Annotated in this window: 44 protein-coding genes (1 of these 44 running past the window's edge); 28 read left to right on the forward strand and 16 right to left on the reverse strand. The window is 72.3% G+C overall.

The window, feature by feature from the left end:
• Positions 1-2,660, reverse strand: a 2,660-nt coding sequence (locus tag AB0B50_RS12475; protein WP_362329213.1) for an amino acid adenylation domain-containing protein, incomplete at its 3' end; no start/stop codon positions are given.
• The gene (locus tag AB0B50_RS12480) at positions 2,657-10,978 is read right to left on the reverse strand and encodes an amino acid adenylation domain-containing protein (RefSeq protein WP_362329215.1); all 8,322 of its coding nucleotides are present in this window, start codon (positions 10,976-10,978) and stop codon (positions 2,657-2,659) included. The genes AB0B50_RS12475 and AB0B50_RS12480, both read right to left, overlap by 4 nt.
• A gap of 260 nt (positions 10,979-11,238) precedes the next feature.
• Between AB0B50_RS12480 and AB0B50_RS12485 the strand changes: the two genes are divergently transcribed.
• From AB0B50_RS12485 to AB0B50_RS12500, 4 genes are read left to right on the forward strand one after another with little or no spacing between them, the layout of a single operon-like run.
• Positions 11,239-12,276, forward strand: coding sequence for an ATP-binding cassette domain-containing protein (locus tag AB0B50_RS12485; RefSeq protein ID WP_362329217.1), 1,038 nt, complete (start codon positions 11,239-11,241; stop codon positions 12,274-12,276).
• A complete protein-coding gene (locus tag AB0B50_RS12490) occupies positions 12,273-13,103 on the forward strand; it encodes an ABC transporter permease (protein ID WP_362329219.1) in 831 nt (276 codons plus the stop codon). The genes AB0B50_RS12485 and AB0B50_RS12490 overlap by 4 nt, the downstream gene beginning before the upstream one ends.
• Positions 13,100-13,858: an alpha/beta fold hydrolase gene (locus AB0B50_RS12495; RefSeq protein WP_362329220.1), complete on the forward strand. Its 759-nt coding sequence runs from the start codon at positions 13,100-13,102 to the stop codon at positions 13,856-13,858. Before AB0B50_RS12490 ends, AB0B50_RS12495 begins: the two co-directional genes overlap by 4 nt.
• Entirely contained in the window at positions 13,852-14,616 is a 765-nt protein-coding gene (locus AB0B50_RS12500; protein WP_362329222.1) for a GNAT family N-acetyltransferase, read from the forward strand. The genes AB0B50_RS12495 and AB0B50_RS12500 overlap by 7 nt, the downstream gene beginning before the upstream one ends.
• A gap of 114 nt (positions 14,617-14,730) precedes the next feature.
• Here the strand turns inward: AB0B50_RS12500 and AB0B50_RS12505 are convergent, their stop codons facing one another.
• Positions 14,731-16,944, reverse strand: coding sequence for a BTAD domain-containing putative transcriptional regulator (locus AB0B50_RS12505; RefSeq protein WP_362329224.1), 2,214 nt, complete (start codon positions 16,942-16,944; stop codon positions 14,731-14,733).
• Positions 16,945-16,992: 48 nt separating this feature from the next.
• On the reverse strand, positions 16,993-18,912 hold the full coding sequence (locus AB0B50_RS12510; protein WP_362329226.1) for an NAD(P)-dependent oxidoreductase: 1,920 nt from the start codon (positions 18,910-18,912) through the stop codon (positions 16,993-16,995).
• 308 nt (positions 18,913-19,220) lie between these two features.
• Between AB0B50_RS12510 and AB0B50_RS12515 the strand changes: the two genes are divergently transcribed.
• From AB0B50_RS12515 to AB0B50_RS12540, 6 genes are all read left to right on the forward strand, one after another.
• The gene (locus tag AB0B50_RS12515; protein ID WP_362329228.1) at positions 19,221-19,868 is read left to right on the forward strand and encodes a ScbR family autoregulator-binding transcription factor; all 648 of its coding nucleotides are present in this window, start codon (positions 19,221-19,223) and stop codon (positions 19,866-19,868) included.
• Positions 19,869-20,061: 193 nt separating this feature from the next.
• Positions 20,062-21,618 carry an amino acid permease gene (locus AB0B50_RS12520; protein ID WP_362330383.1) on the forward strand — a complete coding sequence of 519 codons (1,557 nt, stop codon included), beginning with the start codon at positions 20,062-20,064 and terminating at the stop codon, positions 21,616-21,618.
• 177 nt (positions 21,619-21,795) lie between these two features.
• Positions 21,796-22,392 (forward strand): hypothetical protein, encoded by a 597-nt coding sequence (locus AB0B50_RS12525; protein WP_362329230.1) that lies wholly within the window; start codon positions 21,796-21,798, stop codon positions 22,390-22,392.
• Between the two features lie 152 nt (positions 22,393-22,544).
• Positions 22,545-23,999 carry a DUF2252 domain-containing protein gene (locus tag AB0B50_RS12530; protein WP_362329232.1) on the forward strand — a complete coding sequence of 485 codons (1,455 nt, stop codon included), beginning with the start codon at positions 22,545-22,547 and terminating at the stop codon, positions 23,997-23,999.
• A gap of 47 nt (positions 24,000-24,046) precedes the next feature.
• Complete coding sequence (locus AB0B50_RS12535; protein ID WP_362329234.1) at positions 24,047-24,871, forward strand: hypothetical protein; 825 nt, start codon at positions 24,047-24,049, stop codon at positions 24,869-24,871.
• Positions 24,872-25,032: 161 nt separating this feature from the next.
• Positions 25,033-25,380 carry a rhodanese-like domain-containing protein gene (locus AB0B50_RS12540; protein ID WP_362329236.1) on the forward strand — a complete coding sequence of 116 codons (348 nt, stop codon included), beginning with the start codon at positions 25,033-25,035 and terminating at the stop codon, positions 25,378-25,380.
• Positions 25,381-25,403: 23 nt separating this feature from the next.
• On the opposite strand, the gene AB0B50_RS12545 is transcribed toward AB0B50_RS12540, so the two are convergent.
• From AB0B50_RS12545 to paaA, 6 genes are all read right to left on the reverse strand, one after another.
• Positions 25,404-26,537, reverse strand: a complete 1,134-nt coding sequence (locus AB0B50_RS12545; protein ID WP_362329238.1) for an acyl-CoA dehydrogenase family protein — start codon at positions 26,535-26,537, stop codon at positions 25,404-25,406.
• A 165-nt stretch (positions 26,538-26,702) separates the two neighbouring features.
• Positions 26,703-27,779, reverse strand: a complete 1,077-nt coding sequence (locus AB0B50_RS12550) for a 2Fe-2S iron-sulfur cluster-binding protein (RefSeq protein ID WP_362329240.1) — start codon at positions 27,777-27,779, stop codon at positions 26,703-26,705.
• The gene (gene paaD, locus AB0B50_RS12555) at positions 27,779-28,279 is read right to left on the reverse strand and encodes a 1,2-phenylacetyl-CoA epoxidase subunit PaaD (RefSeq protein ID WP_362329242.1); all 501 of its coding nucleotides are present in this window, start codon (positions 28,277-28,279) and stop codon (positions 27,779-27,781) included. The genes AB0B50_RS12550 and paaD overlap by 1 nt, the downstream gene beginning before the upstream one ends.
• On the reverse strand, positions 28,273-29,019 hold the full coding sequence (paaC, locus tag AB0B50_RS12560) for a 1,2-phenylacetyl-CoA epoxidase subunit PaaC (protein ID WP_362329244.1): 747 nt from the start codon (positions 29,017-29,019) through the stop codon (positions 28,273-28,275). Before paaC ends, paaD begins: the two co-directional genes overlap by 7 nt.
• A complete protein-coding gene (gene paaB, locus AB0B50_RS12565) occupies positions 29,016-29,306 on the reverse strand; it encodes a 1,2-phenylacetyl-CoA epoxidase subunit PaaB (protein WP_362329246.1) in 291 nt (96 codons plus the stop codon). Before paaB ends, paaC begins: the two co-directional genes overlap by 4 nt.
• Positions 29,303-30,313, reverse strand: coding sequence for a 1,2-phenylacetyl-CoA epoxidase subunit PaaA (gene paaA / locus AB0B50_RS12570; RefSeq protein WP_362329248.1), 1,011 nt, complete (start codon positions 30,311-30,313; stop codon positions 29,303-29,305). The genes paaB and paaA overlap by 4 nt, the downstream gene beginning before the upstream one ends.
• A gap of 184 nt (positions 30,314-30,497) precedes the next feature.
• On the opposite strand from paaA, the gene AB0B50_RS12575 reads away from it, so the two are divergent.
• Genes AB0B50_RS12575 through AB0B50_RS12585 form a run of 3 tightly spaced genes read left to right on the forward strand, consistent with a single transcriptional unit; the run spans position 30,498 to position 33,297 of the window.
• Positions 30,498-31,256 (forward strand): DUF5819 family protein, encoded by a 759-nt coding sequence (locus tag AB0B50_RS12575; protein ID WP_362329251.1) that lies wholly within the window; start codon positions 30,498-30,500, stop codon positions 31,254-31,256.
• Positions 31,253-32,503: an HTTM domain-containing protein gene (locus AB0B50_RS12580; RefSeq protein ID WP_362329254.1), complete on the forward strand. Its 1,251-nt coding sequence runs from the start codon at positions 31,253-31,255 to the stop codon at positions 32,501-32,503. The genes AB0B50_RS12575 and AB0B50_RS12580 overlap by 4 nt, the downstream gene beginning before the upstream one ends.
• Complete coding sequence (locus tag AB0B50_RS12585) at positions 32,500-33,297, forward strand: TrmH family RNA methyltransferase (protein WP_362329257.1); 798 nt, start codon at positions 32,500-32,502, stop codon at positions 33,295-33,297. The genes AB0B50_RS12580 and AB0B50_RS12585 overlap by 4 nt, the downstream gene beginning before the upstream one ends.
• A 22-nt stretch (positions 33,298-33,319) precedes the next feature.
• Here the strand turns inward: AB0B50_RS12585 and paaN are convergent, their stop codons facing one another.
• Positions 33,320-35,011, reverse strand: coding sequence for a phenylacetic acid degradation protein PaaN (gene paaN, locus AB0B50_RS12590; protein WP_362329259.1), 1,692 nt, complete (start codon positions 35,009-35,011; stop codon positions 33,320-33,322).
• 195 nt (positions 35,012-35,206) lie between these two features.
• Here paaN and AB0B50_RS12595 point away from each other — a divergent pair, with 195 nt between their 5' ends.
• Positions 35,207-36,718, forward strand: coding sequence for a 3-hydroxyacyl-CoA dehydrogenase (locus AB0B50_RS12595; protein WP_362329262.1), 1,512 nt, complete (start codon positions 35,207-35,209; stop codon positions 36,716-36,718).
• Entirely contained in the window at positions 36,715-37,308 is a 594-nt protein-coding gene (locus AB0B50_RS12600; protein WP_362329266.1) for a TetR/AcrR family transcriptional regulator, read from the forward strand. Before AB0B50_RS12595 ends, AB0B50_RS12600 begins: the two co-directional genes overlap by 4 nt.
• Positions 37,309-37,344: 36 nt before the next feature.
• Here the strand turns inward: AB0B50_RS12600 and AB0B50_RS12605 are convergent, their stop codons facing one another.
• Positions 37,345-37,860 (reverse strand): Lrp/AsnC family transcriptional regulator, encoded by a 516-nt coding sequence (locus AB0B50_RS12605; RefSeq protein ID WP_362330386.1) that lies wholly within the window; start codon positions 37,858-37,860, stop codon positions 37,345-37,347.
• A 206-nt stretch (positions 37,861-38,066) separates the two neighbouring features.
• Between AB0B50_RS12605 and pdhA (AB0B50_RS12610) the strand changes: the two genes are divergently transcribed.
• From pdhA (AB0B50_RS12610) to AB0B50_RS12650, 9 genes are all read left to right on the forward strand, one after another.
• The gene (gene pdhA, locus AB0B50_RS12610) at positions 38,067-39,212 is read left to right on the forward strand and encodes a pyruvate dehydrogenase (acetyl-transferring) E1 component subunit alpha (protein ID WP_362329268.1); all 1,146 of its coding nucleotides are present in this window, start codon (positions 38,067-38,069) and stop codon (positions 39,210-39,212) included.
• Positions 39,209-40,225, forward strand: coding sequence for an alpha-ketoacid dehydrogenase subunit beta (locus tag AB0B50_RS12615; protein WP_362329271.1), 1,017 nt, complete (start codon positions 39,209-39,211; stop codon positions 40,223-40,225). Before pdhA (AB0B50_RS12610) ends, AB0B50_RS12615 begins: the two co-directional genes overlap by 4 nt.
• Entirely contained in the window at positions 40,225-41,787 is a 1,563-nt protein-coding gene (locus tag AB0B50_RS12620; RefSeq protein WP_362329274.1) for a dihydrolipoamide acetyltransferase family protein, read from the forward strand. The genes AB0B50_RS12615 and AB0B50_RS12620 overlap by 1 nt, the downstream gene beginning before the upstream one ends.
• 83 nt (positions 41,788-41,870) lie before the next feature.
• A complete protein-coding gene (locus AB0B50_RS12625; RefSeq protein ID WP_362329277.1) occupies positions 41,871-43,064 on the forward strand; it encodes an NTP transferase domain-containing protein in 1,194 nt (397 codons plus the stop codon).
• Positions 43,061-44,671 carry a molybdopterin-binding protein gene (locus AB0B50_RS12630; RefSeq protein WP_362329280.1) on the forward strand — a complete coding sequence of 537 codons (1,611 nt, stop codon included), beginning with the start codon at positions 43,061-43,063 and terminating at the stop codon, positions 44,669-44,671. The genes AB0B50_RS12625 and AB0B50_RS12630 overlap by 4 nt, the downstream gene beginning before the upstream one ends.
• Positions 44,659-45,765: a potassium channel family protein gene (locus AB0B50_RS12635; protein ID WP_362329283.1), complete on the forward strand. Its 1,107-nt coding sequence runs from the start codon at positions 44,659-44,661 to the stop codon at positions 45,763-45,765. Before AB0B50_RS12630 ends, AB0B50_RS12635 begins: the two co-directional genes overlap by 13 nt.
• Before the next feature lie 74 nt (positions 45,766-45,839).
• Entirely contained in the window at positions 45,840-46,817 is a 978-nt protein-coding gene (locus tag AB0B50_RS12640) for an NAD(P)H-quinone oxidoreductase (RefSeq protein WP_362329285.1), read from the forward strand.
• 227 nt (positions 46,818-47,044) lie between these two features.
• Positions 47,045-47,473 (forward strand): hypothetical protein, encoded by a 429-nt coding sequence (locus AB0B50_RS12645; RefSeq protein ID WP_362329288.1) that lies wholly within the window; start codon positions 47,045-47,047, stop codon positions 47,471-47,473.
• 65 nt (positions 47,474-47,538) lie between these two features.
• Positions 47,539-48,081, forward strand: a complete 543-nt coding sequence (locus tag AB0B50_RS12650) for a bacterial proteasome activator family protein (RefSeq protein ID WP_362329291.1) — start codon at positions 47,539-47,541, stop codon at positions 48,079-48,081.
• Positions 48,082-48,165: 84 nt separating this feature from the next.
• On the opposite strand, the gene AB0B50_RS12655 is transcribed toward AB0B50_RS12650, so the two are convergent.
• Positions 48,166-49,806 carry a protein kinase gene (locus AB0B50_RS12655; protein WP_362329294.1) on the reverse strand — a complete coding sequence of 547 codons (1,641 nt, stop codon included), beginning with the start codon at positions 49,804-49,806 and terminating at the stop codon, positions 48,166-48,168.
• Positions 49,807-50,115: 309 nt separating this feature from the next.
• Here AB0B50_RS12655 and AB0B50_RS12660 point away from each other — a divergent pair, with 309 nt between their 5' ends.
• The gene (locus AB0B50_RS12660) at positions 50,116-51,684 is read left to right on the forward strand and encodes a protein kinase (protein WP_362329297.1); all 1,569 of its coding nucleotides are present in this window, start codon (positions 50,116-50,118) and stop codon (positions 51,682-51,684) included.
• A gap of 197 nt (positions 51,685-51,881) precedes the next feature.
• Here AB0B50_RS12660 and AB0B50_RS12665 read toward each other — a convergent pair whose 3' ends face one another.
• The gene (locus tag AB0B50_RS12665) at positions 51,882-52,304 is read right to left on the reverse strand and encodes a pyridoxamine 5'-phosphate oxidase family protein (RefSeq protein WP_362329300.1); all 423 of its coding nucleotides are present in this window, start codon (positions 52,302-52,304) and stop codon (positions 51,882-51,884) included.
• 158 nt (positions 52,305-52,462) lie between these two features.
• On the reverse strand, positions 52,463-53,122 hold the full coding sequence (locus AB0B50_RS12670) for a response regulator transcription factor (protein ID WP_362329303.1): 660 nt from the start codon (positions 53,120-53,122) through the stop codon (positions 52,463-52,465).
• 381 nt (positions 53,123-53,503) lie between these two features.
• Here AB0B50_RS12670 and pdhA (AB0B50_RS12675) point away from each other — a divergent pair, with 381 nt between their 5' ends.
• From pdhA (AB0B50_RS12675) to AB0B50_RS12685, 3 genes are read left to right on the forward strand one after another with little or no spacing between them, the layout of a single operon-like run.
• The gene (gene pdhA / locus AB0B50_RS12675) at positions 53,504-54,682 is read left to right on the forward strand and encodes a pyruvate dehydrogenase (acetyl-transferring) E1 component subunit alpha (RefSeq protein ID WP_362329304.1); all 1,179 of its coding nucleotides are present in this window, start codon (positions 53,504-53,506) and stop codon (positions 54,680-54,682) included.
• A gap of 2 nt (positions 54,683-54,684) precedes the next feature.
• Positions 54,685-55,665 (forward strand): alpha-ketoacid dehydrogenase subunit beta, encoded by a 981-nt coding sequence (locus AB0B50_RS12680; RefSeq protein WP_362329307.1) that lies wholly within the window; start codon positions 54,685-54,687, stop codon positions 55,663-55,665.
• Between the two features lie 11 nt (positions 55,666-55,676).
• Positions 55,677-57,143 carry a dihydrolipoamide acetyltransferase family protein gene (locus AB0B50_RS12685; protein ID WP_362329310.1) on the forward strand — a complete coding sequence of 489 codons (1,467 nt, stop codon included), beginning with the start codon at positions 55,677-55,679 and terminating at the stop codon, positions 57,141-57,143.
• 75 nt (positions 57,144-57,218) lie between these two features.
• Here the strand turns inward: AB0B50_RS12685 and AB0B50_RS12690 are convergent, their stop codons facing one another.
• A protein-coding gene (locus AB0B50_RS12690) for a D-alanyl-D-alanine carboxypeptidase (protein ID WP_362329313.1) crosses the window boundary here: on the reverse strand, positions 57,219-57,671 show its 3' portion. Its footprint extends 444 nt past the window's final position; the window shows 453 of its 897 coding nt (coding positions 445-897); the start codon falls outside the window, past its right edge; the stop codon is at positions 57,219-57,221.

Genomic DNA, 57,671 nt, shown 5'->3' on the forward strand with positions numbered 1-57,671 from the left:
TCGTGCGCGCCCAACACGGTCTCGATCTCGCCGAGTTCGATGCGGAAGCCGCGGACCTTGACCTGGTTGTCGGCGCGGCCCACGAAGTGCAGCTGCCCGTCCCGGTCCCAGCGAGCGAGGTCACCCGTGCGATACATCCGAGTGCCCGCAGGGCCGTAGGGGTTGGCGACGAAGCGGCCGGAGGTGAGGTCGGGGCGGCCGCGGTAGCCGCGGGCCAGGCCCGCTCCTGCGACGTACAGCTCACCGGGGACACCCACCGGCACCGGACGGAGCCGGGCGTCGAGGACGTAGACCTGGGCGTTGGCGATCGGCCGCCCGATGGGCGGGTTGACGGCACCGGAGAGGGGTTCGCTCATGGTGGCGCAGACGGTGGTCTCCGTCGGACCGTAGGCGTTGATCATGCGACGCCCGGTGGACCAGCGCTCGACCTGTGCCGGAGCGGTGGCCTCACCCGCGACGACGAGGGTCATGCCCTCGGGCAGTGCGTCGTCGGGCAGGACCGCCAGTGCCGCCGGGGGCAGCGTGGCGTGCGTGACGCCGTGCCGGGCCAGGGTCTCGGCCAAGGCATCGCCCGGCAGCAGCCGCTCCTGCGGGGCCAGGACCAGCGTGGCACCGGACAGCAGGGCCATGCAGACTTCCCACGTCGCGGCGTCGAAGCTGGGCGAGGCGAACTGCAGCACCCGGCTGTCGGGACCGACCCCGAAGGCCGCGACCTGCTCGGCGACGAGGCTGGAGATGCCCGCGTGGGTGACGACGACGCCCTTGGGGCGGCCGGTCGAACCGGACGTGTAGATGACGTACGCGGCGTTCGCCGGGGTGAGCGGCGCGGTGCGCTCGGCGTCCGTCGGCCGGTGGCGCGGTGACTCCTCGAAGGCGGGGAAGGCGGCGCAGGCGCCGGAGGCGTCCAGGACCAGCGTGTCCACCGAGGCGGGGAGCCGGTCGCGGATGGCCGCGGCCGTGATGACGCACAGCGGGTCGGCGTCCTCCAGCATGTAGGCGATGCGGTCGGCCGGGTACTCGGGGTCGACCGGCAGGTAGGCGCCGCCCGCCTTGACGGTCGCGAGGACCGACACCAGCCACTCCAGGGAGCGCGGCAGGGCGACGGCGACGATGCGCTCCGGGCCCACGCCGAGGCCGATGAGGTGGTGGGCGAGGCGGTTGGCGCGCTCGTCGAGCTCGGCGTACGTCAACTCGGTGCCGTCGTACACGGCCGCGACCGCGTCCGGCGTCTTCGCGACCCGCGCCTGGAACAGCTCGGGCAGCGTGCCCTCGGCGACGTCGCGGGCGGAGTCGTTCCACTCCACCAGGGTCCGCTCGCGGTCCTCGGCGGAAAGGATCTCCAACTCGCCCACCGGGCGCGCCGGTTCGGCGGCGGCCGCCGCGAGCAGGCGGGCCAGGCAGCCCGCCAGGTACGCGGCGGTCGACTCGTCGTACAGGTCGACGGCGTAGGTGAGACCGCCGGTCAGGCCCGCCGGAGCGCCGTCCGCGTCGTGGTGCTCGTGGAGCGTGAAGGACAGGTCGAACTTGGCGGTGCCCGCGTTGAGGTCCTCGACCTCGACGTCCAGGCCGGGGAGGTCGACACGGCCCTCGGAGTTGTTCTGCAGGACCAGCATCACCTGGAACAGCGGGTGGTGCGCCAGCGTCCGGACCGGGTTGACGGCCTCGACCATCCGCTCGAAGGGGATGTCCTGGTGTGCGAAGGCGGCCAGGTCGGTGTCCCGTACGCGGTCGACGAGCTCGGCGAAGGTCGGGTCGCCCGAGACGTCGGTGCGCAGTACGAGGGTGTTGACGAAGAAGCCGATGAGCTCCTCAAGAGCCTCGTCGTTGCGCCCGGCGACGGCGGTGCCGATCGGGATGTCGGTGCCCGCGCCCATCCGGGTCAGCAGGGCGGCGAGACCGGCCTGCGCCACCATGAAAAGGCTGCAGCGGTGGGTGCGCGCCAGCTCCGCGAGCGCGCGGTGCGTCGCCGCGTCCACCGTCAGCGGCACGGTCTCGCCCACATGGCCCGCGACGGCCTGGCGCGGCCGGTCGGCGGGCAGGTCGAGGAGCTCGGGGGCGCCCGCGAGCGCCTCGGCCCAGAAGGCCGACTGCCGGGAGGCGACGCTCTGCGGGTCGTCCTCCTCGCCGAGCACCTCGCGCTGCCACAGGGCGTAGTCGGCGTACTGGATCTCCAGCGGCTCCCAGGCCGGGGCAGCGCCGCCGAGGCGGGCGGCGTACGCGGTGGACAGGTCGCGCAGCAGGTTGCCGACCGACCAGCCGTCGGCGGCGATGTGGTGCATCAGGACAAGCAGCACGGACCGCCGCTCGTCGACGCGGAACAGCGTTGCCTTGACGGGCAGTTCGGTGTCCAGGGCGAACGCGTGGCCCGCCGACTCGCGAAGGGCGCCGTCGAGCGCCTCCTCCGCGACCGGGACCACGGTCACCTCCGGGACGCCCACCGCCACGGGCAGGATGCGCTGGCGCGGTTCGCCGTCGGTCTCGGGGAAGACGGTGCGCAGGCTTTCGTGGCGGGCGACGACGTCACCGAGCGCGGTGCGCAGGGCGTCCTCGTCGACGGCGCCGGTCAGACGGAGGGCGAGCGGCACGTTGTACGTGGCGTTCGGCCCCTCCAGGCGGTTCAGGAACCACAGCCGGTGCTGCGCGTAAGAGAGCGGAATCATGACGTCTCCTCAACAGTCCTCTTCATCGGCCGCAGCTTCGGCCGTGCCTTTGCGGCGGTGTCCAGGTGACCGGCGAGCTTCGCCACGGTCGGGGCTTCGAACAGGTCCCGGATGGCCAGTTCCGCGCCGAAGACGGTGCGGATGCGGCTGATGAGGCGGGTGGCCAGGAGGGAGTGGCCGCCGAGTTCGAAGAAGTTGTCGTCGATACCGACACCCTCGATCCCCAGGACCTCGGCGAAGAGCCCGCAGAGGACTTCTTCGCGCGGGGTGCGCGGGGCGCGTCCCGGGTCCCGGTCCGTGTGGTCGGGGGCGGGCAGGGCCTTGTGGTCGAGCTTGCCGTTGGGGGTCAGCGGCAGCGCGTCGAGCGTCACGAAGGCCGATGGGACCATGTACTCGGGCAGGCGCCCGGCGGCGAACTCCCGCAGGCCGTCCGCGTCACCGACGACGTAGGCGACGAGGCGGCGGTCGCCGGGCCGGTCCTCGCGGACGATGACGGCGGCCTGGGTGACGTTCTCGTGCGCGCCCAACACGGTCTCGATCTCGCCGAGTTCGATGCGGAAGCCGCGGACCTTGACCTGGTTGTCGGCGCGGCCCACGAAGTGCAGCTGCCCGTCCCGGTCCCAGCGGACCAGGTCACCCGTGCGGTACATCCGGGTACCCGGCGGTCCGTACGGGTCGGCCACGAATCGGCCCGAAGTCAGGTCCGGACGGCCCAAGTAGCCGCGGGCCAGGCCCGATCCGGCGAGGTAGAGCTCACCGGGCACGCCCACGGGGACCGGGCGCAGCGCGGCGTCCAGGACGCGGGCCGCGGTGTTGTCCATCGGGGCGCCGATCGGCACCGTGCCCGGGTAGTCGTAGGGACGGCGCAGCGGGTGGAAGGTGGCGAAGGTGGTGGTCTCCGTCGGCCCGTACACGTCGATGACCGTGGTGTCGGGGCACTCCTCGACCACCCGGCGCAGCGCGGCCGTCGAGACGACCTCGCCGCCGGTCCACACCTCGTGGACGCCGCGCAGGCACTCCGGGCGCTCCTCGGCGATCAGCCGGAAGAGGCCGGCCGTGAGGAAGACGCTGGTGATGCCCCGCTCGACGATGGTGCGGGCCAGCTCCGGGAGGTCGAGATCCCCGGGCGGGGCGATGACGACCTGCCCGCCCGAGAGCAGCGGCACCCACAGCTCGTACGTCGACGCGTCGAAGGCGAGCGGGGAGTGCAGCAGCAGCCGCCGGTGCCGCCCCGTGTGGAAGGTGGCGTCGGCGCAGAACGCGACGATGTTGGCGTGGGTGGTCGCGACGCCCTTGGGGGTGCCGGTCGAGCCTGAGGTGAACATCGAGTACGCGAGCTGCCCGGCGTCGACCGCGACACCCGGGTCGTGGTCGGCGGCCGTGCTCACCGCGTCGGTGACGGACACGGCCCTGATCCCGGCGGGGAGTTCGAGCTCTGCGGTCGGCCGGTCGGTGAGCAGGACCGTCGCCTCGGAGGCGCGCAGGACGGCCTGGATGCGGGAGGCGGGGTAGCGGGCGTCCAGCGGTACGTAGACGCCGCCGGCCTTGAGCACGCCGAGCAGGCAGGCCACCGCTTCGAGTGAGCGGTCGTGGAGCAGGGCCACGCGCGCCTCGGGGGTGACGCCCTCGGCGAGCAGCCGGTGGGCGACCCGGTTGGCGCGGGTGTTGAGCTCGGCGTAGCTGACGGTGGTGTCACCGATCACCAGCGCGGGCGCGTCCGGAGTCCGGGCCGCCTGCGCCTCGAACAGCTGGGGCACGGAGCCCTCGGCCACATCGCGGTGCGAGCCGCTCCAGCCGGTCAGCAGCAGGTGGCGCTCCTCGGCGGAGAGGATCTCCAACTCGCCTATGCGGCAGGCCGGTTCGGCCGCCGCCTCGCACAGCAGGCGGGCGAGTCCCGCGGCGATGTTCTCGGCGGTCCGCCGGTCGAACAGGTCGGTGGCGTGGACGAGCGCGCCGCCGATGCCGTCCGGGGTCCCGTCGGGCGCGAAGCGCTCGTGCAGGTTGAAGGAGAGGTCGAACTTCGCGGCGGCGGCCGTGAGTTCGACCGTCTCGGCGGTGAGGCCCGGCAGGTCGAGACGGCCCTCGGCGTTGTTCTGCAGGACCAGCATGACCTGGAACAGCGGGTGGTGGGCGAGCGAACGGGTCGGATTGACGATCTCGACGAGGCGCTCGAAGGGGGTTTCCTGGTGTGCGTAGGCGGCCAGGTCGGTGTCCCGTACGCGGGCCAGGAGCTCCTCGAAGGTCGGGTCGCCGGAGGTGTCGGTGCGCAGGACCAGGGTGTTGACGAAGAAGCCGACGAGGTCGTCGAGGGCGTCGTCCGTACGGCCCGCGATCGCCGTGCCGACGGGGATGTCGGTGCCCGCGCCGAGCCGGGTGAGCAGGGCGCCCAGGGCGGCCTGGACGACCATGAAGGTGGTCGTCCCGGTGCGCCGGGCGAGCTCGGTGACGGCCCGGTGGGCTTCGGCCGGGAGGGCGAAGGCCACCTGCTCGCCCCGGTGCGATGCGACGGCGGGGCGGGCGTGGTCGGCCGGGAGCTCCAGGAGCTCGGGCATGCCCTTGAGCTGCTCGGCCCAGTAGCGGGACTGTTGGGCGGCGACGCTCCGCGGGTCCTTCTCGTCGCCGAGGACCGCACGCTGCCAGAGCGCGTAGTCGGCGTACTGGACCGCCAGCGGCTCCCAGTTCGGGGCCGTACCGTCCAGGCGGGCGGCGTAGGCGGTGGTGAGGCCGTCGAGCAGCGGGGCCGTGGACCAGCCGTCGGCGGCGATGTGGTGCATCAGGACGAGCAGGACGCCGTCTCCCTCGGCCTCCCGGAACAGGGTGACGCGGACGGGGAGTTCGGAGTCGAGCGCGAACGCGTACCGGGTCGCCTCGCGCAGGGCGGCGTCGGTGTCGGCGCCCTGCGGCAGGTCGGTGACCGTCAGCTCCGGCACGGCCGCCTCGGCGGGCAGGATCTGCTGGCGCGGTTCGCCGTCCACCTCGGGGAAGACGGTGCGCAGGCTCTCGTGGCGGGCGACGACGTCACCGAGCGCGGCGCGCAGGGCGTCCTCGTCGACGGTGCCGGTCAGGCGCAGTGCCAGTGGCACGTTGTACGTGGCGTTCGGCCCCTCCAGGCGGTTCAGGAACCACAGCCGGTGCTGGGCGTGGGAGAGCGGCGGCAGCTCCGGGCGCTCCATGGGGACGAGCGCGGCGCGCGCCTCGCCCGCCTCCGCGAGCCGCTCGGCGAGCCGCTCCACGGTCGGGGCCTCGAACAGGGCCCGGATAGGCAGTTCGGCGCCGAAGACGGTGCGCACGCGGCTGATGAGGCGGGTGGCCATCAGGGAGTGGCCGCCGAGCGCGAAGAAGCTCGCGTCCACGCCGACCGTGTCCAGGCCGAGGACCTCGGCGAAGAGACCGCAGAGGATCTCCTCGCGCGGCGTGCGCGCCGTCCGGCCGCCCCCGGCGGCCGCGTCGGAGTAGTCGGGCGCGGGCAGGGCGCGGTGGTCGAGCTTGCCGTTGGGGGTCAGCGGCAGCACGTCGAGCGTCACGAAGGCCGAAGGGACCATGTACTCGGGCAGTTCGGCGGCGGCGAACTCGCGCAGCCCTGCCGTGTCGCCGACGACGTAGGCGACGAGACGGCGGTCGCCGGGGCGGTCCTCGCGGACGATGACGGCGGCCTGGGTGACGTTCTCGTGCGAGCCCAACACCGTCTCGATCTCGCCGAGTTCGATGCGGAAGCCGCGCAGCTTCACCTGGTTGTCGACCCGGCTGACGAACTGCAGCTGGCCGTCACGGGCCCACCGCACCACGTCGCCGCTGCGGTACATGCGCGACCCGGCCGGGCCGTAGGGGTCGGCCACGAAGCGGCCCGCGGTGAGCGCGGGGCGGCCCAGATAGCCGCGGGTGACCAGGTCGCCCGCGATGTACAGCTCGCCGGGCACGCCGGCGGGCACCGGCCGCAGCGCGGCGTCGAGCACGTACATGCGGGTGTTCCAGATCGGGCGGCCGATGGTCACCACGCCGGACGGCACGGTGTCGCCCGGCTCGATGCGGTACTCGGTGCAGCCGACGGTGGTCTCCGTCGGCCCGTACTCGTTGATGACGGTGGCCTCGGGGTGGCGGGCCCGCCACAGGTCGAGGACCTCGCCCATCAGGGACTCGCCGCCCAGGACCAGCTGGCGCGTGGGCGAGAAGCGGTCGTCGAGCTCAAGGAGCAGCGGCAGATGGCTCGGCGTGGCCTTGACGAAGGTCGGGCGCGTCGCGTCGGTGACCTCCTCCGGCGCCGTTCGACCGTCCAGGCGTACGAGGTGGGCGCAGCCGCCCGAGGTGAGCGGGGCGAACAGGCCGGTCACGGTGAGGTCGAAGGAGACCGGCGAGTGGACCAGGGCCCGGCCGTCGACCGAGTCGTACGCCTCCCGCACCCACGCCAGGTAGAGGGCGAGGGAACGGTGCTCGACCATGACGCCCTTGGGGCGTCCTGTGGAACCGGAGGTGAAGATGGTGAAGGCGGCGTTGGACGGGCGCAGCGGGGCCAGGCGCTCGGTGTCGGTGACGGCGTGCGCGGGGGTGGCGGCGAGCCGCGCGGCCGTCGCGTCGTCGTCGAGGACCAGCGGGCGGAGCGGCTCCGGCAGCCCGGCGAGGTCCGTTGCGGCCGTCAGGTCCGCCAGCTGCCCGGCATGGGCGACGACGGTGACGGGCGCGACGTCGGACAGCATGAACGCGGTCCGCTCGGCCGGGTAGGACAGGTCGAGGGGCAGGTACGCACCGCCCGCCTTGACCACGGCGAGCAGGGTGGTGACCAGGTCCACCGAGCGCGGCAGCGCGACGGCGACATAGCGCTCCGGGCCGACGCCCAGGCCGACGAGGTGCCGGGCGAGGCGGTTGGCGCGCTCGTCGAGCTCGGCGTAGGTGAGCGTGGTGCCCGCGTGCTCCACGGCGGTGGCGTGCGGCGTACGGGCGGCCTGTGCCTCGAACAACTCGGTGAGCGTGGTCTCGGCGACCTCGCGGGAGGCGCCGTGCCAGCCGGAGAGCAGCTGGTGCCGCTCCTCGGCGGAGAGGATCTCAAGCGTGCCGATGGGGGCGTCCGGCGCGGCGACGGCGGCGGCGAGCAGCCGCACCAGGCGGTCGGCGACGGCCCGCGCGCCCTCGGCGTCGAAGAGGTCGGCGGCGTACTCCAGGCTGCCGGTGATGCCCTCGGGGGTGCCGTCGCCCGCGTGGTTCTCCTGCAGGACGAAGGACAGGTCGAACTTGGCCACCCGCTTGTCGACGGTGGTCAGTTCGGTGCTCAGACCCGGCAGCGCGAACTCGGGGCGCGCGGTGCCCGCGAAGGTCAGCATGGTCTGGAACAGCGGGTGGTGGGCCAGCGAACGGACCGGGTTGACGATCTCGACCAGGCGCTCGAAGGGCAGGTCCTGGTGGTCGTACGCGGCCAGGTCACCGGCGCGCACCCGGGCGAGGAGCTGCTGGAAGCTGGGGTCGCCGGAGGTGTCGGTGCGCAGGACGAGGGTGTTGACGAAGATGCCCACGAGGTCGTCGAGGGACTCGTCGCCGCGCCCTGCCGTGGCGGTGCCGATGGGGATGTCGGTGCCCGCGCCGAGGCGGGTGAGCAGGGCGGCGAGGGCCGCCTGCACGGTCATGAAGACGGTCGTGCCGCTCTTGCGGGCGAGGCGGGTGAGGCCCTCGTGGAGCTCCGCGTCCACGGCGAGCGGCACGAGGCCGCCCTTGTTGCTCGCGACGGCCGGGCGAGGCCGGTCGGTGGGCAGTTCCAGGACCTCGGGGAGCCCCGCGAGGCGCTCCTTCCAGTACGCGGACTGGCGGGCCACGACACCCTCTTCGGCCGTGTCGGCGAGGATCTCCTCCTGCCAGAGCGCGTAGTCGGCGTACTGCACCGGCAGCTGTGTCCAGCGCGGCGCGCGGCCGCCGAGCCTGGCGGCGTAGGCCGTGGACAGGTCGCGGCTGAGCGGGGCCAGGGAACCGCCGTCGGTGACGATGTGGTGCAGCAGCAGGAGCAGCACGTGCTCGTCGTCGGCGACGGGGAACAGGACGGCGCGCAGCGGGGGTTCGGCGGCCAGGTCGAAGCGGTGCCGGGACGCCTCGGTCACGGCCGCGTCGAGGTCTTGTCCGCCGTCGGTGACGATCAGCTCGGGGCGGTGGGCGCCGACGGGCAGGACGTCCTGGTACGGGACGCCGTCCACGGCCGGGTAGCGGGTGCGCAGCGCCTCGTGCCGGTCGGTGACGTCCGCCAGGGCGGCGGCGAGGGCGGCGCGGTCGAGGGTGCCGCGCAGCCGAAGGCGCAGGGCGACGTTGTAGGCGGCGGACTCGTCATCGAGCTCCGTCTCCATGTGGTGCAGGAACCACAGGCTCCGCTGCGCCGGGGCGAGCGGGACGAGCGCGGGGCGCGCGGCGGGGCGCAGTGCCGGGCGGCCCGCGTCCGCGTCGTCGAGGCGCGCGGCGAGGGCGGCGACGGTGGGCGCGTCGAAGAGGACGTGCACCGAGAGCGTCGCGCCGAAGACCCGGCGGACGCGGTTGACCAGGCGGTTGGCCTTGAGCGAGTGGCCGCCGAGCACGAAGAAGTCGTCGTCGACGCCCACGCCGGGGACGCCGAGGACCTCGGCGAAGAGGCCGCACAGTACCTCCTCGCGCGGAGTGCGCGGGGCGCGTCCGCGCGGGGCTGCGGCGGGGGCCTCGATGGCCGGAAGCGCGGCGCGGTCGACCTTGCCGTTGGGGGTGAGGGGCAGCGTCTGAAGGACCGCGAAGGCGCTCGGCACCATGTACGCGGGCAGCCGCTCGGCGGCGAAGGCGCGGACGTCCTCCGTGTCCACCGTGCCCACAGCATCCACCGCGTCCACCGCGTCCACCGCGTCCACGCCCGTGCCGGACGCCGGTACGAGGTGCGCGGCGAGCCTGCGGTCGCCGGAGCCGTCCTCGACGGCGGTGACGGCCGCGCGGGCGACGGCGGGGTGGGCCCGCAGGACGGCCTCGACCTCGCCCGGCTCCACCCGGTAGCCACGGATCTTCACCTGGTCGTCGACGCGACCCAGGTACTCCAGGGCACCGTCACCGGTGCCGAGGACGAGGTCTCCGGTGGGGTGGTCGCCCTCGGTGCCGCCCCTGTGCGCGGTGGGCTCCTGGGAGGAGTCCGCCGCGTAGCGGGCCAGGAAGCGGGTGCGGACGACGAGTTCACCCGTCGTACCGGCCGCCTCGGGGGCGTCGGAGGCGACGAGGGTGCCGTCGTCGGTGCGGATCAGCAGGGTCACGCCGTCGATGCCGGGGCCCAGCGGGACGCGGGCGCCGGACTCGGGGCGCAGCGGGGCGCCCGGCGCGCGGACGACCAGGACCGAGATGGCCTGCGGGGTCTCCGTGGCGCCGTAGAGGTTCAAGAGGCGGGCGGCAGGGGCGAGTTCGGCCCAGGCGCGGGCAGTGTGCCAGCCCAGTGCCTCGCCGCCGAAACCGGCCTGGCGCAGCCGGGGCAGGCCTCCGGCCGGGGCCGCGTCGGCGAGGGCGTCGGCGAGGCCGGGCGTGAGGTGGGCGACGGTGATCTCGCGGTCGGCCAGCCAGCGGCCGAGGCCTGCGGCGTCCGACGGCGGCACGTCGGGGACGTGCGCCTCCGCGCCGACCCACAGCGGGGCGAACAGGTCGCGCAGCAGCGGGTCGTGGCCGAGCCCGGACAGCGCGGCGAAGCGGTCGTCGGCCGTCAGCGCGAAGGCGGCGGCGTACCAGTCGAGGAAGTGGGCGACCGGCGCCCAGGCGCCGAGCACGGCGCGCGGGCGGCCGGTGGTGCCGGAGGTGAAGGCGACGTACGCGGTGCGCCACGGGTCGGCGTCGGCCAACTCGGGGGCGGTGTCCGGGAATTCGGCGGCGATCGCGCCGGGCTCGTCGCGCAGCCGGACGACCGGGGCGGTGCCCACCGCTTCCGGCAGCTCCGCCGCGGCGCAGCTCAGCCAGGCGCGGGGAGCCACCTGCGCGGCGCAGTCGGCGATCCGCGCGGCCGGGTGGGAGGCGTCGAGGACGGTGAACGCGGCGCCCGCCTTGACGATCGCGACCAGTGCGACCAGCAGGAGCGGGTCGCGTTCGGCGTGCACGGCCACGGTGTCGCCCGCACCGACACCCTCCGAACGCAGCCGGTGCGCAAGGCGGTTGGTGTCCGCCTCCAGGTCGCGGTAGCTCCAGCGGCGGCCCGCGCCGGACAGCGCGGTCCTCTCCGGCGTGCGGGCCGCGTGCACGGCGATCCGGTCCGGCAGCGATCCGTACGCCCCGCACCCGGTGCGTGCGCCCAAGGGACCGTCGGTGCGGGCCGTCCGGCCCTCCGGCCGCTCGGAATTCCGCATCGGCACACCTTCCATGAATCCGACTCCTCATTCGCTCATTGCCGGTACGGCGTCGTGCGATCTGTTCATGGAAGGTAGTGAGCCGTGTTTTCGACGCGTTATTGACGGCTTTTCATGCCGGTCGGCCTCGTGGGGATAAGCGCGCGATATGCCGCCAATATTCGGGCCCACTAGCGTCTGCCCGCCGGTTGCCCTTCCGCTGCTTGTGGTCGCAGCCGGTGTTGTCCGTGCCCACCCGCTCTCCCGGTATTCCGGTGAGAATTCGAAAGGATCCGATGACGACGGCGATCCGGATCGAGAATCTGGTCAAGAGTTTCGCGGGCACCCCCGCAGTACAAGGCGTCAGCCTGGAGGTGCAGGCGGGCAGTGTGCTCGGCCTGCTCGGTCCCAACGGCGCGGGCAAGACCACGACCGTGAGAATGCTGTCCACGCTGATCCGGCCGGACGGCGGACGGGCGGAGATCCACGGCTACGACGTGGTGCGCCAGGCCCGCCAGGTGCGTTCGCTGATCGGGCTCACCGGTCAGTACGCGTCGGTGGACCAGGACATCTCCGGCTGGGAGAACCTCTACCTCGTCGGCCGCCTGGTCGGCCTGTCGCGGCGTGCCGCGCGCGCCAGGGCCGACGAGATGCTGGAGCGCTTCTCCCTCACCGAGGCCGGCGGGCGGCCCGCCCGCGGCTACTCCGGCGGCATGCGGCGCCGCCTCGACATCGCGGTGAGCCTGGTCGGCGACCCCAAGGTGCTCTTCCTCGACGAGCCCACCACCGGGCTCGACCCCCGCAGCCGCAACGAACTGTGGGACGAGGTACGGGTGTTGGCCGAGGCGGGCACCACCGTGCTGCTCACCACCCAGTACATGGAGGAGGCCGAGGCGCTCGCCGACTCGCTGGTCGTCATCGACCGCGGTGAGGTGATCGCCTCGGGCGCCACCGCCGATCTGCGGGCGCGCGTCGGCGGACAGGTACTGCGGGTGGTCCCCGAGGACCCCCGGCAGCTGGCCGAGGTACGGGCGGTGCTGCGGGCCTGCGGTGCGGGCCCGGCCGAGGCGGACGAGGCCGCGGGCCTGGTCCAGTTGCCGCTGCCCGAGGGCGGCGGCGGACTCACCACCGCCGTACGGGCGTTGGGCGCGGCGGGCATCCCGGTCGCGGACCTGGGCACCCATGTGCCGAGCCTCGACGAGGTCTTCCTCACGCTCACCGGAACGCGGGGCGGCTCGGCGGACCCGGCGGCCTCGGCGGCTTCGGCTGCCTCGGCGGAGAACACCCCGGCGGACGGCGGCCGGTCGGACGACACCAAGAGGAGCGCGGCATGAGCGTGATCACCAGCGGACGCGCGGCCGTCGAGGCCGCCCCGGGCCTGGCCCCGGCAGGCGTCCCAGGACCGGGGGAGGCCGTCCGGCACACCCTGGCCATCGCCCGCCGCAACCTCCGCAAGGTGCTTGCCAGTCCGGGACAGATCCTCGACGCCACCCTGATGCCGCTGATCTTCGCCCTGATCTTCGTCTACGGCTTCGGCGGCGCGATCTCGGGGAGTGCGTCGGAGTACCGGCAGTACCTGATGCCGGGCATCATGGCGCTGAGCATCACCATCGCCTCCCGCACCTCTGGCATCAGCATCAACTCCGATTTCGGCAACGGCGTGATGGACCGCTTCCGCTCCCTGCCGATGGCGGGCTCCGCGGTCCTTGCCGGGCGCATCGTCGCGGACACCGTCCGGATGCTGGTGAGCCTGCTCGTGATCCTCGCCTTCGCGTTCCTCATCGGCTTCCGGGTGCACACCGGTGTGGTGGAGACGCTGGGCGCCATCGGGCTGATCCTGGCCTACGGCGTGGCGCTGTGCTGGATGCACGCCTACATCGGCCTCGCCGCGCGGGCCCCCGAGACCGTGCAGAGCGTGGGGATGCTCGCCATGGTCCCCTTCCAGTTCGGCAGTTCGATCTTCGCCGACCCGGGCACCATGCCCGAGTGGCTGCGCGTGCTCGTCGCCAACAACCCCATGACGCTGGTGGTGGACGGGGCCCGCAACCTGCTCATCGGCGGCCCGGTGGCCCACCAGATCCTCGGCGCCCTCGCCTGGAGCGTCGGCCTGACCGCGCTGTTCGCGGGCCTGTCGGTGTGGCAGTACCGGAGGCGCGCGTGACCGGGCACTGGCTGCGCGTCCTGCGGCCCGTGGCGGCGCCGCGGGTCCGGCTCGTCTGCTTCCCGCACGCGGGCGGCACCGCGAGCTTCTTCCGTACCTGGCCGGACGGCCTGCCCGGCGACGTCGAGGTCCTCGCCGTGCGCTACCCGGGCCGCGAGGACCGGATCGCGGAGCCGTGCGCGACGAGCATGCGGGAGTTCGTCGACGCCGTCACCGCCGACCTGCTTCCGTCGGCCGATCGGCCGCTCGCCCTCTTCGGCCACAGCATGGGCGCCTCCGTCGCCCACGAGGTGGCGCACCGGCTCGCCTCGGAGCACGGGCGCGCCCCCGCGGCCCTGCTGGTCTCCGCCCGCTCCGCCCCCCACCGGCTGCGCCGCTCCGGGCTCGGCGACCTCGACGACGACGCCCTGATCACACACGTACGGGGGCGCGGCGCGCCGAGCTCGGCCGCCCTCGACCACCCGGAGCTGCGCGAACTGGCCCTGCCCGTGCTGCGCGCCGACTACCGGATGCTCGACGCCTACGCGGGTACGGCCACCACCCGCCCGCTGGCCGTACCCGTCACCGCCTACTACGGCGAGGGCGACGAGGGACAGTCGGAGCCCGAGGCGTTCGCCTGGTCCGCCGTCGCCGGGGCGGGCTTCGCCGCGCGCGGCTTCGCGGGCGACCACTTCTATCTGGTGCCGCGGGAGGCCGAGTTGCTCGACGACATCGCCACGCGTCTGGCGCGGAGCACGGGGGAGGCCGCGTGCTGACCGTCATCGCGCACCGCGACGGCGCCGGGCTGCTCGCGGCGGCCGGCGACCCCTGGACCGCGGGCCTGATCACCCCGGACTGGAGCGGCACCGCCTGGTCCGTACCGGGCGCCGCAGCCTACGGCACCGCCCCCGGGCCCGAACCCACCGAGTGGATCACGGCGGTCGGCGCCCCGGACCGGGCCGCGGCCCTGCTGCACGCCGTCCTGCCCGGCCTCCCCTCGCGGCCCTACGGCCTGACCGTGCCGCGCGGCACCGCCCTGGACGGCATCGACGGCGTGATCCCGGAGGACGAAGCACCGTACGAGCACTGGGAGTTGATGACCACCGCCCAGGCCCCCGCGTCGCACCCGTCGGAGGAGCGCGTCCGCATGGGGGACGACGCGAGCCACGCCGAGCTGAGCGCTCTGCTGACCGAGGCCAGCCCCGGCTACGCGGTACGCCCCGGTGACCCGCAGGTGGAGGTGTGGGCCACGATCCGTACCCCCGAGGGCGCCCTGGCAGCCGTCGGCGCGCTCCAGCGGCGGCCCGGTACCGGCGTCGCCCACCTCGCCTCCATCGCCGCCGCGCCCGCGCTGCGGGGGCAGGGCCTGGGCGCGGCGGTCACCGGCCGGCTCACCCGGTACGTACTGGAGAAGGGCGAGGCGTTCTGCACCCTGTCGGTGCACTCCGGCAACGACGCCGCGCTGCGGCTCTACCGGCGGCTCGGTTACCGCACGGCACAGGAGTTCACCAGCGTGGAGCTGGACGACTTCTGAGGCGGCGGTTCGCCCGCGTGCTGCGGAAACGAGGGAGGGCCGGGCGGGTGCTGTCATCAGCACCCGCCCGGCCCTCCCTCGCGTCCGGCGTACTCCTCCAGCAACAGGGGCAGTTCACGCCACGGCCAGACGCGCACGGGCCTTCCTCGCGGAGACCCCCGCGTCCCGCAGTCCCGTGGACAGGGCGAGGTCGAAGGCCAGTTCGTCCCTGCCCAGCGCCCTGGACTGCGCGATCACCGACTTCAGGGCGCGCTGCTCCGCCTTCAGCCACTCGTGGGGCGAGGCCAGCAGCTCGTCGAGGTAGCCGGTCTCGATCCGGCGGCGCAGCGTGGTGCGCTGCCGCGGCAGCCGCTTGCCGCCGTTCTCCCGGCGGTACGCCTCTTCGGCGATCGTCAGCCATGAGCGCAGCACCCGGTCGAGCACCCGGTCCCGCTCGTCGGCAGGCTCCTCCGCCTCGGCGCGCTCGCGGGCGTGCAGCCGCAGCAGGTCCGGCAGCCGGTAGCGCAGGTTGTCCGTGGCGTCCATCCCGACGGTGCGCAGCAGTTGGGCGTCGACCAGGTACTCCATCAGCCGCTCCGCCTCCGCCACGTCGGTGTCGAGCACCGCGGCTCCGGCCCAGGCCGCGAAGTCGGGCGCCTCAAGGAGCCCCAGCCTCCGGTACATCGCCGCCGCGTCCGGCGGCAGCCGCCGGTAGCCGAGGTCGAAGCCGGCGCGCAGCGCCGGGTCGCCCTCGCACAGCTCGGACAGCCGGCGCCGGTCGTCGGCGAGGCGGGCCGTCAGGTGCCGGACCGTCCAGTGCGGCTTGGCGGCAAGGCGGGACGCCGCGATGCGCAGCGCCAGCGGCAGCCGGTCGCACAGGGCCGCCAGCCGGGCGGTGTGGGCGGGTTCGGCCGCGATCCGCTCCTCGCCCGCGACCCGGGCAAGGAGTTCCACGGCCTCGCTCTCGTGAAGCATGCCGAGGTTGAGCCGTACCGAGCCGCACGCCGCGGCCGCGCTGTCCAGCTGCGCCCGGCTGGTGACCACCACACGGCAGCGGCCGCTGCCCGGCAGCAGGGGCCGCAGTTGCTCGAAGGACTGGGCGTCGTCCAGGACCAGCAGGATGTGGCGGGTGGCGAGCACGCTGCGGTAGAGCGCCTCCCGCTCGCCGAGGTCCGCGGGCACCCGGTCGTCGGGCACGCCGAGGGCGCGCAGGAAACGGGCCAGGACGTCCCCGGCGGCGACCTGCTCCTGGCCGCCCCGTCCACCGAGGTCGGCGAAGAGCTGGCCGTCGGGGAACTCTCCCGCGTACCGGTGGGCCCAGCGCAGCGCGAGGCTCGTCTTGCCGACCCCGGGGATGCCGCTGACGAAGCCGATCACGGGCGGCTGCTCCCCCGGCCGCGGGTGTGTGTCATCCCGTACGAGCGCGTCGAGCGCGGCGAGTTCGGGCTGCCGGCCGACGAAGACGGGCCCTGCCGACGGGAGGTGCGCGGGGATCACCGAGGGCTCGGCGATCCGGGCCGACGCCTCCGGGACGCGGGTGAGCGTCAGGGCGGGGTCGTCGCGCAGGATCGCGTCGTGCAGCTCGATGAGCGCGGGGCCGGGTTCGAGGCCCAGCTCCTCGATGAAGCGGCTGCGGCCCTCCCGGAAGACCTCGAGCGCCTCGGCCCTCCGGCCCGCCCGGTACTGGGCCAGCATCAGCTGGGTGCGCGGCCGTTCGCGCAGCGGGTGCTCACGGGTCATGTCGGCGAGCTCGGGGATCAGCGCCTGGTGCTGGCCGAGCCCGAGGCGCAGCTCCGACCACTCCTCGTACGCGGCGAGCCGGTGCTCCTCCAGGTGCGTCGCCTCGCCCTCCATCGGCCGGCCCGCCACGCCCGCGAGGGCGGGTCCGCGCCACAGCCCGAGCGCCCGCCGGTAGAGCTCTTCGGCACCGGCGGCCCGCCCCTCCCGCGCGGCCTGCTGAGCCTCGCCGACCAGCGCGGCGAAGTCCACGGCGTCGACCCGGTGGCCCGCCATCCGCAGCAGATAGCCCGGGTGCGCGGTGACGATCGGGTCCTCGGCGCAGCCCGCCGCCTTGAAGGTCTTGCGCAGCCCGGCGATGCAGATCGCCACCTGGGTCCGTGCGGTGGCCGGGGGGCGCCCGTCCCACACCACGTCGACCAGGCGGTCCACGGAGACCACCTGCCCCTGGGCGAGCAGCATCATCGCCAGGATCGTCCGCTGCCGCGGCCCGCCGACGGGCACCTGCCGGTCGCCCACGGTCACCTGCAGTGGCCCGAGTATGCCGAACTCCATGCCGAGGGTGCCCTGTTGCTCCTCCGGCTGCTGCGCGTACGCCGCCACCTCTGTCATGTCCGCCCCCTTGTTCTTGCCCGTACCGCTGTTCTGTCGCTGTCCGTGTCAACCACGGCTTCCCCCGCCCGGGTGTGCGCCCACCAGTTCCGCCCCGAGGAACGGGTGGGCCCGAACCGGCCCACGGGCCCGCACTCCCTCGCGGTCCGGGGCCAAGCCCTTGGGTCCACTCCCGGCGGCAGCCGGGGGAGAAACGGTGAAGGGGCGGGACCGGGGCTTCCCTCCCTCGGTGAAAGCCCACCCGTGCCGGGCCCCGGCAGCCCGCACCACACGGTCGAGTACCTCGTCGGAGACGGCCGCGTCCACGGTCAGCAAGGCGGCCGCGTCCACGGTCAGCAAGGCGGCCGCGTCCACGGTCAGCAAGGCGGCCGCGTCCACGGTCAGCAAGGCGGCCGCGTCCACGGTCAGCAAGGCGGTCGGCGCCGCCGCGTCACCGTCACCACGGACCACCTGCATCGCCAGGATGTCCACCCCCGCATCCGCCAACGTGCCCGCCACCCGCCCGAGCACACCGGGCCCGTCCGCACACCGCAGCACCACGAGGTGCTTCCCGAGCACGAGGTCCGCGTCCATCCCGTCGACCTCGGTCAGCCGGTGCTCGCCCGTGCCCTCATCCAGCGACGCGGCCAGCGAGACCTCGTTCCCCTCGCCTCCCACGACCCTTGTGCGCAGCACCGGTTGCGGGTCGGCCGACGGGCGGAACTCCGCCTCGCATCCGCGCTCGGCCGCGAGCCCCACCGCCTCGACGGGGGTCAGGGCCGCGCCGGAACCGGCGCCCAGCGCCCCGGTGAGCGCAGCGATCCGCAGGGCCGCCCCGCCCGCACCGGCGTCCGGCCCGCCCCTCTCGACGTCGATGGCTCGCGGCGAACCGCCCGCCAGGACGCCCGCCACATGGCCGAGCCGCGCGGCCAGCGCGAGCCAGGGCCGGACGGCCTCCGGCACCGCGCCGACCGGGAGGTTGACGGCTCCGGGAGTCGGTTCGCCCGCCAGCGCGCGTCGCGCGGCATCCGCGGCGAAGGAGGTGGCCCGCCGCCGTGCCTCGACGGTGGCGGCCCCGGGCGGGGGCGTCACCACCGAGGGGTGGTGCGCCAGCGCCGGGCCGGTTGCGGCGGCGGCCGCGACCCGGCCCTCATCGAGCGCGGCGAGCAGCGCCGCTTCGTCCACACCGCCGCTGACTCCATCGACGCTGATGCCATCGCCGCTGACGCCCCCGCGGCTGACGCCCCCGCGGCTCACGCCTCCGCCGCTCACGGCGTCGACGAGGCGCGTCCCGGGCTTCGCGAGGCCCAGTTCACGCGCTCCGACGACCGGCGTGTGCACGGTGAGGAAGTCCGAGCGACGCAGCAGCTCATCGAGCCCGACGAGGGTCAGGCTCGCGATCTGGCCGCCCGCCGGGCCGTCCGTGTCTTCGCCGCCCGCCGGGTCGTCCGCGCCTTCGCCGTCCGACGGATCGTGGGCGAGCACGTGCATCCCGAAGGCGGACATGCGGGCCGCCACCCGCTCCCCGACGGGCCCGAGGCCGATGACGCCGAGCACCTTGCCGGCGAGTTCCACGCCGCCCGCCGCGCCCGCCGTGCCTGCGGAGCCCGCCGTGCCCGCCGCGGGTGTGTGCCGGGCCACCGCGAGCAGCTGGGCCACGGTCCGTTCGGCGGCGCTGTCGGCCGCGACCGGTGCCCGTACGACGGCGGCTCCGGCCCGGGTGGCGGCGGAGAGGTCGACGTTGTCCGTGTGTTCGCCTGCCACGGCGACGACCCGCAGCCGGGGCAGTGTGCCGATGACGTCGGCGTCGATCCGGTCGTCCGGGCCGGCGATCAGTGCCTCGGCCTGCGCCTCCGCGCCGTGCGGCGACAGGGGCGCTGCGGTGTCCCAGACGTGTACCGCGCACTCGGGACCGAGCGCGTCCGCTGCGACGCGCAGCAGTTCCTCGCGACGGATGTCTTCGGTGATGAGGACGGCGGGTCTGCTCACAGATGCTTCCTTCGTCGTGTGGGATCCGTCGGGCGGCGCGCGGCGGCGCCCCGTGCGGTGGTGGTGCCGGGTGCTTCCGCGTCCCACGTTCGATGCCGTGTTTGTACGGCGCCGAGTCGGATGCCCGGGTGTGGGCAGAGCCAGTAAAAAACCAGCCAGCTGGTTTGTCAAAGTGTCGATCTCGCGTTGGCCTGCCCCTACGCAGGTGCTGGGCCTTGAAAAATCGGGCCGACCGGCTGGAAGAAACCGCGCGGCCTGTTTAGTCTTGGGTCGTTGTTGACCAAGGGAAAACGCTGAGGTGGTGGCAGGTGGAGCTGCAGGAGAGGGCCGAACGGACCCGCAGGGCGCTGATTCGGGGGGCCGCGGAGGTCTTCGACCGCATCGGGTACGAACGCGCCACGCTGTCGAAGATCAGTGAGGCGGCGGGGGCGACCAAGGGCGCCCTGTACTTCCACTTCTCCACGAAGGCGGAGCTGGCCCAGGCCGTCCGCACCGAGGCCCGCGCGGCCTCGGCCGCCGCTGTCGACGAACTCGCCCGGCGGCCCGTACTGGCCCTGCAGACGGTGATCGACATCGCCCACGCCCTGGCCCACGCGCTGTGGACCGACCCGCTCATCCGGGCCGACGCACGCCTCTCCCGCGACTCCGAGTTCCCCGAGCGCTCCCGGCCCGACTGCTACGAGGACTGGCTGGACGCGATACGCACCCTGTTGGAGCGGGCCAAGGCCGACGGGAGCCTCCTGCCGGAGACGGACTCGGACTCGGTGGCCGCGCTGGTCCTCTCCCTGGTCGCCGGCGCGGAGCTGTTCTCCCGGGACGGCGAGCCGGAGGGAATCCCCGGCGAGACGCCCAACGAGTGGGTGGCACGCGTCTGGAGCCTGGTCCTCCCCCGTCTGGCACCGGCCGCCCAACTCCCGCTGCTGCGTCCGGCGGGCATGGAAGGGGGCGGGGAGTGACGAGCACCCGACGACTGCTCTGACCAAAAGACTTCGATAACGAGTCGAAAAGTCCCCTCCCTAGGGTCTCCGTGCCGTCGGCCCAACGGGCCGACCCCGCGCGGCCCGCCGCCTGCGCGCAGCGAAGCCGCTGTCCGCCGGCCGGGCCGACGAACCGCAGGAGACGGAGACTCACGTGACCATTCCCGCCTCGATGGCCGGCGCAGGAGGGCGGCGCACGGCATCGCCGTCCCCGTCGGCCCCACCGGCACCGACCGCCCTCACCGCTCTCACCGCCCCGACCAGCTCGGCCACCCCGACCGCGTCGGCTGCCTCGACCGCGTCGGCTGCCTCGGGCGCGTCGGCTGCCTCGGGCGCCTCGACCGCCTCCCGTCCCACGGACGGCAGCACGCTGCCCGCCGCCCTCAAACAGCGCCACTTGACCATGCTGGGCCTGGGCGGAGTGATCGGTGCCGGTCTGTTCGTCGGTTCCGGCGCCGGTGTGGCCCTGGCGGGACCCGGGATCCTGCTCTCCTACGCCATCGCCGGCACCCTCGCGTTGCTGGTGATGCGCATGCTCGGCGAGATGTCCTCGGCCATCCCCACGCCCGGTTCGTTCTCCGTGCACGCGGAGCGGGCGTTCGGCCGCTGGGCGGGGTTCACCGTCGGGTGGCTGTACTGGCTGATGCTCGTCGTCGTGCTCTCCGTCGAGGCGACCGGCGCCGCCGCCATCGCCTCCGGCTGGCTGCCCGCGGTGCCCCAGTGGGCCTGGGTGCTGCTGTTCATCAGCTTCTTCACGGCCGCGAACCTGTCGTCGGTGAAGAACTTCGGCGAGCTCGAGTTCTGGGCGGCGGCGCTGAAGGTCGGCGCCATCGTCTGCTTCCTCGCGCTCGGCCTGCTCGCGGTCCTCGGCGTGCTGCCCGATTCGCAGCCGGTCGGCCTCGCCAACCTCACCGGCCACGGTGGCTTCCTGCCGCACGGCTGGAGCGGAGTCGTCGCGGGCGTCCTTGCGGTCACCTTCGCCTTCGGCGGGCTCGAGGTCCTCACCATCGCCGCCGCCGAGTCGGAGGACCCGGCGCGCGCGGTGGGCCGGGCGGTGCGCAGCGCGGTGTGGCGCATCCTGCTGTTCTACGTCGGCTCGCTGGCCGTCGTCGTCACCCTGCTGCCCTGGGACGACTCCGAGATCGGCAAGAGCCCGTACGTGGCCGTGCTCGACCACATCGGCATCCCGGCGGCGGGCCAGATCATGAACGTGGTCGTCGTCGTGGCACTGCTCTCGGCCATCAACGCCAACCTCTACGGCGCCTCTCGCATGATCTTCTCCCTCGCCGAGCGCGGTGAGGCCCCCCGCTCCCTCCTCGCCCTCAACCGGGGCGGTGTGCCCCACCGGGCCGTGCTGGCGTCGGTGGGCTTCGGTTTCCTCTCCGTCCTGCTGAACCTGGTCTGGCCGGACACGGTCTTCCTCTACCTGCTCAACACCGTCGGGGCCGTGCTGCTCGTCGTCTGGCTGCTGATCGCCGCGTCCCAGCTGCGGCTCCGCCGACGCCTGGAGCAGGAGAGCCCCGAGCGGCTGACGGTCCGGATGTGGGGCTTCCCCTATCTGACCTGGCTGACCCTGGCGGGCGTCGTGGCCGTGCTGGCGCTGATGCTGACCGACGCCGACGCCCGCGTGCAGGTCATGGGCTCCGCGGCGGCGAGCGCGGGCCTTGCCTTCGCGGCGTGGGCCCGGGACGCCCTACGACGACGCAGGCGGCGAGCCGTTCCCGCGTAGCTTCCCGAGCTCCCGAGCTCCCGAGCTCCCGGACTCCCGAGCTCCCGGACTCCCGAGCTCTCGAACTCCCCGAACCACCCCGATCCCCCCCCGGAGTCCCCTGAGCCACCCCGGGCTACCCCGAATCACCCCCCACCCCCCACCTCCCACTCCCCACCCCCCGAGGAGAGAACCTTCATGTCCCGTACGACCGTGCGTTCCGCGCCGGGCGGCAGCCCCCGCGGCTTCGTCGCCGACCTGGTGCGTGTGCCCTTCCGCGCCGTCACCTGGCGGCACATGCTGCACGCGCTGCTGGCGCCGCTGGGGCTGGCCTGGTTCTTCGCGGTGGTCAACGCGTTGCGGATCAGCCAGGAGGAGGGCGTGCCCCAACTCGGGATCGCGGGCGCACTCGTGGCGACCGCGCTCGCGGTGGCCTGCGTCGGCGCGTTCGGCCGGGCACGCGCCCGGTGGTTCTTCGGGATCCGCATGGCGCCCGGCCAGGGGCGGGGACGACTCGGCCGCACGCTGGGCTACTTCTTCGTCGATCTGCTGCTGAGCGGTCTTGCCTTCGCGCTCGCCGCGGGCGTAGTGATCGTCTGCGCCCGTAACCTCACCTACCCGATCTGGGGCTGGGCCCCCTACCCGAACCCGGCCTGGGGCGGTCCGACGCCCGAGGGTGCCGTGGCCCTTCACTTCGCGGGCGGCGTCGTGGCCCTCTTCGTCGGCCCCCGCCTGGTGACAGCCCTCTCTCGGGCACAACTCCGCCTGACACAACGCATGGTCGGCGCCGGCTGAGAGATCACCGAGCGGCCCTCCTCCGGACGAGAGTCCGGAAGGGGGCCGCTTCTTTGACGTATGCCTTCGAAGTTATCCACAGGCTCTGACGGGTGTCGGCGGGCGGAGGTACCTTCGAGGCTGGTTCGGTCGAACGGTCGGGGGGCGATGGCATGGCGGAGCTCGGCAAGGCGGAGCGTGGCAAGGCGGTACCCGGGCAGCGGGGGCCGGTCGTGCGGCTGCCGAAGGTGGCGGGCTTTGCCGTATGGCCCGCGCAGGGGTCGCCCAAGGGGGCGGGCAAGGCGCTGCGGAAGCGGGTGGCGCGGGTCGAGCACGCGCGGTTCCTGGTGGACGGTGACCGCCCCGATCCCGTGGCCGTCGTCAAGGAGACCAACCGCAGCCGGCTCGCCGAGCTCGCGCCGATACGGGTCGGCAGGATGGCCGCCTCCCCCTTCGCGTTCCTGCGGGGCTCCGCGGGACTGATGGGGTACGACCTCGCGCGCACCCCGGTGACCGGCATCGGCGCACAGATCTGCGGGGACGCCCACGCGGCGAACTTCGGTCTCTACGCGGACGCGCGGGGCGGCCTCGTCATCGACCTGAACGACTTCGACGAGACGGTGCACGGCCCCTGGGAGTGGGACCTCAAACGCCTCGCCACGTCCCTGGTGCTCGCGGGGCGCGAGGCGGGGGCGAGCGAGGACGTCTGCGAGGAGGCGGCGCTGGACGCCGTCGGGGCCTATCGCCGCACGATGCGGCTGCTCGCGAAGCTTCCCGCCCTGGACGCCTGGAACGCCATCGCGGACGAGGAGTTGGTCTCGTACACGGACGCGCGTGACCTCCTCGGCACCCTGGAGCGCGTCTCCGAGAAGGCGCGGCACAACACGAGCGCCCGGTTCGCGGCGAAGTCCACGGAGCGCTTCGAGGGCCCTGACGGTTCCGTGGGGTGGCGCTTCGTCGACGCCCCGCCCGTGCTGCGGCGCGTGCCGGACGCGGAGGCGGCGTCGGTGGCCGCCGGGCTCGGGGAGTACCTGGGCACGCTGACCGAGGACCGGCTGCCGCTCCTCGGGCGGTATGCGATCCAGGACGTGGCGTTCCGCGTGGTCGGCACGGGCAGCGTGGGCCTTCGGTCGTACGTGGTGCTGCTGCTCGACCACCGGGGCGAGCCGCTCGTGCTCCAGGTCAAGGAGACGCGGCCCTCCGTGCTCCTTCCGCATCTGCCGGCGGCCGGCTTCAAGGCGCCGACGGCGGCGCACGAGGGGCACCGGGTGGTGCTCGGCCAGAAGCGGATGCAGGTCGTCAGCGACTTCCTGCTCGGGTGGACGACGGTCGACGGACTCCCTTTCCAGGTACGTCAGTTCAGGAACCGCAAGGGCAGCGTGGACCCGGCGGCGCTGGCCGCCGACCAGATCGACGACTACGGCCGCATGACCGGCGCCCTGCTGGCCCGCGCCCACGCGCACAGCGCCGACCCGCGCCTCATAGCCGGGTACTGCGGCAAGAACGACGAGCTCGACGAGGCGGTGGCACGGTTCGCCACGGCGTACGCGAACCGTACGGAGGCGGATCACGCGCTGCTGGTGCGTGCGGTCAAGGAGGGGCGGGTGGCGGCGGAGGCCGGGGTGTGAGCGGCCGCTCCTGCGAGGTGCTTCGAGTGGTGGCCTAGGCTGGGTGGGTGACGACCCCGGAAGCCGAGCCGACGCAGCCCGAGACCCCTCAGAGCCCTGAGCGGCCGGAGGAGCGGCTCGAGCGGGCCGTGCGCGCCGCCGAGCAGGCGCTGATCGAGTACGAGATCGCGCTGGAGACCTTCCGGGTCGAGGTGGAGAACTTCTCCCGCCTGCACCACCAGAAGCTCGGCCCGATGTACGCACGGCTCGACGAGCTGGACGCCCGGATCGCCGAGGCCACCGCGGCCCGCACGGGCGACCCCGAGGACCGGCGCAAGGCGGACGAGGCGCGGGCGCGGGTCATGCCGATGCCGGGCGTCGACGAGCTGTTCCACGGCTGGATGGACGGCGAAGGGCTCTACCCCGAGGCCGCCGCGATGCTGACCGATCAGTCGGTGCGGCCGCCGCAGCGGGTGCGCCCCGGCGAGGAGGCCCGCAAGCTCTACCGCGAGCTGGTCCGCAAGGCGCATCCGGATCTGGCGCAGGAGGAGAGCGAGCGGCAGCGGCGCGAGGAGTTCATCACGCGCGTCAACGCCGCGTACGCGCGCGGCGACGAGGCGCTGCTGCGGGAGCTGTCCGAGGAGTGGGCCGCGGGGCCCGTGCCCGAGGCGCTGCGGCTCACGCGCAGCGAGGAGCTGTACGCCAGGCTCGAATGGCTCGCCCAGCGCAAGGAGCTGCTCTCGGTCCTCGCCAAGGAGCTGGAGGAGAGCGCGATCGGCGGGATGCTGCGGCTGGCGCCGGACGATCCGGACACGCTGCTCGACGAGATCGCCGAGCAGCTGCTCGCACAGGTCGCCGAGCGCGAGGCGGAGCTGGAGCGGCTGACCGCGTAGCCCGTCTGTGCGGCTGACCGCGTGGCCGGTCTGTGCGGCTGACCGCGTGGCCGGTCTGTGCGGCTGACCGCGTGGCCGGTCTGTGCGGCTGACCGCGTGGCCGGTCTGTGCGGCTGACCGCGCAGACCGTACGGCGGTGCCCGTCCGGTAGCGTCGGGGGCATGGTTTTTGGTTCTCAGGTGCCCACGGTCGGCGTGGACGAGCTCGCGGGTGACGACTTTCTGCTGGACGTCCGTGAGGACGACGAATGGCAGGCGGGCCACGCGGCGGGCGCCTTGCACCTTCCGATGAGCGAATTCGTCGCGCGGTACGGCGAGTTGACCGAGGCCGCGCCGCAGGACGGCAGGGTCAATGTGATCTGCCGGTCCGGCGGGCGCTCCGCCCAGGTCACCATGTACCTCGGGCAGCAGGGCATCGACGCGGTGAACGTCGCCGGTGGCATGGAGGCCTGGGCGGCGGCCGGGCGGCCCGTCGTCGACGACAAGGGCCAGCCGGGCACCGTGGTCTGAGTCGGCCGAGCGGCTGGTCCGAGTCAGCCGAGCGCGTGGGCGGCCAGGAGGTCGCCCAGTGCTTCCTCGTGCGCCGCGGCGGGGCCCAGGGAGAGCTCCAGCTGCTTGGCCCAGGCGTGATAGCGGTGCAAGGGGTAGTCGGTGTCGGCGCCGAAGCCGCCGTGCAGGTGCTGGGCCGTTTGCGCGACCCTTCGTACGCCCTCGGAGGCCCAGATCTTGGCCACGGCCACGTCTCCCGTCGTGGGCAGGGCGCCGTCCGCTCCGGTGCTGACGCGCCAGGCGGCCTGCCAGAGGGTGACCTCCATCGCGCGCAGGTCGATGTAGCGGTCGGCGGCCTGCATGGCCACGGCCTGGAACGTGGCCACGGGGTGGCCGAACTGCTCCCGCTTGCCGGTGTATTCGCTCGTCATGCCGAGCACGCCCTCACCGAGGCCGAGGGCGAGCGCGCAGGTCCCGGTGGCGAGCAGGTCCCGCAGCCGGTCCCAGGCCCCGTCGGCGTCGATGACGTCGGTCGCCGCGATGTGCACGGCCGTCAGGCGGAGTTGGCCGAGCCGCTCACCGGTGGTGGAGATCTGCTCGGCGACGGTGACTCCCTCGTGGCCGCGGGGGACGAGCGCGAGGACGGCGCGGCCCTCGGGGGTGTGGGCGGGGACGACGACGAGGTCGGCGTCGAGCGCCCAGGGCACCCCTGTCTGGAGCCCGTCCAGGACCCAGCTGCCGCCGTCGCGCTGGGCCGTGACGGCGAGCTCGGCGGGGTCGTGGCCGGTGCGGCCGTTCGCCGCGACGGTGAGGACGAGTTCGCCGCGGGCGGCCGCCGGGAGGATCCGTCGCCTCAACTCGTCGCCGCCGTGGGCCTGTACGGCCGATGCGGCGGCGCTGCTCTCCAGGAGCGGGACCCGCGCGAGCACCTTCGCGGACTCGCGCAGGACCAGGCACAGGGCGATGGCGTCCAGGCCCACGCCGCCGTGCTCGGGGTCGATGAGCACGCCGAGCAGGTCGGATTCGGCGAGCCGGGACCACAGGGCGCGATCGAAGTCCTCGGCGACGGCGCCGGGGGTGAGGGCGGGGCTCGGCACCCCGTCCGGCGCGACGTCGACGAAGAGGGCCTTCGCCGCCTCGACCACGGCCTGCTGTTCCTCGGTGAAGGTGAAGTCCACTGCCTGTCCTCCCGCTTCAGATCTGACGGTCCGTCAAGATAGAACAGGTTCTACGGGAAGGGAACAGGCAGAGGGGACGACAGGAGGGACCGTCGGCAGGATGGGCGGGAACAGGCGACAGGACAGGCAGGGGAAGGCGACAGGACAAGAAGGGGAAGGGCGGGCTCAGCGGTCGAAGTCCAACTCCACGGTGTCCGTGGCCGGATGGGACTGGCACGCCAGCACATAGCCGGCCTCCGTCTCCTCCGGTTCCAGCGCGAAGTTCCGGTCCATCCGCACCTCGCCCGAGACCCGGAAGGCCCGACAGGTGCCGCACACACCGCCCTTGCAGGCATAGGGTGCGTCGGCGCGGTTGCGCAGCACCGTCTCCAGGAGGGTCTCGCCGTCGCGGACGGGCCAGGTGCCCGAACGGCCGTCGAGCGTCACCGTCACCGTGCTGTGCTCGGGCGCGGGTGACGTGGGTGACGTGGCCGCCGCGGGGACACCGCCGTCGACGTGGAAGATCTCCTCGTGGATGCGGCGGCGCTCCACACCGAGCCCGCGCAGCGTCCGCTCGGCACCCTGCACCAGGCCGAACGGACCGCACAGGAACCAGCCCTCGATCTCGTCCACGGGCAGCAGTGCGGGCAGGAGTCGGGCGAGCCGCTCGTCGTCGAGCCGTCCGGAGTCGAGGCCCGCCTGCTGCTCCTCGCGGGAGAGCGCCGTGACCAGCTGGAACCGGTCGGGCCAGCGGTCCTTGAGGTCGGCGACCTCCTCCAGGAACATCGTCGACGCGGCGGTGCGGTCGCTGCGTATCAGGCAGAAGTCCGCCTGCGGTTCGCGCTCCAGGAGTGTCGTGACGATGGAGAGCACCGGGGTGATGCCGCTGCCGCCGACGATCGCCGCATAGCGTCCGGGCGCCGGGTCCAGGGTGAAGCGCCCTGCGGGCGTCATCACCTCCAGCTCGTCGCCGACGGCGACTTCCTTGAAGGCGTACGTCGAGAAGGCGCCGTCCTCGACGAGGCGTACGCCGACGCGCAGGCTCCGGGGTTCTCCCTGGGCGTCCGGGTGCGGTGCCGGGGAGCAGATCGAGTACGTACGTCGGATCTCGGTGCCGTCGGCGAAGCGGCGCAGGGCGAGGTGCTGGCCGGGGACGAAGCGGAACTCCTCGCGCAGCGCGGGCGGTACGTCGAACGTCAGCGTCACGGAGTCGTCGGTGAGCCGGTCGACCGCCGCTACCCGGAGCGGGTGGAAGCGGGCCATCACAACTCCTTGAAGTGGTCGAAGGGTTCACGGCAGGAGGCGCAGCGACGCAGCGCCTTGCAGGCCGTGGACGAGAAGCGGCTGAGCAGTTCGGTGTCGGTCGAGCCGCAGTGCGGGCAGCGGATCGACAGGCTCAGGGGGACGGGGCCGTCGGCCGGGTGGGAGCGCGGGGGCGCGATGCCGAACTCGGCCAGCTTGCGGCGGCCTTCGGCGCTGATGTCGTCCGTCGACCAGGCGGGGGAGAGGACCGTGTGCACCGCGACCTCGGCCATTCCGCGGTCGTGCAGTACCCGCTCGATGTCGGCGGTCATGGCCTCTATCGCGGGGCAGCCGGTGTACGTGGGGGTCAGGTCGACGTCGACCTTGCCGGGGCCGAGCACCCGGACACCGCGGACCACGCCGAGCTCGGCCAGGGTCAGCACCGGCAGCTCCGGGTCGGGCACCGAGCCCGCGAGGGCCAGGAGCTCGGCCTCCAGCGCGGTGGGCGCGGTCGTCACCATGACGCCCCCGGGTGGCTGCGGTGCAGATGCTGCATCTCGGCGAGCATCCGCCCGAACGGTTCGGTGTGCAGGCCCTGGCGTCCGGCGCCCGCCGTCCACGCACCGGTCTGCGGTCCCTCGGGCACGGTCAGCGTGGCACGCTCGACGACCGCCGTGACCGAGGCCGTCCAACTCTCCCGCAGCGACGGCCAGTCGGCCTCCAGGGCGGCCACCGGCTGGAACATCTCGCCGGTGTACCGCCACAGGGCGTCGAGGCCGCGCTGCATGCGCTCGTGGCTCTCGGCCGTGCCGTCGCCGAGGCGCAGGGTCCACTGCTCGGCGTGGTCCTGGTGGTAGGCGACCTCCTTGACGGCCTTCGCCGCCAGGTGGGCGAAGGGGCCGTCGCCCGCCGCCAACTGGCCGTACAGCAGGGTTTGGTACGTGGAGAAGTAGAGCTGACGGGCGATGGTGTGCGCGAAGTCGCCGTTCGGCTGCTCGACCAGCTGGAGGTTGCGGAAGGCGCGCTCCTCGCGGAGATACGCCAACTCGTCCTCGTCACCGGCCATGGAGAGCAGGATGCGGGCCTGACCGAGGAGGTCGAGGGCGATGTTCGCCAGGGCGACCTCCTCTTCGAGGACGGGGGCGTGTCCGGCCCACTCCCCCAGGCGGTGGGAGAGCACCAGCGCGTCGTCGCCGAGGGCCAGGGCGGGGAGGGCCGAGGCTTCCGTGACGGTCGCGGCGGCGTCGGTGGAGGCGGTCACAGGTGCTTCACCCCCTCCGGGATGTCGTAGAACGTCGGGTGGCGGTAGGGCTTGTCGCCGGCCGGTTCGAAGAAGGAGTCCTTCTCGTCCGGGGACGAGGCGGTGATCTCGGTGGACGGCACCACCCAGATGGAGACGCCCTCGCTTCTGCGGGTGTACAGATCGCGGGCGTTGCGCAGGGCCATCTCCGCGTCGGGGGCGTGCAGGCTGCCCGCGTGGGTGTGGGAGAGCCCGCGGCGGGAGCGGACGAACACCTCCCACAGCGGCCATTCGGTCGTGCTGCTCATGCTGTTGCCCCTCCGTGCTTCTCGCCGTGCTTCGTCGCGTACGCGGCGGCGGCCTCTCGGACCCACGCGCCCTCCTCATGGGCGCGCCTGCGCTGGGTGATGCGCTGGTCGTTGCAGGGGCCGTTGCCCTTGAGGACGTCCCAGAACTCGGTCCAGTCGATGGGGCCGAAGTCGTAGTGACCCCGCTGCTCGTTCCACACCAAGTCCGGGTCGGGGAGCGTCAGTCCGAGTGATTCGGCCTGGGGGACGCAGATGTCCACGAAGCGCTGGCGCAACTCGTCGTTCGAGTGGCGCTTGATCTTCCACGTCATCGACTGCTCGGAGTGCGAGGACTCGTCGTCGGGCGGGCCGAACATCATCAGCGAGGGCCACCACCAGCGGTTCACGGCGTCCTGCGCCATGTCGTGCTGGGCCTGGGTGCCGCGGCTGAGGGCGAGCAACGACTCGTACCCCTGGCGCTGGTGGAAGGACTCCTCCTTGCAGACGCGGACCATCGCGCGGGCGTAGGGACCGTACGAACAGCGGCACAGCGGGACCTGGTTGGTGATGGCGGCGCCGTCCACGAGCCAGCCGATCGCGCCGACGTCGGCCCAGGTCAGCGTGGGGTAGTTGAAGATCGACGAGTACTTCTGGCGGCCCGCGTGCAGCTTGTCGAGGAGCTCGTCACGGCTGGTGCCGAGGGTCTCGGCGGCGCTGTAGAGATACAGGCCGTGACCGGCCTCGTCCTGCACCTTCGCCATGAGGATCGCCTTGCGCCGCAGCGAGGGCGCGCGCGTGATCCAGTTGGCCTCCGGCTGCATGCCGATGATCTCGGAGTGTGCGTGCTGCGCGATCTGGCGGACCAGGGACGCGCGATAGGCGTCCGGCATCCAGTCGCGTGGCTCGATGCGCTCGTCGGCGGCGACCGCCGCGTCGAAGGCGGCCTGGTGCTCCGCCGCGTGCGCGGCCATGGACGCGGCCTCGTCCGGCTCCGTCCCCGCCGCCTGGTGTGCGGCTGCTGTCGCCATCTCGGTCCCCCTCGACCTTGAGCGAACCTACCGACCGATCGTTCGGTTCGTTGAATTCAATGGTGCGGCGCGGCGCCATAAGGTGTCAACCCTGTGGATAACTTCACGGATGCTGTGCGGGGCGGGCAGGCCTGAGTACCGTTCCGGCGGCAGGGTTCGGTGCGGGAACGGGGAACGGGGCGGAATGGACGGGTACGACAAGGGATCCGGTGGCGGGCCCGCCGGACCCGACGACCCAGGGCCCGCGGTCCGCGTGGGCATCGCCGGGCTCAAGCTCGGCCATCAGATCGCCGCGGCATGCGCCCTGGCGGTCATCGCCGTGGTCGCCGTCGTCCACACGGGGATGCTCTTCCTCCACGTCGCGCCCTCGAACACCCTGACCAAGCAGCACGGCGACGTGGTCGACGAGTGGATATACCCCGAGTTCGAGCAGAACTGGAAGCTCTTCGCGCCCAACCCGCTCCAGCAGAACGTCGCGGTGCAGGTCCGAGCGGAGCTCCGTACGGCCGGAGGAGGCGTACGGACCACGGACTGGTACGACCTCTCCGCGATGGACGGCGCCGGGATCGACGGCAGTCTGCTGCCCAGCCACACGCAGCAGAACGAGCTGCGCAGGGCCTGGGACTTCTATGTGGGCTCGCACGACGCGCAGAATCGTCCCGTCGGCCTGCGGGGCCAGCTCTCCGAGCGCTACGTCCGCCGCATCGCGTACATGCGCCTGGAACGGGAGGCGCCGGGCGGCAAGGGCGACGAGATCGCGCGCGTGCAGCTGCGCTCGAAGACCACGAACGTGCGGCCGCCGAAGTGGAGCGACGAGAAGGTCTCCGCCAAGCCGGTGTACCGCCTGCTCCCCTGGTGGACGGTGACGCCGGAGGACCTGCCGCTCTCGGACGCGAAGCTGCCGGACGCGAAGCTTCCGGGCGCGAAGGGGAGTGACCGGTGAGTCGGTTCGCACGTCCGCTGGGACAAGGGCTCGGCAAGGCCACCGGATACGCCCTCGGGCCGTATCAGACCGCGGTGATCCGCATCGGCTTCGCGGCCACCTGGCTGTTCTTCCTGCTGCGCGAATTCCCCCACCGCCATGAGATGTACGGGCCCGACGGCCCCTGGAACTGGGACATGGCGCAGCAGCTCGTCTCGAGCAACGGCGCCTTCACCGCGTTGATGTGGTCGGACGGGCAGATCTGGTTCGAGGCCGTCTACGCGCTGGCGATGCTGAGCAGCGCCCTGCTGCTGCTCGGCTGGCACACGCGCGCGATGTCCGTGCTCTTCATGATCGGCGTGCTGTCGCTGCAGAACCGCAGCATCTTCATCGGGGACGGCGGCGACAACGTCATCCATCTGATGGCGACGTATCTGGTCTTCACGCGGTGCGGCCAGGTCTGGTCGCTGGACGCGCGGCGTGCGGCACGCGCGCGCGTGGCGGACGTGGCGGACGCCAACAGGGTGGGGCCCGTCCTGTGGTGGGTGCTCGGTCTCGGGCTTTCCGTCGTCACGTTCATGGGAGAACTCAGCGGCGGCTGGCTGCTGTTCTTCTGGGGGATGTGGCTGGCGCACGGCCTGTGGTGGGCCGCTGGGCGACGGGGACCGGAGAGCGAACTGCGCAAGCTCCTCGACGTCGTGGCCAACATCGCCCACAACGCCGGACTGCTCGTGATCATGGTCGAGGCCTGTCTGATCTACGCGACGGCCGGCTGGTACAAGATCCAGGGCACCCGATGGCAGGACGGCACGGCCGTCTACTACCCGCTGAACCTCGACTACTTCTCCCCCTGGCCCGCCCTCTCCGACCTGCTCTCGTCGCACGGCCTCATGGTGATGCTGGTGACGTACGGGACGGTCGTCGTGCAGGTGGCCTTCCCCTTCACGCTCTTCAACCGCCGGGTCAAGAACGTCCTGCTGGCGGCCATGATGTTCGAGCACGCCGTGATCGCGGTCGTCCTGGGTCTGCCGTTCTTCTCGCTGGCGATGATCGCGGCCGACGCCGTGTTCCTTCCGACGTCGTTCCTGCGGCGCCTGGGCGGTTGGGTGGCACGCGCGCGTGGAGCGGTGGTTTCCCGCGTTGCGCTCCCCCGTGCCGGCCATGCCGGCCGTGCCGAGAACCGGGGCGCCATGCCGGAGCAGCGCGCGTCGGGCGACGAGCCGGGCACGGAGCCCACCGAGCAGGCGCGCGTAGGCTTCACACCATGAACGGCACGGACGGGACGTACGGGGTGGACGGGTCGGACCCCGAGGGCGCCGTACGCGCCTGGCGCGGGCTGGCCGACGGCTCCGTGCTGCTCGACGGCTTCCACGCGATCAAGCACGCGCTGCGCTTCGAGGCGCGGGTGCCTCTCGCGCTGACCAGTGACCGGGCCGCCGTCCTCGCCCTGGCGGACGACCTCGCGCCGGACGTGCGGGACGCGCTCGACGGGCTGCTGGTGCAGGTCGAGGACGAGCGGCTGCGCGCTCTCGTGCCCCGACTGCACCCCACGGCGGTCGCCGCGCTCGCGGTGCGTCCCTCGCGTACGGCCAATCTGGCGGTGCTGGGGCGGCTGCCGAGGACCGCTCCGGTCGTCGTGCTCGACGATCCGCGCAATCTCGGCAACGCGGGGGCGGTGATCCGGCTCGCCGCGGGGTTCGGGGCGACCGGGGTCGTCACGACCGGCACGCTCGATCCCTGGCACCCCACTGTCGTGCGCGGCGGGGCCGGCCTGCACTTCGCGACCGCCGTGGAGCGGATGGAGGTCGCGGAGCTGCCGCCGGGCCCGGTGTTCGCGCTCGACGCGGAGGGCGAGGACATCCGGGGGCTGAAGCTCCCGGACGACGCCGTGCTCGCCTTCGGGTCCGAGCGCAGCGGCCTGTCGGCCGAACTGCGGGACCGCGCCGATCACTTGGTGTCCCTGCCGATGCGCCCGCAGGTCTCCAGCTACAACCTGGCGACGAGCGTCGGCATGGCGCTCTTCCACTGGTCGGCGGGCAGGCCTCCGGGGCCGGAGGCCTGAACCCGCCGCGGACGTCGGGGCGTCAGGCGTCCCTGCGGATCTCCACCACGCGGAAGCGGTTGGCCACGAACGCGCCGTCGCACAGCGCGGCGTTCGCCGCGGGGTTGCCGCCCGAGCCGTGGAAGTCGGAGAACGCCGCCGTCTGGTTCACATAGACGCCGCCCGTGAGGTTCAGGGACAGCTGGGCGCACTCCTCGAGGCAGGTCTCCTCGACGGCGGCGGAGAGCTCGTCCGACGTGGTGTACGCCCCGACGGTCATCGCTCCCTTGTCGCGCACCGTGCGGCGCAGCAGCTCCACCGCGTCCGCCGCCGAGTCGACGGCGACCGCGAAGGAGACCGGGCCGAAGCACTCGCTGAGGTAGGCCGCCTCGGCGTCGGGCTTCGCGCCGTCCAGCTTGACGATCACCGGGGTGCGGACCACGGCGTCCGGGAACTCGGGGTTGGCGATCTCCCGTGAGGCCAGGGCGACTTCGCCGAGCCCGGCGGCCGCCTCCAGGCGGGCCTTCACGTCCGGGTTGACCAGCGCGCCGAGGATGCCGTTCGCCCGGGCGTCGTCGCCGAGCAGGCCGTTCACGGAGGCCGCGAGGTCGGACACCACGTCGTCGTACGACTTGGCGCCCGCGTCCGTCGCGATGCCCTCGCGCGGGATCAGGAGGTTCTGCGGGGTGGTGCACATCTGGCCGCTGTAGAGGGACAGGGAGAAGGCGAGGTTGGCCAGCATTCCCTTGTAGTTGTCCGTCGACTCCACGACGACCGTGTTGACCCCGGCCTTCTCCGTGTAGACCTGCGCCTGGCGGGCGTTGGCCTCCAGCCAGTCGCCGAACGCCGTCGATCCGGTGTAGTCGATCAGCTTGATCTCGGGGCGCACCGCGAGGGTCTTGGCGATGCCCTCTCCGGGCCGTTCGGCCGCCAGGCAGACGAGGTTCGGGTCGAAGCCCGCATCGGCGAGGACCTCGCGGGCGATGCGGACCGTGAGCGCGAGGGGCAGCACCGCGCGCGGGTGGGGCTTGACCAGGACGGGGTTGCCGGTGGCGAGCGAGGCGAACAGGCCGGGGTAGCCGTTCCACGTCGGGAAGGTGTTGCAGCCGATCATCAGGGAGATGCCGCGCGCGACGGGCGTGAACCGCTTGTTCATCGGGAGGGGGTCGCGCTTGCCCTGGGGCTTGGTCCACTCGGCGGCGTCGGGGGTGCGGGACTGCTCGACGTACGCATACGCGACCGCTTCCAGGCCGCGGTCCTGGGCGTGCGGGCCGCCCGCCTGGAAGGCCATCATGAAGGCCTGGCCGCTGGTGTGCATGACCGCGTGCGCGAACTCGTGCGTGCGGGCGCTGATCCGCGACAGGATCTCCAGACAGACCATCGCGCGCGCTTCCGCGCCCGCGTCGCGCCAGGCGCGCATCCCGGCGCGCATGGCGGGCAGCAGGGTGTCGATGTCCGGGTGGGGGTACGTGATCCCCAACTCGGGTCCGTACGGCGACACTTCGCCGCCCACCCAGTCGTCCGTGCCGGGCTGGTCGAGGTCGAAGCGGGTGCCCTGGAGGGCGTCGAAGGCGGCCTTGCCCTCGGGCAGGCTCAGACTGCCGTCCTCGCCGTACGCCTTGGGGTGTTCGGGGTGCGGGGACCAGTACGCGCGCGTGCGGATGGTCTCCAGCGCCTGGTCGAGGGTGGGCCGGTGCTTGGCGATGAGGTCGTGCGCGGTGAGTTCGGCGGCCATGACGGACCAACTCCTCGTCGGTCAGCTCTTCGTCGAGCTGGCGAACTGGGCAGGGACGGTGGGCAGGGACGTGCAGACAGAGCTAGAGTAACCGAACGATCGGTCGGGACAAGAGGGTCTGCCAAACCTGTGGACAACTTCTCCACGGCCACCCCCGAAACCCCCGGCCGAAGGCCGTGCGGGAGGATCGCGAGCATGACAGCACTCGAGCTCACCAGCGCCGTTGCCGTGGTCGGTACCGGAACCATGGGGCAGGGCATCGCGCAGGTCGCCCTGGTCGCGGGCCACCCCGTGCGGCTGTACGACGCCGCGCCCGACCGCGCGAAGGCGGCGGCCGACGCGATCGGGGCCCGGCTGGACCGGCTCGTCGAGAAGGGCAGGCTCTCGGCCGAGGACCGCGCCGCCGCCGACGGCAGGCTCACGGCGGCCGCGAGCCTCGCGGAACTCGCCGACTGCGGTCTCGTCGTCGAGGCGGTCCTGGAGCAACTGGACGTCAAACAGCGGCTGTTCCAAGACCTCGAAGATGTCGTGTCCGAGGACTGTCTGCTGGCGACCAACACCTCGTCCCTGTCCGTGACCGCCATCGCGGGCGCGCTGCGCGAGCCGGGGCGTTTCGTCGGCCTGCACTTCTTCAACCCCGCGCCGCTGCTCCCCCTCGTCGAGGTCGTCAGCGGCTTCGCGACGGACGGGTCGGCCGCCACGCGCGCGTACGAGACCGCGAAGGCCTGGGGCAAGACCCCGGTGCGCTGCGCGGACACCCCCGGCTTCGTCGTCAACCGCGTCGCGCGGCCCTTCTACGCCGAGGCCCTGCGCCTGTACGAGGAGCGGGTCGCCGACCCCGCCACGATCGACGCCGTCCTGCGCGAGTGCGGCGGCTTCAAGATGGGCCCCTTCGAGCTCACCGACCTCATCGGCCAGGACGTCAACGAAGCGGTCACACGCTCCGTGTGGGACTCCTTCTTCCAGGACCCCAAGTTCACGCCCTCGCTCGCGCAGCGCCGCCTCGTCGAGTCGCGCCGCCTCGGCCGCAAGTCGGGACAGGGCTGGTACGCGTACGGGGACGACGCCCCGCGCGCGGAGCCGCACACCGCGGATGCCGCGAAGGCCCCGGAGTCCGTCGTCGTCGACGGCGACCTCTTCCCGGCGGACGCGCTCGTCGACCTCATCAGGTCGGCGGGCATTCGGATCAAGCGTGGCCCGGGAGTCCCGAGCTCCCCGGGCCACATCGAACTCCCCAGCGGCACACGGCTCGCCCTGGCCGACGGCTCGGCCGCCGACACCGATACGGAGCCCACGATCCACTTCGACCTCGCGCTGGACTACCGGGCCGCGACCCGCATCGCCCTGGCGCCGTCGAGCAGGGTGAGCGAGCAGGGCCTGAAGGAGGCGATCGGCCTCTTCCAGGCGCTCGGCAAGAAAGTCAGCGTCATCGGGCACACCCCGGGGATGATCGTGGCCCGCACGGTGTGGATGCTCGTCGACTTCGCCCACGACGCCGTGGGGCGCGAGGTGGCGCGGGCCGAGGACGTCGACACCGCCATGCGGCTCGGCGTCAACTACCCGCTCGGACCGATCGAATGGGGCCGTCGGCTCACCGCGTACCGCGTGGCGGAGGCGCTGGACCTCCTGCACGACGAGTACCCCACAGGGCGTTACGCGCCCTCCCAGGCCCTGCGGCGCCAGGCCGTGCGAGAGGAGTACTCATGACCACCGCCCGGCGGGACACGTACACCCCGGAGACACTGCTCGGCGTGGCCGTCAGGGTCTTCAACGAGCGGGGCTACGACGGCACGTCCATGGAGCACCTCTCCAAGGCGGCCGGCATCTCCAAGTCCTCGATCTACCACCACGTGACGGGCAAGGAGGAGCTGCTGCGCCGTGCCGTGAGCCGGGCGCTCGACGGCCTCTTCGGGATCCTCGCCGAGGAGCACGCGCGCGTGGGCAGTGCGGTGCAGCGCCTGGAGCACGTCACGCGCCGCACGGTGGAGGTCCTGGTCGCCGAACTGCCCTATGTGACGCTGCTGCTGCGGGTGCGCGGCAACACGGACACCGAGCGCTGGGCCATGGAGCGGCGCAGGGAGTTCGACCAGCAGGTGGCCGAGCTGCTGAAGGAGGCCGTCGCGGACGGCGATCTGCGCTCCGACGTCGAACTGCGCCTGGCCACCCGGCTGCTCTTCGGAATGATCAATTCCATCGTCGAGTGGTACCGGCCGGAGAGCCGCGGTGCCGCCAACGGCGCACAAATCGCCGACGCGGTCGTGCAGTTGGCCTTCGCAGGGCTGCGCGCCGAACGCTGAACCAGCCGCGCGGAAGCGCATGCCCTGGCCGGGGAGTCAGCTCTCCGGCTCCATGTCGTCCTCCTCGAAGACCAGCAACGTACGCGTGCTGAGTACTTCGGGGATGGACTGCAGCCGGGTGAGCACCAGTTCGCGCAGGGCGCGGTTGTCCGGCGTGTGCACCAGGAGCAGTACGTCGAAGTCGCCGCTGACCAGCGCGATGTGGGACGCACCGGGGAGTGCGCGCAGATGCTCGCGCACCGTACGCCAGGTGTTCTGAACGATCTTGAGCGTGATGTACGCGGACGCGCCCTGCCCGGCGCGCTCGTGGTTGATCCGCGCTCCGAAGCCCCGGATGACGCCGTCGTCGATCAGGCGGTTGATGCGCGCGTACGCGTTGGCCCGTGACACGTGGACGCGTTCGGCCACGGAGCGTATCGACGCGCGACCGTCCGTGTGCAGGATCTGCAGGATGTCGCGGTCGATGGCGTCCAGGGGCCTGGGCTCGGGACGGGGCTCGGGGCGCGTCTCCGACCGGGGTTCCGGGCGGTCGCTGTCGTGCCGGTCGGCCATTCGTTCAGATGCCATGTCCCCCCGCCTCCCTACCATGGACGTACTGCATCCATCCCAGGCTGTGCAGAACCGTTTGTCCACAGCCTGGAGGTGCCTGTAGCCAAAATGTGCCGACGACCGAACAATCGGTTGGTGAGGCGCATCACATCGCCGCGCCTCTTTTGTCGCTCCCACGAGGAGACCGCTTCCCCCCAGGAGGTGCCGTCATGACGGTCATGGAGCAGCGGGGCGCCTACCGGCCCTCTCCGCCCCCCGCTTGGCAGCCCAGGATCGACCCCGCGCCGCTCCTTCCGGACGCGGAGCCGTACCGCGTCCTTGGGACCGAGGCCGCGGACAAGGCCGATCCGGGGCTGCTCCACCGCCTGTACGCGGAGCTGGTGCGCGGTCGCCGCTACAACACCCAGGCGACCGCGCTGACCAAGCAGGGCAGGCTCGCGGTCTACCCGTCCAGCACCGGGCAGGAGGCGTGCGAGATCGCCGCCGCCCTCGCCCTGGAGGAGCGGGACTGGCTCTTTCCCAGCTACCGCGACACGCTCGCCGTGGTCGCCCGCGGCCTCGACCCCGTGAGCGCCCTGACGCTGCTGCGCGGCGACTGGCACACCGGGTACGACCCGCGTGAGCACCGCACGGCGCCCTTGTGCACACCGCTCGCGACCCAACTTCCGCACGCCGTGGGCCTCGCGCACGCCGCCCGCCTCAAGGGCGACGACGTGGTCGCGCTCGCCATGGTCGGCGACGGCGGCACCAGCGAGGGCGACTTCCACGAGGCGCTGAACTTCGCCGCCGTGTGGCAGGCCCCCGTGGTCTTCCTCGTGCAGAACAACGGCTTCGCGATCTCCGTGCCGCTCGCCAAGCAGACGGCCGCCCCGTCCCTGGCCCACAAGGCCGTCGGGTACGGCATGCCGGGACGCCTGGTGGACGGCAACGACGCGCTCGCGATGCACGAGGTCCTCGGCGAAGCGGTCTCCCGCGCGCGGGAGGGCGGTGGCCCGACCCTCGTCGAGGCCGTCACGTACCGCATGGAAGCCCACACGAACGCCGACGACGCCACGCGCTACCGCCACGACGCCGAGGTCGAGGCCTGGCGTGATCACGACCCGATCCTGCTCCTGGAGCGGGAGTTGACGGAGCGCGGACTCCTGGACGACGACATCAGGCGGCAGGCGACCGACGAGGCCGAGGCCATGGCCGCCGACCTGCGCGAGCGCATGAACCAGGACCCGCTGCTCGACCCCATGGACCTCTTCACGCACGTGTACGCCGAGCAGACCTCCCAACTGCGGGAGCAGGCGGCGCAGTTGCGCGCCGAGCTGGAAGTGGCCTCGGAAGAGGCGGAGGAGGAAGCGCGATGACCACGGTCGCGGCGAAGCCGGTCACCAAGCCGGCCACCATGGCGCAGGCGCTCGGGCGAGCGTTGCGCGACTCCATGGCGGAGGACCCCTCCGTGCACGTCCTCGGCGAGGACGTCGGCGCGCTCGGCGGTGTCTTCCGGGTCACCGACGGACTCGCCAAGGAGTTCGGCGAGGACCGCTGTACGGACACACCGCTGGCCGAGGCGGGCATCCTCGGCACAGCGGTGGGCATGGCGATGTACGGCCTGCGACCGGTCGTCGAGATGCAGTTCGACGCCTTCGCCTACCCCGCCTTTGAGCAGCTGATCTCGCACGTGGCGCGGATGCGGAACCGCACCAGGGGCGCGATGCCGCTGCCCCTCACCGTCCGCGTGCCCTACGGCGGCGGCATCGGCGGCGTCGAGCACCACAGCGACTCCTCCGAGGCGTACTACATGGCGACCCCGGGTCTCCACGTCGTCACGCCCGCCACGGTCGACGACGCGTACGGCCTGCTGCGGGCCTCCATCGCCTCCGACGACCCGGTCGTCTTCCTGGAGCCGAAGCGCCTGTACTGGTCCAAGGCCGCCTGGAACCCGGACGCTCCGGCGACCGTTGAACCGATAGGCCGCGCGGTGGTGCGGCGCGCGGGACGCAGCGCCACGCTCATCACGTACGGCCCGTCCGTGCCCGTCTGCCTGGAGGCCGCCGAGGCCGCCCGCGCGGAGGGCTGGGACCTCGAAGTGGTCGACCTGCGCTCGCTGGTGCCCTTCGACGACGAGACGGTCGCGGCGTCGGTGCGGCGGACGGGCCGCGCGGTCGTCGTGCACGAGTCGGGCGGCTTCGGCGGCCCCGGCGGAGAGATCGCCGCGCGGGTCACCGAGCGGTGCTTCCACCACCTGGAGGCGCCGGTGCTGCGGGTCGCGGGGTTCGACATCCCGTATCCGCCGCCGATGCTGGAGAAGCACCATCTACCGGGCGTGGACCGGATCCTGGACGCGGTCGCGCGGCTGCAGTGGGAGGCGGAGAGCTGATGGCCCCCGGTTTTGATGTGAACAGTCTCGAATTCAAACTGCCCGACCTCGGGGAGGGACTGACGGAGGCGGAGATCGTCCGTTGGCTGGTCCAGGTCGGTGACATCGTCGCCGTGGACCAGCCGGTCGTCGAGGTCGAGACGGCCAAGGCGATGGTCGAGGTGCCGTGTCCCTACGGCGGCGTGGTGACGGCCCGCTTCGGCGGGGAGGGCGAGGAACTGCCCGTGGGTGCGCCGCTGTTGACGGTCGCCGTGGGCGCCGCGGCGGAGACGGCCGGGGCCCCGGAGGAGCCTGCCGAGCGGGCCCTGCGGACGGCCGCGGAGGAGTCCTCCGGCAACGTCCTGGTCGGGTACGGAACGGCGGCGGCTCCCGCACGCCGCAGGAGGGTGCGACCCACGAGCTCGACCAGCCCCACCAGCTCGACCGGCTCGACCGGCTCGACCAGCCCCACCAACTCGACCGGCTCGACCAGCCCCACCAGCTCGACCAGCCCCACTGGTACCACTGCCCCTGCTCGCCCCACCGCGCCGATCGCTGCGGCGGAACCGCCGAGGGAGGAGCGTCCGGAAGAGCCGCCCGTGCGCGCGGACGGCCCGGTTCCGGTGATCTCCCCTCTCGTACGCAAGCTGGCGCGGGAGAACGGCGTGGATCTGCGCGGTCTCACGGGCTCGGGTCCGGACGGGCTGATCACGCGGGCGGACGTCGAGTCGGCCGTCGCGGCGGGCCGGGCGGGCACGAGGGCCACGGAGCACACGCGAGCGATCAAGGAGGCCGTCCGCGAGGACGACGAGCTGATCCGCGCGGGACAGGCCGAGGAACGACGCCAGGTGGCGGCCGGACAGGAGCCCACGCGCGCGGGCATCGAGTCCCGGCACCCGCTGACCGGTATCAGGGGCCTGGTCGCGGACAAGATGTCCCGCAGCCGGCGCGAGATACCGGAGGCCACCTGCTGGGTCGACGCCGACGCGACCGAACTGCTCGCCGCCCGCAGGGCCATGAATGCGGCGATGACCGAGCGCGACGGCCAGAAGGTCTCGCTGCTCGCGCTGTTCGCCCGCATCAGCGTGGCCGCGCTGCAGCGCTTCCCGATGCTCAACTCCAGCGTGGACATGGAGGCGCGCGAGGTACGCCGGTTCGCCGACATCCACCTGGGCTTCGCGGCGCAGACCGACCGCGGCCTTGTCGTGCCGGTGGTGCGGCACTCCCAGTCGCGTACGACCGACTCGATCAACGCCGAGCTGATCCGGCTCACGGAGGAGGCGCGGGCCGGGACGCTGACCCCCGGTGAGCTCACCGGAGGGACCTTCACGCTCAACAATTACGGGGTGTTCGGGGTCGACGGCTCCACGCCGATCATCAACCACCCCGAGGCGGCCATGCTCGGCGTCGGGCGGATCATCCCCAAGCCGTGGGTCCACGAAGGGGAGTTGGCGGTGCGGCACGTGGTCCAGCTGTCGCTCACCTTCGACCACCGGGTGTGCGACGGCGGCACGGCGGGCGGCTTCCTGCGCTATGTAGCGGACTGCGTGGAGCGGCCGGCGGTGCTGCTGAGGTCGGTGTGAGTCGCCGGACGTGACGTAAGTCCCTTGCCCGAAGGGCCCTTCGCGGGGGTGGCAATGATCCTCCGTATGCCCATACTCGGGGGATGACCGCGAACGAAGGTGGCCGGTACGACGCCGTCGTGCTCGCCGGGGGAGGCGCCGCACGGCTCGGCGGCGCCGACAAACCCGGGGTGCGTGTGGGCGGCAGGGCCCTGATCGACCGGGTCCTCGCGGCGTGTTCGGGCGCCGGGACCACGGTCGTCGTCGCCGATCCGAGGCCGACCTCGCGGCCCGTGGTGTGGGCCCGCGAGGAGCCCGCGGGCGGCGGGCCGCTCGCCGCGCTCGATGCCGGGCTGCGGCGCACGGGAGCCGAACTGGTGGTGGTGCTCTCCGCCGATCTGCCCTTCCTGGGCGACCGGACCGTCGGCCGTCTGCTCACCGCCCTGCGCGAGAGCGACGCGGACGGGGCGGTCCTCACCGACCCCGAAGGCCGCGACCAGCCGCTGGTCGCGGCCTATCGGAGCGCGTCGCTCCGACGGGAGATCGCATCGTTGCTCGCGGCCGGGCGGGAGGGGACCGCCGGGTGCGGGCACGCCGGGGCGGAGGGCCGTGGGCTCGCCGGGGCGGAGCAGGGCGGGGCGGAGCAGGGCAGGGCGGAACAGGGCTGGACGGAACAGGGCGGGGCGGAGCGCCGTGGGCTTGCCGGGCTTCCGTTGCGGCTGCTCACCGCGCGGCTCGACCTCACCAGGGTCACCGACCCCCTCGCGGCCTTCGACTGCGACACCTGGGACGACATCGCCGCCGCTCGGGCGCGCATCAGGGAGCATGGGCACGTGTTGGATGAATGGATTTCCGCAGTCAAGGACGAGCTGGGCATCGAACTCGACGTCGATACCGGCACCCTCCTCGACCTCGCCCGCGACGCCGCGCACGGCGTGGCCAGGCCCGCGGCGCCGCTGACCACGTTCCTCGTCGGGTACGCGGCCGCGCAGGCCGCGGCCCGGGGCGGGGCGGCAGGCGGGGCCGAAGCGGTGGCGGAGGCGGCGCGCAAGGCCGCGACGCTCGCGGCCCGCTGGGCGGACGAGGACCAACAGGACCCCAAGGTGACCCAGGCCTCCGAGGCGCCCCAGAACCCCGAGGTGACCCAGGCCCCCAAGGTGACCCAGGCCTCCGAGGCGCCCCAGAACCCCGAGGTGACCCAGGCCCCCAAGGTGACCCAGGCCCCCGAGGCGCCCCAGGAACCGAAGCCGATCGTGGGGCCTGACGCCGCCGCCGGGGCCGAGCCGGACGCACGATGACCGGGCAGCCCGTGCCGGAGGCCGAGATCGACGAGGCGCTCGCCCTGGTGAACGACCCCCGCGACAGGCGCGACGCCGACCCTCGCCCGGCAGCGGTATCGGCCCAGGGGCCGACATCGGCGCAGACCACGGCCACCGCTACGGCCACCGCCACGGCCTCGGCTCCGAACGGCGCCTCGGCTCCGAACGGCGCCTCGACCCCGAGTGGAGCCTCGACCCCGAGTGGAGCCTCGACCCCGAGTGGAGCCGCGCCACCGTACGGCGCCGCGCTACCGCACAGCGCCGCACCCCTGAACGGCGCCGCGCTACCGCACAGCGCCGCACCCCCGTCCACCCCGCAGCCAGCGCAGGAGCACGCCATCGCCGCAGGCGAGGACAGGCACCGCGACATCACCCCCTGGCCCGCCGCCCGCGCCCGCGCGGCACAGGCCGCTCCCGGGCCCGGCGCCGAGCCCGCCCCCGTCCCCCTGGAGCGGGCCCTCGGCCTGATCCTGGCGGCACCGCTCACCGCCTTCACCGACCTGCCGTCCTTCGACACCTCGGCGATGGACGGCTGGGTCGTCGCGGGCCCGGGCCCCTGGGACGTACGCGCCGACGGCATCCTCGCCGGGCACGCCCGTCCGGACGCGCTCATCGACGGAGAGGCCGTGCGCATCGCCACGGGCGCCCGCATCCCGCACGACGCCACCGCCGTCCTGCGCAGCGAGCACGGCCGCATCGACGACAAGGGCAGGCTGCACGCCCTGCGCGAGATGGTGACCGGCCAGGACATCCGCCCGCGCGGCCAGGAGTGCCGCTCCGGCGACCGTCTGCTCCCGCCCGGCGCGGTGGTGACGCCCGCCGTGCTCGGACTCGCCGCGGCCGCCGGGTACGACACGCTCTCCGCGATCCGCAGGCCCCGTGCCGAAGTCCTCGTCCTGGGCGACGAGTTGCTGACCGAGGGGCTCCCCCGCGAGGGCCTCATCCGTGACGCGCTCGGTCCGATGCTGCCGCCCTGGCTGCGCGCGCTCGGCGCCGAGGTCACCGGCGTCCGGCGCCTGGGCGACGCCGCCGAGGCCCTCCGCGAGGCGGTCACGGCGTCCACCGCCGACCTGATCGTCACGACGGGCGGCACGGCCTCGGGGCCGGTCGACCACGTCCACCCCACCCTGCGCCGCATCGGCGCCGAGCTGCTCGTGGACGGTGTCGCGGTGCGCCCCGGGCACCCCATGCTGCTGGCCCGCATCCGGCCCGGACAGCACCTGGTCGGCCTGCCCGGCAATCCGCTGGCGGCCGTCTCCGGCCTCCTCACGCTGGCCGAGCCCCTGCTGCGTACGCTCTCCGGCCGCCGCGCCGCGTCGACGTACACGGCGGCCGTACGGGACGACGTGCACGGCCATCCCTACGACACCCGCCTCGTGCCCGTCACGCTGCGCGGTGACGACGCGGTGCCGCTGCACTTCAACGGCCCGGCGATGCTGCGTGGCATCGCGGCGGCCGACGGCCTCGCGGTGGTGCCTCCGGGCGGCGCGCGGCAGGGACAGGAGCTGGAGATCCTCGATCTCCCATGGGCCCTGGCCGAGGGCCTCCCCTGGGAGCTGTCGGACGGCGGGGAGTGTTTCACGTGAAACTTCCCGGCCACGACGCCATCGCCCGTCAGCCCGACGAGCACCACACGACGCACCGGATCAAGCTGCCTCAGCGCGAGGTCGTACGTCCGCTGCGGCAAGTCACCCGTCGGCTGCTGATGGCCCTGCTGGTGCTCGCCCTGACGACCTGCATCGTGTGGCTCGACCGCGCCGGCTACAACGACAACTCCGACAAGCAGGTCGACTTCCTCGACGCGGCGTACTACGCGACGGTGACGCTCTCCACCACCGGATACGGCGACATCGTCCCGTACAGCGACAGTGCGCGGCTCACCAACATCCTGCTGATCACGCCGCTGCGCGTGCTCTTCCTGATCATCCTGGTCGGCACCACCCTCGAAGTGCTCACGGAACGGACGCGCGAGGAATGGCGTCTGTCCCGCTGGAGGTCCAACTTGCGTGAACACACTGTCGTCGTCGGCTTCGGCACCAAGGGCCGGTCGGCGATCCAGACGGTCTGCGCGACCGGCCTGAAGCCGGAGCAGATCGTGGTGGTCGACCCCAGCGCGAAGGTCGTCGACGCGGCCACCGCGGAGGGGTTCGCGGGCGTCATCGGCGATGCGACGCGCAGCGACGTGCTGCTCCGCGCCGAGGTGCAGCGGGCCCGCCAGATCATCATCGCGACGCAGCGCGACGACACCGCCGTCCTGGTCGCCCTCACCGCGCGCCAGCTGAACCGCGGGGCGAAGATCGTGGCCGCGGTGCGCGAGGAGGAGAACGCCCCGTTGCTGCGGCAGTCCGGCGCCGACGCGGTGATCACCAGCGCCAGCGCGGCGGGCAGGCTGCTCGGTCTCTCCGTGCTCAGCCCGAGCGCGGGCATGGTCATGGAGGACCTGATCCAGCAGGGCAGCGGGCTCGACCTCGTCGAACGGCCGGTCATAAAGGCCGAGGTGGGGCGGGGCGTCCGGGAGACGGACGACCTCGTCGTGAGCGTCGTACGAGGACATCGGGTGCTCGGGTACGACGATCCGGCCGTCGGGAAGCTGGAGTTGACGGACCGGCTGATCACGATCGTGCGGGCCTCGCCCAAGACGGCGGTCACCCCGGACACGAAGCCGCTGCCGCCGAACTGACGGCACCCGCCCCACCCGGCGGGTGCCGCACCGGTACCGCCCGGGGCCGAACCCACGCGAGTAGCCTCGGCCGCATGTATGCGATCACGATCCCCGAACCCGGCGGCCCCGAAGCGCTCGTGTGGGCCGAGGCCCCCGATCCCGTGCCCGGCGAGGGCGAGGTGCTCGTCGAGGTGGCGGCCGGCGCCGTGAACCGCGCCGATCTGCTGCAACGGCAGGGCTTCTACAACCCGCCGCCCGGCGCGTCCCCGTACCCCGGCCTGGAGTGCTCGGGCCGCATCACCGCGCTCGGCCCCGGCGTCTCCGGCTGGGCGGTCGGCGACGAGGTGTGCGCGCTGCTCTCGGGCGGCGGGTACGCGGAGCAGGTCGCCGTGCCCGTCGGCCAGCTGCTTCCGGTGCCCGAGGGCGTCGACCTCGTGACGGCGGCCGCGCTGCCCGAGGTGACCTCGACGGTCTGGTCCAACGTCTTCATGATTTCCCACCTCCGCCCCGGCGAGACGCTGCTCGTGCACGGCGGATCGAGCGGCATCGGCACCATGGCGATCCAGCTCGCGAAGGCCGTCGGCGCGAAGGTCGCCGTCACCGCGGGCAGCAAGGAGAAGCTGGCGTTCTGCGGGGAGTTGGGGGCGGACATCCTCATCAACTACCGCGAGCAGGACTTCGTCGAGGAGATCGAGCGTGCCACGGAGGGCGCGGGCGCGGACGTCATCCTCGACAACATGGGCGCGAAGTATCTGGAGCGGAACGTGCGGGCGCTCGCCGTCAACGGGCGGCTCGCGATCATCGGCATGCAGGGCGGCATCAAGGGCGAGCTGAACATCGCCACGCTGCTGAACAAGCGGGCCGCCGTCACGGCGACCTCGCTTCGCGGCCGTCCCACCGCGGAGAAGGCCGCGATCGTGGCCGCGGTGCGGGAGCATGTCTGGCCTTTGATCGGGGCGGGGCATGTGCGGGCGGTGGTGGATCGGACCGTTCCCATGCGGGATGCGGCCGAGGCGCATCGGGTCCTTGAGGCCAGCGGTCACATGGGCAAGGTGTTGTTGGCTCTGTAGGGCGGTGCGGAGGGGGCTGCGTGGGGTTTCTCGTCCGCGGGCTCGTCGTGGCTTGTCGCGCAGTTCCCCGCGCCCCTTACGGAGCGCAGTTCCCCGCGCCCCTTACGGGGCGCATCTCGGCCCACCCTCCACCAAGATGCCGGAAATGCCTCACCATGTGACGCTTGTCACTGGTGCAGTGATCTTTCCTGATCTCGGTGTCCCGATAGCGGGAGGGGGCCGGTGCGGTGACTGTTTCGCGGTCGAGACGGCTGGTCCTCGTGGTGGCCGCCCTGCTCGCGGTCCTTGCGGCCACCGTGCCCGACCTCGTCTCGTACGCCGCCGAGTCGGCCCCCAGAGGCCCCGTGACCACCGTCGACGAGACGTCCCGCGCCGGGAGCCGTCCCGGTGTGGGGCGTGAGCGGCCGGGGCGGGCCGAGCCCCTGCTTCCGCCGCTGCCGCCGTCCACCCCGCCCCCGACGCCGCCTTCGGAGTCACCGCGTCCGCCGCGGCCCGAGCCGACGCCCGTGCCGTACCGGGACGCCGCGTCCGAGGCGATGGATCCGGGGCCCGAGGGGCCCGTGCTGCCCGTCCCCCGGGTCCTGCCGTTCGGCGGCGGGCTGGTTCTCATCGGGCTCGGCCTCGGCTTCCTCGGTCTGCGGTTGCGCCGCGGTTGAGGGTGGATCACTCCCGTATGGGGGCACCACCGATGTGTGATGTACGGGTGCGAGAGAATGGCGGCATGGAGATGCCGAGGAACGAACGGTCGCCGGAGAGCCCCCAGGTCCTGGTCGTGGGCCAGGACGGAATGGCTCTCGGTGGCGGCGGAGACGATGATTCCCGCGAGGTCCCGGTGACGGAGATGGTCGAACAGCCGGCCAAGGTCATGCGTATCGGCAGCATGATCAAGCAGCTGCTCGAGGAGGTGCGGGCGGCTCCTCTCGACGAGGCGAGCCGGGTCCGCCTCAAGGAGATCCACGCCAGCTCGGTCAAGGAGCTCGAGGACGGTCTGGCCCCCGAGCTCGTCGAGGAGCTGGAGCGGCTCTCCCTGCCCTTCACGGACGACACGACGCCGAGCGACGCGGAACTGCGCATCGCACAGGCACAGTTGGTCGGCTGGCTGGAGGGTCTCTTCCACGGGATCCAGACCACGCTGTTCGCGCAGCAGATGGCGGCGCGGGCACAGCTGGAACAGATGCGGCGGGCGCTGCCTCCCGGTGTGGGCGGCGGCGACGAGGAGGACGAGGGCGGCATCGCGGGCCGCTCCGGAGGTCCGTACCTCTAGGACTGACGCACGACGAGGGGCTCGGTACGCATCGTGCGTACCGAGCCCCTCGTCGTGGTGCGTGGCGCGAAGCCCAGGTCGGCCCTAGGCAGGGTTGCCCGAGGAGACGTCGAACTGGATGTCCATGTTCTTCGGGTCGACCTCCGTGCCCTCCTTCGGGACCTGCCGCATGACGGTGTCCTCCCCGTAGGCGTTCTCGTCGACCTTGCGCTTGTCGTAGCTCCAGCCGGCCGCCTGGAGGCAGGACAGGACCGACTTCCAGTCCTTGAACGTGAAGTCAGGGACCTTGATCTTGTTCTCGTCGTTGTAGCCCGTGTCGGGCTCCGTGCACTTCTCGGTCTCGATCGTCATGTTGCGGTTGGGACCCTTGTGCCCCGCGACCGGCTGCTTCGACTTGTCGCCGGAGCCTTCCTTGTCGCCGTCACCGCCGCCGTTGAGCGTGAGGGCGGTGATCAGGCCGCCGATGGCGATGAGCGCGACGACGATCGAGCCGACGACCACCGGCATGTTCTTCTTGCGGCCGCCCGAGCCGCCCGAGCCGCCCGCCGAGGCCGTTGCCGTGGCCGGCTGCGGCGAGAGCTGGTACGGCGGCGGGGTCTGCGCGCCCTGCTGCGGTGCGTACGCGTTGGTGGGCGGCGGGGTCTGGTACCCGCTCTGCTGCGGCGGGTAGCCGTAGCCCGGCGTGGGAGTCGGGGTCGGCGGGCCGTACGGACCCGGCTGGTACGGCGTCTGGACCTGGCCGCCCTGCGGCATCGAGGTGTCGACCGGCGGGAAGACCGCGGAGCCGACGCCCGCGCCGCTCGCCGTCTGGGCGCCCGGCACGATGCTGGGCGGCGCGGCCTGGAAGGACTGGGCGACGCGCAGGCACTCGTCGCGCATGGCCTCGGCGGTCGGGAAACGCTCGTTCGGGTTCTTCTTGAGCGCGCGGGCGACGATCGCGTCGACGGCCGGCGGCAGGGAACGGTTGATCGAGGAGGGAGCGACCGGCTCCTCCTGGACGTGCGCGTACGCGATGGCGAGCGGCGAGTCCGCCTCGAAGGGCAGCCGCCCGGTGACCAGCTGGAAGAGCATGATGCCGACCGAGTAGAGGTCGGAGCGCGCGTCGACGCCGCGGCCCAGGGCTTGCTCGGGCGAGAGGTACTGCGGGGTGCCGACGACCATGCCGGTCTGGGTCATCGAGGTGACGCCGGACTGCATGGCGCGGGCGATGCCGAAGTCCATGACCTTCACGACGTTGCGCTTGGTCATCATGACGTTGCCGGGCTTGATGTCGCGGTGGACCAGGCCCATCTCGTGGCTGATCTCCAGCGCCGCGAGCACATCGGCGGTGATCTTCAGCGCCTGGTCGGTCGGCATCGCGCCGAACTGCGTGACGGAGGCGTCGAGCACGGAGCCGAGGGGCTTGCCCTCGACGTACTCCATGACGATGTACGGCATCGTCGCGCCGTCCAGCTCGTCCTCGCCGGTGTCGAAGACCGACACGATGTTCGTGTGCGTGAGCTTCGCCACCGACTGGGCCTCGCGGCGGAAGCGTTCGCGGAAGGACTGCTCACGGCCGAGCTCGGTGTGCAGGGTCTTGATGGCGACCTGCCGGTCGAGCACCGTGTCGTACGCGAGGTGGACCGACGCCATGCCGCCCTCGCCGAGCAGATCGCGCAGTTGGTAGCGGCCACCGGCCAGCGAACGCCCCGCGTACCGCCCCTGTGCGCCGTCCTGGCTGCTCATCTCGTGCGTCCCCCATCGGCGCGGTGGCCGGACGGCTCCGCGGCTGGTGATCGAATTACCCGCTATTCCAGGCCAAGTCTGCCCGAGGACGATGACGCGTCAAGCTCGGTGCCCGTTCCGTGACCGTACGCGCAAGAAGCGTCTCGGAAGCGTTACAAGTTTGCGCACGGGACCCATCGAAGGCTTTGATGTGCGGTCCACGTCGAACCGGTGGGTGGCGTGAAGGCTGTAGCGTGGCCCGACGGAGTACCCCGTACCGCGACGTACTTCAGTACCAAGTACCACGACCAGAAACGACGGCGAGGACTGATGGCACAGACGCAGCGCGCTCAGGGCCCGTCCGACCCCGAGGCGACTGGCGGCGGTATGTCAGACGCGCCTGAGATGTGGGGCAATGGCGGGCTTGTCGGAGACGGCCGATACCGGCTGACCCGCAGACTCGGCAGGGGCGGCATGGCCGAGGTGTTCGCGGCCGAGGACGTACGCCTGGGCCGCACGGTCGCGGTCAAGCTGCTCCGCTCCGACCTCGCCGAGGACCCGGTCTCCAAGGCCCGCTTCACGCGTGAGGCACAGTCGGTCGCCGGTCTGAACCACCACGCTGTGGTCGCGGTGTACGACTCCGGTGAAGACGTCGTCGGGCCGAATGTCGTCCCGTACATCGTCATGGAGATCGTCGAGGGCCGGACGATCCGCGATCTGCTGATCAACGCGGAGGCGCCGGGTCCCGAGCAGGCCCTCATCATCGTGTCGGGCGTCCTCGAAGCCCTGGCCTATTCGCACCAGCACGGCATCGTGCACCGCGACATCAAGCCCGCGAACGTGATCATCACCAACACCGGCGCGGTGAAGGTGATGGACTTCGGCATCGCGCGCGCCCTGCACGGCGCGCAGTCGACGATGACGCAGACCGGCATGGTCATGGGTACGCCGCAGTACCTGTCGCCCGAGCAGGCGCTCGGCAAGGCCGTCGACCACCGGTCCGACCTGTACGCGACCGGCTGCCTGCTCTACGAACTCCTCGCCCTGCGGCCCCCGTTCACCGGTGAGACGCCGCTCTCCGTGGTCTACCAGCACGTCCAGGACCAGGCCGTGCCGCCGTCCGAGGTCTCGGACGCGGCGCCGCCGGAGCTGGACGGGCTCGTCATGCGCTCCCTCGCCAAGGACCCGGACGACCGGTTCCAGACGGCCGAGGAGATGCGGGGCCTCGTCCAGTACGGGCTGCAGATGCTGCACGAGCAGGGCAGCCACACGGGGACCTGGAACACCGGGCCCGTGGAGATGCACGAGGGCGGCAACACTCCGGCCATGGGTGTCGCGGGTACGGCCGCGATGGCGCACCCCGACTCAGGGACCGCGCAGATCCCGAGCCCGATGCTGCGGCCGCCGGGCGGTGACGACGGTGGGTTCGACGGTGGTCACCACGGTGGCAAGGGTGGCCGCGGCAAGATGTGGATCTTCGTGGCGCTCGCGATCATCGCCATCGCGGTGGGCGTGACGTTCGCGCTGACGGCGGCGGACAAGAACGACAAGAAGGACTCGCCGAAGACTCCGGCGACCAAGCAGTCGCAGTCCAAGGAGCCGAGCGAGAGCCCGGACGACGAGACGCAGGACGAGACGTCGGACCCGGACACCGGGACGGGCGGGGAGACGGACTACAACCCGCCGCCGAGCCAGTCCGAAGGGCCGACGAATCCGACGACGGGGCCGACGACGCCGACGGGGGATCCGACCACGGACCCGACGACGGATCCCACTACGCAGGAGCCGACGACGGATCCGACCACGGACCCGACGAACGAGCCTTCGGAGCCGACGGAGCCCACCGACGACGGTGAGGGCGATCCGGGCGGTGCCGGTGGGGACGGCGACGGGGCCTGAGCCCGGCGGTCGGGGCGGCGCAAGGAACGCGCGCGACCCGACGGGGCGGGGGTGCCGCTGTGCCCACCCGTGCCGCCCCAGCGGCACGATTGCCCACAGCTGGGACGACTGGCTGGTGCGGCACGATTGCCTGCAGCCCAGCCCAGCCCAGCTCAGTCCAGCTCAGTCCAGCTCAGTCCAGCTCAGTCCAGCTCAGTTCAGAGGATGTGTTGGAGCTGGCGGTCGTGGCCTGCCCTCAAGGTGTGGACCGTCGTGAACTGCGGCTCTATGCGCAGGTAGACCGGGTCGAAGAGTTCACCGTCCACGAAGTGAGGGCCCGGGCCGAAGAGTTCGAGCTCCGCCGTGGTCGGCTCCACCGCCTCGCAGACGCCGACCAGCTGTACGGTCCACTGGCCGTCCCGCGCGCTCGCCACGTTGAGGTTGTCCGCGCCGTACGCGACGACGCTGCCGATGCACGCCTGGTGGTAGCCGTATCCCTTGTGCATGCGCAGCAGGATCTTCCCGTCGACGACGATGTGACGGGCCGCAGCCAGGAAGGGCAGTGCTCGCATGCTGGTCGCCACCCTGCCGTAGTCGGTGCGGCGGAGCAGTTCGTAGGCGAGCTGTTCGTCGGTGGGCATGGACCCCACCTTGGTTCATGGACAGGGTGTCGGGAAAGAGGATCCCGCCCCCACAAGGCGGGGACGTAAGTCCCTGAGGACTAGACCACGAAGACCGTCCTGCCGCGTGCCCCGCCCGGCCTGTGACGAGTACGTCGACGAATGCGTCGACGAGTACGTCAGTGCTTCTCCGCCTGCATGCGCGCCACGTACGCGGCGGCCTGCGAGCGGCGCTCCATGCCCAGCTTGGAGAGCAGGCTGGAGACGTAGTTCTTGATCGTCTTCTCGGCGAGGTGGAGCCGCTCACCGATCACGCGGTTGGTCAGGCCCTCGCCGATCAGGTCGAGGATCTTCCGCTCCTGCTCGGTGAGGTTGGCCAGGCGGTCGTCGCCCTTGGCGTTGTTGCCGTCGCGCAGCCGCTCCAGGACCCGGGCCGTTGCGACGGGGTCGAGCAGGGACTTGCCCGCGGCCACGTCCCGCACGGCGGTGAGGAGTTCATTGCCGCGGATGGCCTTGAGGACATAGCCGGAGGCACCGGCCATGATCGCGTCGAAGAGGGCCTCGTCGTCGGCGAACGAGGTGAGCATCAGGCACTTGATGTCCTCGTTCTGCGAACGGATCTCGCGGCACACCTCGACACCGCTGCCGTCCGGCAGGCGCACGTCGAGCACGGCCACGTCGGGCCGGGTCGCGGGGATCCTGACCAGGGCGTCCGCCGCGGTGCCGGCCTCGCCGACGACCTCGATGTCGGCCTCCACGGACAGCAGCTCATGGACTCCACGCCGGACCACTTCATGGTCGTCGAGGAGAAATACCGTAATTTTTCCTTCTTCGCGCACGGAGCCAGTCTCACACACGATCTCTTTCCCTGCCCGGGCGGAACCCTTCCCGTGCGCGGGGTGGCCGGGATAACGTGCCGGTGTTCCGGCCCCCTGCCAGGCTGTGATCAGTGCTGTGACCAGGAACTGTTCCCGACTTTCTCGATTTACTCGGAAATCCAAGCAGTCAGGTACTTGGATTTCCAAGCAAATTCGCAGGTCAGGCGGGGTTTCACAGAAATGGGAAGCACTGGGTAACGTGCTTTGTGCAGGGAGCTCGCCGGGGCACCTGTCACGCCTGTTCCCGGCCGAGTCGCACCCACCCCGTGCGCGGGCACGGACCAGGCGAGCCGCACTGGCTCACCCGGTAATCCCGGGGGCCGGACCGACGGAGGAGCACACGTGACCGTGGAGAGCACCGCCGCGCGCAAACCGCGCCGCAGCAGTACGGGCGGCGGCAAGCGCGCAAGCGCCAAGAAGGCCGCGCCGCAGAAGAGCACGGAGCCCGAACTCGTACAGCTGCTGACCCCTGAAGGCAAGCGGGTCAAGAACGCCGAGTACGACGCGTACGTCGCCGACATCACCGCAGAGGAACTGCGCGGGCTCTACCGCGACATGGTCCTCACCCGCCGCTTCGACGCCGAGGCCACCTCCCTGCAGCGCCAGGGCGAGCTGGGACTGTGGGCCTCGCTGCTCGGCCAGGAGGCCGCCCAGATCGGCTCCGGCAGGGCCACCCGTGACGACGACTACGTCTTCCCCACCTACCGCGAGCACGGCGTCGCCTGGTGCCGCGGGGTGGACCCGACGAACCTGCTCGGCATGTTCCGCGGCGTGAACAACGGCGGCTGGGACCCGAACAGCAACAACTTCCACCTGTACACGATCGTCATCGGCTCGCAGACCCTGCACGCCACCGGTTACGCGATGGGCGTGGCCAAGGACGGCGCGGACTCGGCCGTGATCGCGTACTTCGGAGACGGTGCCTCCAGCCAGGGTGACGTCGCCGAATCGTTCACCTTCTCCGCGGTCTACAACGCCCCGGTCGTCTTCTTCTGCCAGAACAACCAGTGGGCGATCTCCGAGCCCACCGAGAAGCAGACCCGGGTGCCGCTCTTCCAGCGCGCGCAGGGCTTCGGCTTCCCGGGTGTCCGGGTCGACGGCAACGACGTGCTGGCCTGTCTCGCGGTCACCAAGTGGGCGCTGGAGAGGGCGCGTTCGGGCGAGGGCCCCGCGCTCATCGAGGCGTTCACCTACCGCATGGGCGCGCACACCACCTCCGACGACCCGTCCAAGTACCGCAGGGACGAGGAGCGGGAGGCCTGGGAGGCCAAGGACCCGATCCTGCGGCTGCGGGCCTACCTGGAGTCCGAAGGTCACGCGGATGAGGGATTTTTCGCGGAACTCGAGGACGAGAGCGAAGCGTTGGGCAAACGAGTGCGAGAGGTGGTGCGGGCGATGCCGGATCCGGATCTGATGGCGATCTTCGAGAACGTCTACGCCGACGGGCACGCGCTCGTGGACGAGGAGCGCGCCCAGTTCGCCGCCTACCAGGCCTCGTTCGCCGACGGGGAGGTCAAGTAACCATGGCTGTCCAGAAACTTCCCATCGCCAAGGCGATCAACGAATCGCTGCGCACCGCCCTGGAGACGGACCCCAAGGTCCTGATCATGGGCGAGGACGTCGGCAAGCTCGGCGGCGTCTTCCGTGTGACGGACGGGCTGCAGAAGGACTTCGGCGAGGACCGGGTCATCGACACCCCGCTCGCCGAGTCGGGCATCGTCGGCACGGCCATCGGCCTGGCCCTGCGGGGCTACCGCCCGGTCGTGGAGATCCAGTTCGACGGCTTCGTCTTCCCGGCGTACGACCAGATCGTCACGCAGCTCGCGAAGATGCACGCCCGCGCGCTCGGCAAGATCAAGATGCCGGTCGTCATCCGCATTCCGTACGGCGGTGGCATCGGCGCCGTAGAGCACCACAGCGAGTCGCCCGAGGCGCTGTTCGCGCACGTCGCGGGCCTGAAGGTGGTCTCCCCCTCGAACTCGGCCGATGCCTACTGGATGATGCAGCAGGCCATCCAGAGCGACGACCCGGTGATCTTCTTCGAGCCGAAGCGGCGTTACTGGGACAAGGGCGAGGTCGACAAGGAGGCCATTCCCGGTCCCCTGCACAAGGCCCGTGTCGCCCGCGAGGGCACCGACCTGACCCTTGCGGCGTACGGCCCGATGGTGAAGGTCTGCCTGGAGGCGGCCGCGGCCGCCGAGGAGGAGGGCAAGTCCCTGGAGGTCCTGGACCTGCGCTCGATGTCGCCCATCGACTTCGACGCGGTGCAGTCCTCGGTGGAGAAGACCCGCCGCCTGGTCGTGGTGCACGAGGCCCCGGTCTTCCTGGGCACCGGCGCGGAGATCGCCGCGCGCATCACCGAGCGGTGCTTCTACCACTTGGAGGCCCCGGTGCTGCGGGTCGGCGGCTATCACGCGCCGTATCCGCCGGCGCGCCTCGAAGAGGAGTACCTGCCGGGTCTCGACCGGGTGCTCGACGCCGTCGACCGCTCGCTGGCGTACTGAGGGAGAGGGTCGTGACGACGATGACAGACACCGCTCTTGCCGAGTTCAAGATGCCGGACGTGGGCGAGGGGCTCACGGAGGCGGAGATCCTCAAGTGGTACGTCCAGGTCGGTGACACGGTCACCGACGGCCAGGTCGTGTGCGAGGTCGAGACGGCCAAGGCGGCCGTGGAACTGCCCATTCCGTTCAATGGCGTCGTGCGGGAGCTGCGCTTCCCCGAGGGCACCACGGTCGACGTCGGCCAGGTGATCATCGCGGTCGACGTGTCGGGCGGGGCCGCTCCCGTGGACGCGGCCCCCGCCGAGGAGGCCGCGGCGCCTGCCGCGCCCGTCGCGGCGCCCGCCGAGCCCGCGGAGGAGGCCGCCCCGCAGGGCCGCCAGCCCGTCCTCGTCGGGTACGGGGTCTCCGAGTCCTCGACCAAGCGGCGCGCGCGCAAGACGTCCGTTCCGGGGCAGTCTGACCAGCCGCCCGCCGGGACGTACTACGCGGCCGCGGTCCAGGCCGAGTTGAACGGCACGAGCACCGCCGCACGGGCCGCCACCGCCGCACGGGCCGCCACCGCCGACCGGCCGCTCGCCAAGCCGCCCGTCCGCAAGCTCGCCAAGGACCTCGGCGTGGACCTCGCGACGGTCACCCCGTCCGGACCCGACGGGATCATCACGCGCGAGGACGTGCACGCGGCTCTCGCTCCGGCGCCGCAGCCGCAGCCGGTGGTGACCGAGGCGCCCGCGCCGCAGGCCGCCCCCGCGCCCGCCCCCGTCGTGAGCGGCGACGCCGCCCGCGAGACCCGTATCCCGGTCAAGGGTGTCCGCAAGGCCACCGCGCAGGCGATGGTCGCCTCGGCCTTCACGGCCCCGCACGTCACGGAGTTCGTCACGATCGACGTGACGCGCACCATGAAGCTGGTCGAGGAGCTCAAGCAGGACAAGGCCTTCGAGGGGCTGCGGGTCAATCCGCTGCTGCTCATCTCCAAGGCCCTGCTGGTGGCGATCAAGCGGAACCCTGAGGTGAACGCCGCCTGGGACGAAGAGAACCAGGAGATCGTCCAGAAGCACTACGTGAACCTGGGCATCGCCGCGGCCACCCCGCGCGGTCTGATCGTGCCGAAGATCAAGGACGCGCACGACAAGACCCTGCCGGAACTGGCCGAGGCGCTCGGCGAGTTGGTCACCACGGCCCGCTCGGGCAAGACCTCGCCCGCGGCCATGCAGGGCGGCACGATCACGATCACGAACGTCGGCGTCTTCGGCGTCGACACGGGCACGCCGATCCTCAACCCCGGCGAGTCCGCGATCCTCGCGGTCGGCGCGATCAAGCTCCAGCCGTGGGTCCACAAGGGCAAGGTCAAGCCGCGTCAGGTGACGACGCTCGCGCTGTCCTTCGACCACCGTCTCGTCGACGGCGAGCTGGGCTCGAAGGTTCTTGCCGATGTGGCGGCGATCCTGGAGCGGCCGAAGAGGCTCATGACCTGGGCGTAGCTCCTGCCCGAACGGCATAGGAGGAGGGGCCCACCGCGCACCGCGGTGGGCCCCTCCTCATGCGTGGGCCTGGCCTCAGGCCACCTTGAAGCCGTAGTCGAGCAGCTTCTTCGCGTCCGACGTCCGGTTGGCCACGGACGACGACGTCAGGACCGTGCCGACGACCGTCTTGCCGTTCCGGGTCGCGGCGAAGACGAGGCAGTACTTCGACTCGGGGCCGGAGCCCGTCTTCACGCCGATGGCACCGCGGTACGAGCCGAGGAGCGGGTTCGTGTTCGTCCACGACATGTTGCGGTAGCCACCGGACTTGGTGCTGACCTTCTGCGTCGTCGACTTCGTCTTCACGACCGAGCGGAACGTGGAGTACTTCATCGCGTTGCTCGCCAGCTTCGTCAGGTCGCGCGGCGTCGAGTAGTTGTTGCCGCGCCCGATGCCGTCGAACGAGTCGAAGTGGGTGTTCCGCATGCCGAGGCTCTTGGCCGTGGAATTCATCTGGCCGATGAAGTTCTTCACGCGGGCGGAACGGGT

It is taken from the genome of Streptomyces sp. NPDC041068, from assembly GCF_040647455.1.
Taxonomy (GTDB): Bacteria; Actinomycetota; Actinomycetes; order Streptomycetales; family Streptomycetaceae; genus Streptomyces.

Bases quoted from the DNA above. Each gene is read 5' to 3' on its own strand.
- AB0B50_RS12480 (WP_362329215.1), bottom strand. From the start codon at position 10,978: ATGGAAGGTGTGCCGATGCGGAATTCCGAGCGGCCGGAGGGCCGGACG.
- AB0B50_RS12485 (WP_362329217.1), top strand. From the start codon at position 11,239: ATGACGACGGCGATCCGGATCGAGAATCTGGTCAAGAGTTTCGCGGGC.
- AB0B50_RS12490 (WP_362329219.1), top strand. From the start codon at position 12,273: ATGAGCGTGATCACCAGCGGACGCGCGGCCGTCGAGGCCGCCCCGGGC.
- AB0B50_RS12505 (WP_362329224.1), bottom strand. From the start codon at position 16,944: ATGACAGAGGTGGCGGCGTACGCGCAGCAGCCGGAGGAGCAACAGGGC.
- AB0B50_RS12520 (WP_362330383.1), top strand. From the start codon at position 20,062: ATGGCCGGCGCAGGAGGGCGGCGCACGGCATCGCCGTCCCCGTCGGCC.
- AB0B50_RS12525 (WP_362329230.1), top strand. From the start codon at position 21,796: ATGTCCCGTACGACCGTGCGTTCCGCGCCGGGCGGCAGCCCCCGCGGC.
- AB0B50_RS12530 (WP_362329232.1), top strand. From the start codon at position 22,545: ATGGCGGAGCTCGGCAAGGCGGAGCGTGGCAAGGCGGTACCCGGGCAG.
- AB0B50_RS12540 (WP_362329236.1), top strand. From the start codon at position 25,033: ATGGTTTTTGGTTCTCAGGTGCCCACGGTCGGCGTGGACGAGCTCGCG.
- AB0B50_RS12550 (WP_362329240.1), bottom strand. From the start codon at position 27,779: ATGGCCCGCTTCCACCCGCTCCGGGTAGCGGCGGTCGACCGGCTCACC.
- paaD (WP_362329242.1), bottom strand. From the start codon at position 28,279: ATGGTGACGACCGCGCCCACCGCGCTGGAGGCCGAGCTCCTGGCCCTC.
- paaB (WP_362329246.1), bottom strand. From the start codon at position 29,306: ATGAGCAGCACGACCGAATGGCCGCTGTGGGAGGTGTTCGTCCGCTCC.
- paaA (WP_362329248.1), bottom strand. From the start codon at position 30,313: ATGGCGACAGCAGCCGCACACCAGGCGGCGGGGACGGAGCCGGACGAG.
- AB0B50_RS12575 (WP_362329251.1), top strand. From the start codon at position 30,498: ATGGACGGGTACGACAAGGGATCCGGTGGCGGGCCCGCCGGACCCGAC.
- AB0B50_RS12585 (WP_362329257.1), top strand. From the start codon at position 32,500: ATGAACGGCACGGACGGGACGTACGGGGTGGACGGGTCGGACCCCGAG.
- paaN (WP_362329259.1), bottom strand. From the start codon at position 35,011: ATGGCCGCCGAACTCACCGCGCACGACCTCATCGCCAAGCACCGGCCC.
- AB0B50_RS12595 (WP_362329262.1), top strand. From the start codon at position 35,207: ATGACAGCACTCGAGCTCACCAGCGCCGTTGCCGTGGTCGGTACCGGA.
- AB0B50_RS12600 (WP_362329266.1), top strand. From the start codon at position 36,715: ATGACCACCGCCCGGCGGGACACGTACACCCCGGAGACACTGCTCGGC.
- AB0B50_RS12605 (WP_362330386.1), bottom strand. From the start codon at position 37,860: ATGGCCGACCGGCACGACAGCGACCGCCCGGAACCCCGGTCGGAGACG.
- pdhA (WP_362329268.1), top strand. From the start codon at position 38,067: ATGACGGTCATGGAGCAGCGGGGCGCCTACCGGCCCTCTCCGCCCCCC.
- AB0B50_RS12615 (WP_362329271.1), top strand. From the start codon at position 39,209: ATGACCACGGTCGCGGCGAAGCCGGTCACCAAGCCGGCCACCATGGCG.
- AB0B50_RS12620 (WP_362329274.1), top strand. From the start codon at position 40,225: ATGGCCCCCGGTTTTGATGTGAACAGTCTCGAATTCAAACTGCCCGAC.
- AB0B50_RS12625 (WP_362329277.1), top strand. From the start codon at position 41,871: ATGACCGCGAACGAAGGTGGCCGGTACGACGCCGTCGTGCTCGCCGGG.
- AB0B50_RS12630 (WP_362329280.1), top strand. From the start codon at position 43,061: ATGACCGGGCAGCCCGTGCCGGAGGCCGAGATCGACGAGGCGCTCGCC.
- AB0B50_RS12640 (WP_362329285.1), top strand. From the start codon at position 45,840: ATGTATGCGATCACGATCCCCGAACCCGGCGGCCCCGAAGCGCTCGTG.
- AB0B50_RS12650 (WP_362329291.1), top strand. From the start codon at position 47,539: ATGGAGATGCCGAGGAACGAACGGTCGCCGGAGAGCCCCCAGGTCCTG.
- AB0B50_RS12655 (WP_362329294.1), bottom strand. From the start codon at position 49,806: ATGAGCAGCCAGGACGGCGCACAGGGGCGGTACGCGGGGCGTTCGCTG.
- AB0B50_RS12660 (WP_362329297.1), top strand. From the start codon at position 50,116: ATGGCACAGACGCAGCGCGCTCAGGGCCCGTCCGACCCCGAGGCGACT.
- AB0B50_RS12665 (WP_362329300.1), bottom strand. From the start codon at position 52,304: ATGCCCACCGACGAACAGCTCGCCTACGAACTGCTCCGCCGCACCGAC.
- AB0B50_RS12680 (WP_362329307.1), top strand. From the start codon at position 54,685: ATGGCTGTCCAGAAACTTCCCATCGCCAAGGCGATCAACGAATCGCTG.